Source organism: Bacillus nakamurai (assembly GCF_001584325.1).
Taxonomy (GTDB): domain Bacteria; phylum Bacillota; class Bacilli; order Bacillales; family Bacillaceae; genus Bacillus; species Bacillus nakamurai.
On the sequence record NZ_LSAZ01000041.1, the window covers coordinates 402745 to 459281 of the forward strand.

Sequence of the window (56537 nt, forward strand, 5' to 3'; positions counted from 1 at the left end):
GTGATCAATCAAGGGTATTCTGAGCGAAAAACAAGACAACCGAGTGAAAGATCAGCAGGCTGAAAAAAGATAAAAAAAAGGAGGATGGCACCATGGCAAAACATCATTTTTATTTAAAAGCAAACTGGCCCGGAAAACGCAATGATGTCGGCGATATTAAAAGCGGTCATTTAGAAACCGCTGTTTCAATTCCTAAGGAAATGGACGGGCCGGGAGCAGGGACAAATCCCGATGAAATGCTGCTTGGGGCGGCTGCGACTTGTTATATCATTACGCTTGCGGCAATGATGGAAAGAAGCGGTTTGGAAAAAGTGGATTTACATATGGAGTCTGAAGGAATCGTAGATGTGACAAACGGAGTGTTTACGTATCAGAAAATCATTCACCGTCCGTTTATTTTATTAAAGCCCGATGCGAAAGAAACGGATTTTGCCCTGGCGAGGAAATTAGCGGAGAAAGCGGAGTCTTCTTGTATGATTTCACGCGCCGTTCAAGGAAATGTGGAAATGGAGCTGGAGGCTGAGGTAAAAGCAGCCCGCGCATAATAAGTTCAAACGGTCAGCTGCGGGCCGTTTGATCTTTTTTTGCTTTTTGTGATTTTGAGTGATTTAACAATGCCACCCCGGCAATGACCAAAATGAGCCCGATAATCATCTTGATTGTCATGGCTTCCTTGAAAACAAAAAAACCGACGACTGCCGTTAAAGCCGTCCCGACCCCTGACCACGTCGCATACGCGCTTGATAAATCGATGGTTTTTAAAGAAAAGCTCAAAAACATAAAGGAAGCGCCGATTCCGGCGATGACACCAAGAGCGGGCAACAGGTGCGTAAAACCGTCTGAAAGCTTCAGCATCGTGCTTCCGAACACTTCTGACAAAATGGCGGCTGCCAAATATAAAATCCCTTTCATCTTTCTGCCTCCTTTCTACCAATTCATCAGGATGACACCGGCCAGCAATAAGATCAGCCCAATCACAGCCTGCTTGTCCAATTTTTCATGAAACCATTTTGCGCCGATAATGGCGGCGAGCACCGTTCCGACTCCGCTCCATGTCGCATAGGATAAGCTGAGCGGAATGAGGTTCAGGGTAAGTGAAAGCATATAAAACGCCAATGAATAGCCTGCCACTACCATCACGCTTGGCAAAAAGCGCGTAAAACCGCGGGAGATTTTCAGCATGGCGGCACCCATTGACTCAGATAAAATAGCAATTGTGAGGAAGATATAACCTGCAATCATATCAAATCCCCCTCTCTTTATAAATCAGCTGCCTCCCTCTGGGGCAGTAAAATAATATCTGAACTGCGCCAGTCAAGTCAAGACATTTGGCCTATATAAAAAGGCCCCATCCAGAGGGAGCCTTTTCTGTTTAATAGAAATACGGATACGGGTAATAAGGATAACCGTAGCCATAACCGTAACCGCCGTACAGGTACGGATTGAATAAAGCGCTTCCTACAAGTCCGCCGACAAGCCCGCCAAAGAACGGCCCTCCGTAAAAACCAAATGGACGGCCAAATCCCCATCCAAAACCTGGACGTCCGAACCCAAAACCTGGACGTCCGAACCCAAATCCCGGACGCCCAAACCCAAATCCCGGACGGCCAAACCCAAATCCCGGACGGCCAAACCCAAAGCCGGGTCTCCCAAACGGTCTCATATCACTTTCTTCTGCATAAATGTGTTCTTCATTCATAATCTAGGTACCTCCAAGAATAAATTTTAGATGATAACAGAGTATTCAGCCCATCAATTTTTGATTGGGCGTTTGTAAAAAAACAAAGGAGTGAGCCAAGTGGGCCTGTATCAGTCTGACTGGTCAAAAAAACCTCCGCACACACATGCTTACCGGGCGAAAACGGATGTTGAGCGGGGACATTATCATTTGATTGAAGGCTTTTCAAAGCCTGAGAACGGAAGCAACACAGATCAGCATACGCATTACTATTCGGGAATCACCTCTTTTGAAAACGGCCATTTTCACAGATACTACGGCATTTCCGGGCCGGCAATTCCAAGGCTCGACGGAACCCATTACCACGAACTCGAGGAAACCACATTTTCCGCTTACAATGAGCCGATTGAAATCCGTTACGGAGGCGTCGTTTACGATCCGCGAAACGACGTCAGAAAAACGCACAGACATAAGCTTAAAGGGAGAACAAGGGAGGTTGTCGGCAATGAGCCGCTCGGATGGTAACCGACGTTTAGCGTTTCGGAAAAAGGGCAAAATGGATAGGTGGATAGAGAAAGGAATGCTATAATCAGGGGGAGATTGTTAAAAGAGAGTGATACATAGTGAATAATTCAAAACAGTCTGTCGTCATTCTGGTCGGTCCGACGGCAGTTGGAAAAACAAATGTAAGCATCCAACTTGCAAAAATGCTAAACGCTGAAATCATCAGCGGGGATTCCATGCAGGTGTATAAAGGGATGGACATCGGAACCGCCAAAATCACCGAACAGGAAATGGAAGGCGTTCCTCATCACCTGATTGATATTTTGGAACCGTCTGACTCATTTTCAACGGCGGATTATCAAAAGATGGTGAGAGCGAAAATCAGTGAAATTGCAAACAGAGGAAAGCTGCCGATGATTGTCGGAGGAACTGGATTATACATTCAGTCTGTGCTGTATGACTATACATTTACAGAAAACTCCGGTGATCCCGTCTTCCGCGAGAACATGGAGAAATTGGCGGCCGAAGAAGGAGCCGGATCTCTCCATGCCAAGCTTGCGGCGGCCGACCCGGAAGCTGCAGCCGCCATCCATGAAAACAACACGAGAAGAGTCATTCGTGCGCTTGAAATTTTACATACGTCAGGAAAAACGATGTCTGAGCATCTTAAAGACCAAAAACGGGAGATGCTGTACAACGCAATTCTGATCGGGCTCACGATGGACAGACAGGCGCTGTATGACCGAATTAACGAGCGGGTCGACATGATGATGGAAGCGGGACTTCTTGACGAGGTGAAACGGCTGTATGACCGGAATTTGCGGGACAGCCAAGCCATTCAGGCAATCGGCTATAAGGAGCTTTACGAATATCTTGACGGCAGGGTGACGCTGTCTGAGGCCGTCGAGCAATTAAAACAAAACTCAAGACGCTACGCGAAACGCCAGCTGACCTGGTTTCGCAATAAAATGCCCGTCGCATGGACAGATATGACGCCGCCTGTCAATATTGAACTGAAAAAAAAGGAAATTTTCGAGTGTATAGCAGGAAAACTGGAAGTTTAATCGAAACTGTATGGTATTGAGAACCAAGGAGGACGAAACATGAAACCGATTAATATTCAAGATCAGTTTTTGAACCAAATCCGAAAAGACAATACGTTCGTCACAGTTTTTTTACTCAACGGCTTTCAGCTTCGCGGCCAGGTAAAAGGCTTTGATAACTTTACGGTATTGCTTGAAACGGAAGGAAAGCAGCAGCTCATCTATAAACATGCCATCTCCACCTTCGCACCGCAAAAAAACGTGCAGCTTGAGCTTGAATAGACTTTCAATAAAGACCATGAGAAATGGTCTTTTTTTATGCTGATATGTATATTGATGGTCATATATCCGAAAGACTAAAGGAGCTGGGAGAATATTGTTTGAAAGTGAGTCTGAGCTCAGACGTATCAGAATTACGCTTGTTTGGATTGCGGTATTTTTACTGTTTGGGGCATGCAGCAATCACGAGACAGTTGTGACGACCGATGACAGCGGTTCATCAGATGCCGGGCCGCAGACAGAAGGCATGGTGCCGCTTGAAAATAATCACTTCGGCGTGGTTCAGGACGGCTATTTGAAAATCTACCGGTACGAGGAAAAAAACAATAAAATTGAGCTGAAAAAAGAATCGTCACTGGATGAGCTTGAATAAATTTCACAAGCATTCGAATTTACAAAGCGGGCCTCACCAGCTAAACTAGGTACTGACATTGATCATGCAGAGGGTGAGAGTATTGAAACACAAGGTGATAATCAACCATTGGGAAGAAACCTGTGAAGATGATTCCTGCTATGAATATGGAACCAGCATTATCGTAGACGGCAAAGAATTAATCAGAGAAGCTTCGATTACGAGCGCTCTTAAAGCCGTACTGAAAGAAATCGGTGCTGACGTGGAGATAGAAGAAACCGTTGAAAGCGAAAAATGCGATTCTTACAAAAAATAAGAAAAAAAGTCTAGACTACTAAGCAGTTTTTTTTCATGTTATGATAGACATCGGCTTAAAAAATGACACCCCGAGTAGGATGAGAGATGATTCTCGTTCTGCTCTCTTTTTTGGGCGCTAAACGGGCCCGAGCCGCAGTCCGTTCTTTCAAAAATATGAACTTTTTATAAATGTATCTCAATATGTTGTGTTTTTCTGATAGGTTAGTATACTATATATAGTGTTAAGAGATTCATTATTTTTGATAGGTCGTGATAAGGATGGTTCAAATCATATTTGATTCGAAGACAGGGAATGTTCAGCGTTTTGTGAATAAAACAGGCTTTCAGCTGATCCGCAAGGTGGACGAGATTGAAGATCTGGACACTCCGTTTGTACTGGTGACCTACACGACAAACTTCGGACAGGTGCCGGCATCAACACAGGCATTTCTCGAAAAAAACGCCCATCTGCTGATAGGAGTCGCAGCGAGCGGCAACAAGATTTGGGGCGAGCATTTTGCCAAAAGCGCCGACACGATTTCAAAGCAGTATCAGGTGCCGGTCTTGCACAAATTTGAACTCAGCGGCACAGCGAAAGACGTTGAATTGTTTACTCAGGAGGTAGAAAAAGTTGTCACAAAACCAAGTGCCAAAATGGATTCAGTTAAATAACGAAATTATGATCCAAAAAGATGGAAAATTCCAGTTTGATAAAGATAAAGAGGCTGTACATAGCTATTTTGTTGACTATATCAATCAAAACACGGTATTCTTTCACGATTTGAAAGAGAAGCTGGATTACCTGATTGAAAATCAATACTACGAAGAAGAGTTTCTGAGCCTCTATTCATTTGAAGAGATAAAAGAAGTGTTTAAGACAGCTTACGCGAAGAAATTTCGTTTTCCATCCTTCATGAGTGCATTTAAATTTTATAACGATTATGCGTTGAAAACGAATGACAAGAAAAAAATCCTTGAGCGTTATGAGGACAGAATTTCAATTGTGGCGCTGTTTTTTGCAAACGGCGACTCAGAAAAAGCGAAAGAATATGTGCGCTTGATGATTAATCAGGAATATCAGCCGAGCACGCCGACATTTTTAAATGCCGGACGCAAACGCCGCGGCGAGCTTGTCAGCTGCTTCCTTCTCGAAGTCAATGACTCGCTGAACGATATTTCAAGAGCGATTGACATTTCCATGCAGCTTTCAAAGCTCGGGGGAGGCGTGTCCCTTAACCTGTCAAAGCTCCGCGCGAAAGGTGAAGCGATTAAAGACGTAGAAAACGCTACTAAAGGCGTCGTGGGCGTCATGAAGCTTCTCGATAACGCGTTCCGCTATGCTGATCAAATGGGACAAAGACAAGGTTCAGGAGCAGCATACCTGAACATCTTCCACCGTGATATTAATGATTTTCTCGATACGAAAAAAATCTCGGCCGATGAGGACGTCCGCGTTAAAACCCTCTCCATCGGCGTCGTGATTCCGGACAAGTTCATTGAACTTGCGAGAGAAGACAAAGCGGCTTATGTATTTTATCCGCATACCATTTACAAAGAATACGGCCAGCACATGGACGAAATGGACATGACGGCGATGTATGAGGAGCTTGTGGACAATCCCCGCGTGAAAAAAGAAAAAATTAATGCGCGCAAATTGCTTGAAAAGCTTGCGGTCCTGCGCTCTGAATCAGGTTATCCGTATATTATGTTCCAAGACAATGTAAACAAAGAGCACGCGAACAACCACGTCTCAAAAGTGAAATTCTCGAACTTGTGTTCAGAAGTCCTTCAGGCGTCCCAAGTCTCCTCATATACAGACTATGATGAGGAAGATCAAATCGGCTTGGATATTTCCTGTAATCTCGGCTCTTTAAACATTCTGAATGTGATGAAGCATAAATCGATTGAACGTACGGTGAAACTTGCGACGGATTCCTTGACGCATGTATCCGAGACGACAGATATCCGCAACGCGCCTGCAGTAAGACGCGCGAACAAAGCGATGAAGTCGATCGGCTTAGGCGCGATGAACCTTCACGGCTATCTTGCCCAAAACGGCATCGCATACGAAAGCCCGGAAGCGAGAGACTTTGCAAACACGTTCTTTATGATGGTGAACTTTTATTCCATCCAACGTTCGGCCGAGCTTGCGAAAGAAAAAGGCGAAACGTTTGAGCATTATGAAGGCTCCTCTTACGCAACGGGAGAATACTTCAATAAATATGTAGAAAAAGATTTCTCGCCGAAACACGAAAAAATCGCTGCGCTGTTTGAAGGCATGCACGTTCCGACCATTGAAGACTGGAAAGAGCTGAGAGCGTTCGTGGCCGAAAACGGCATGTACCACAGCTACAGACTGTGCATTGCGCCGACCGGCTCCATTTCATACGTTCAATCCAGCACGGCATCCGTTATGCCGATTATGGAACGGATCGAAGAAAGAACATACGGAAACTCAAAAACGTATTACCCAATGCCGGGATTAGCGTCAAATAACTGGTTCTTCTACAAAGAAGCCTATGACATGGATATGTTCAAAGTGGTGGATATGATCGCGACAATCCAGCAGCATATTGATCAGGGAATCAGCTTTACCCTGTTCTTGAAAGATACGATGACCACTCGTGATCTGAACCGTATTGATCTGTATGCCCACCATAGAGGCATTAAAACCATTTACTATGCAAGAACGAAAGATACCGGGCAGGATAGCTGTCTTTCTTGTGTTGTTTGATTAAAGGAGAGTTTACAGTGACAAAAATTTATGACGCAGCAAACTGGTCAAAGCATGAAGATGATTTCACCCAAATGTTTTACAACCAAAATGTGAAGCAGTTCTGGCTTCCGGAAGAGATCGCATTAAACGGCGATCTCCTCACTTGGAAATACTTAGGAAAAAATGAGCAGGACACGTACATGAAGGTGCTTGCCGGCCTGACGCTGCTTGATACAGAGCAGGGAAACACGGGCATGCCGATTGTGGCCGAACATGTAGAAGGCCACCAGCGCAAAGCTGTGCTTAATTTTATGGCGATGATGGAAAACGCGGTGCATGCAAAGTCATACTCGAATATCTTTATGACGCTGGCGCCGACTGAAACGATAAACGAAGTATTCGAATGGGTAAAGCAAAACAAATTTTTGCAGAAAAAAGCCCAAACTGTTGTCGGGCTTTACCGCGCCATTCAAAAAGATGACGAGATTTCTTTGTTTAAAGCCATGGTTGCTTCCGTTTATTTAGAAAGTTTCCTTTTCTACAGCGGTTTTTATTATCCGTTATATTTCTACGGCCAAGGAAAACTGATGCAAAGCGGTGAAATTATCAACCTTATCTTGCGTGATGAAGCGATTCACGGCGTATACGTCGGACTGCTTGCCCAAGAAATATACAACAAACAAACAGAAGCGAAAAAAGCGGAGCTTCGCGAATTTTCGATTGAGCTTTTAGAGGAGCTTTACCACAATGAGCTTGAGTATACCGAGGATCTGTACGACCAAGTCGGGCTGTCTCATGACGTAAAGAAATTTATCCGCTATAACGCCAATAAAGCGCTGATGAACTTAGGGTTCGAACCTCACTTTGAAGAGGAAGACATTAATCCGATCGTATTAAACGGATTAAATACAAAAACAAAATCGCACGACTTCTTCTCCATGAAGGGGAACGGCTACAAAAAAGCTACGGTAGAACCGATTAAAGACGACGATTTTTATTTTGATCAAGACGAAGAGCAGATATAATATCTGCTCTTTTCGGCTTGACGGAGACTGAAAAGGAGGAACAGACATGGGAAAAATGGATGAAATCATCTTGGTTGCCCCGAGGGAAGACGTATTTCAAAAAGAAACGTTGACATTCCAGGGAGTGAACAGTGAAGACGAACGTATTGTCAACATCATGTCTCATATTGAGGCGCATTATCATGAAATGAGAAGAGGCGACGCGGAAGAGGACCCGCGTTTCAAGCAGCCGATTCCGTATGTCGTCATCCGCCGCGATGATGAAGTATTCGTGTATGAACGGCTGGCGGGAGGAGGGGAAGCGCGCCTCCACAATAAATTATCCCTCGGCTTCGGCGGCCACATGAATCAAATTGAAGGCGCCGCTTCATTTTCCGAAGTGCTGAAGCTCAACACGGACCGCGAGCTTGCAGAAGAGCTGCACATTAATGAGGACGATAAACAAAACATCATCACACTCGGTTTAATCAATGATGACGAAAACAGTGTGGGAAAGGTGCATATCGGTATCCTTTCGGCGCTTCAATTAGCATCAGGAGCGCACGTAGAGGTGAAAGAAAAAGACCAAATTGCAGGCCGCTGGATGAACATTTCTGATTTAAAAGAGGAAGACGTGTATCAGCGTCTTGAAACATGGTCTCAGTTTGTCGCTGATATTCTGAAATAGCTGAAAAACCCTGTTCGCCCTAAGGGGGAGAACAGGGTTTTTTGATTAGTCTTGAATGATAACCGCGTCAAATCCGGCTTTTTTGGCCCTTGCGACAAGTGCGTCTGCATTGCCTTTAGAAGAAAATGCGCCAATTTGAACTTTAAATAGGCCGTCTTTTTCCAGAACGATTGCATCAAATCCCTTTGACTTGGCATTGGCAGAAAGCGCATCAGCATTCGCCTTCACTTTGAAAGCGCCGATTTGGACTTTATATAAGCTAACCTTTTTTTTTAGATCGAAAGCCTGCTCCAAACCATTAGCATGTCCTCTCGCCAAGCTTTCAATAAAGCTTGACGTCTTCAGCTTTTTCACGTCTGCCGCCGTGTCGACAAAACCATTTTCCGTAAGCAGCGCAGGCATATTCGATTCCCTTAACACATGAAAGTTGGCTGCCTTCTTGCCGCGGTCAGCAAAGCCTGACGCTTTAATAATTTGTGAATGAAGAGCTGACTGGTAAGTGGAGGTCGGTGCTCCGACACCCGGGTAAATATAGCTCTCAAACCCGGTTCCGCCCCCTGAATTAATATGAATGGATAAAAAATAATCTGCGCCCCAGCTATTGGCGGCATCAGTTCTTTCAGTTAAACTGACCGTCTTATCGCTTGTCCTGCTCATCGAAACAGAAACCCCTTCATACTCATTTGTCAAAATCGTGCGTAATGCCAGCGCGATCTCTAAAGTGATTGCTTTTTCCTGAAGGCCATTCCCGGCTGCACCTGGATCAGTGCCGCCATGTCCGGGGTCTATAAAAATTTTAACCATTCTTCATCACCTCATTACAGCATATGATGGAATACTAAAGGTGCTTGTACGGCTGTCATTGCTGAAAAAAATAAGAAAAACGCCCTCCATTTCCCGGAAAATAAAATTAAATGGTTTGTCCTCCCGTTTATGCTGAATACAATAAGAAATGAAAAATATTTCTCGGGAAAGCGCAGAATTCAACATTATTCCCGAAGAGAACGGAAAATGTGACAGGCGCAAATGCAAATGAAAAAAAGGCCTTCATGATAGGCGGATGTCACAAACGCCTTTATCATGAATAAGATAAAGAGAGAACAGAGAGGTGAGCATGTTGGAGCGCGCTGTAACCTATAAAAATAACGGACAAATTAACATTATTCTAAACGGTCAAAAGCAAGTGCTGACAAATGCTGAAGCGGAGGCGGAATATCAGGCTGCTCTGCAAAAAAACGAAGCCAAACACAGCATTTTAAAAGAAATTGAAAAGGAAATGAACACATTAGTCGGAATGGAAGAAATGAAACGCAACATTAAAGAAATCTACGCGTGGATTTTCGTCAATCAAAAACGGGCCGAACAAGGTTTGAAAGTCGGAAAACAAGCCCTCCATATGATGTTCAAAGGAAACCCGGGCACCGGCAAAACAACCGTCGCCAGACTGATCGGCAAGCTTTTTTTTGAAATGAACGTTCTCTCCAAAGGTCATTTAATTGAAGCCGAACGGGCCGATCTCGTCGGGGAATACATCGGGCATACGGCGCAAAAAACGAGAGATTTAATTAAAAAGTCGCTCGGCGGCATCTTGTTTATTGACGAAGCCTACTCGCTTGCAAGAGGCGGGGAAAAGGATTTTGGAAAAGAAGCGATTGACACCCTTGTTAAGCATATGGAAGATAAGCAGCATGAATTTATTCTCATCCTTGCGGGATATTCGAGAGAAATGACGCATTTTCTCTCATTAAACCCAGGCCTGCAATCGCGCTTTCCCATCAGTATCGACTTTCCGGATTACACGGTTACCCAGCTGATGGATATTGCAAAGCGCATGATTTTGGAACGGGAATACCAATTAAGCCAGGAAGCCGAATGGAAATTGAAAGATTACTTAATGACAGTGAAAAGCACAACAAGTCCCATTAAATTCAGCAACGGCCGTTTTGTCAGAAATGTGATTGAAAAATCAATCCGCGCTCAGGCGATGAGACTTTTAATGGGAGACCAATACTTAAAGAGCGATCTGATGACAATTAAAAGCCAGGATTTATTCATAAAAGACGAAATGGCGGGCCTCGAATAACCTCTCAACCTGCTTGAGAGGTCTTTTTTATATATCTCTCTTTAAAACCCGCCGGATGTGTGGTATACGCCCTGCGGGTTTGGTATGATAGTACTACTGCCCAATACGACACAGAAAGGAACATCCATTTGAACGAACAGGAAGTAAAAAAGGAAACGGTCATATTGGTCGGCTGCCAGCTGCCGCACATGACGGACGAGCATTTTGACCATTCGATGGACGAGCTTGCTTCACTTACGAAAACAGCTGACGGAACGGTGCTGACACGGATTACGCAAAAGCGAAACAGAGCGGATGCGGCTACATATATAGGCAAAGGGAAGGTAGAAGAGCTGAAGGCGTTATGTGAAGAGCTTGAAGCGAATCTGATCATTTTTAATGATGAGCTGTCACCGAGCCAGCTCAAATCACTGGCGACTGCGATTGAGGCAAAAATTATTGACCGCACGCAGCTCATTTTGGATATATTCGCGAAAAGGGCAAAAACGCGGGAAGGAAAGCTTCAGATCGAATTAGCGCAGCTTCAGTATGCGCTTCCGAGGCTGAGCGGCCAAGGGATTAATCTCTCCAGGCAAGGAGGGGGAATCGGAACGAGGGGGCCGGGGGAAACAAAGCTTGAAACTGACCGGCGCCATATCAGAAACCGCATTCACGAAATTAACGTGCAGCTGTCAACGGTCATTCGCCATAGAAGCCGTTATCGGGAAAGACGGAAGAAAAACGGTGTGCTTCAGGCAGCGCTTGTCGGTTATACCAACGCGGGCAAATCAACGTGGTTTAATCGATTAACAAGCTCTGACAGCTACGAGGAAGATCTGCTGTTTGCGACGCTTGATCCGATGACAAGAAAAATGTCGCTTCCGAGCGGCTACAGCGTGCTGTTATCCGATACGGTCGGGTTTATTCAAGACCTGCCGACGACTTTAATTGCCGCTTTCCGGTCTACACTGGAGGAAGTAAAAGAAGCAGACTTAATCATCCATGTGATTGATTCCTCGAATGAGGATTACGCCGGACACGAAAATACCGTTCTCCGTCTTTTGAAAGAGCTTGAAGCAGATGACATTCCGGTTTTAACCGCCTATAACAAACGGGACGAAACACACCCGGACTTTATTCCGACTTCAGGAAACGAGCACATTATGATCAGCGCCAGAATAGAAGGCGACGAAGCGAAATTAAAAGCGGAAATCGAAACCTATTTGCGCCGGGAGCTCCTGACGCCTTACGAGGCCCATGTGCCGGCTGCAGAAGGCAGGCTGATCTCGCGAATCAAATCAGAGACCATGATCGACAGCCTTTATTTTAATGAAGAAAGTGAGCGCTACGAGATCTCCGGATGCGTTCAAGAAGAACAAAGCATACTCGGTGAGCTGAAGAAATTCATGTAAGGAAGGAATACTCAAAATGTTTGACACACTGACACACGGCGACCTTTTAAAAAAGACCGCCGAAGAAACAGAAGCAGAAATCTCCGCCGTTCATAAAAGAATCGAAGAAATCAGTGAACGGAACGAATGGAGGGTGCTGCAAAGCTACAGAAAGCATAAAGTAAGTGATACTCATTTTACCCCGTCAACCGGATACGGATATGATGACATCGGAAGAGATACACTGGAGGATATCTACGCCGATGTGTTCGGAGGAGAAGCGGGGCTGGTGAGACCGCAGATCATCTCCGGAACGCATGCGATTTCAATTGCGTTATTCGGTGTGCTGAGGCCGGGCGACGAATTGCTTTATATCACGGGCAAGCCTTACGATACACTTGAAGAAATCGTCGGGGTAAGAGGCGGAGAGCATTCAGGCTCGCTTAAGGATTTTCACATCGGCTATAATGCGGTTGATTTAACAGCAGAGGGCAAAGTGGATTTTGACGCGGTACGCGCTGCCATCCGCCCGAATACGAAAGTAATCGGTATCCAGCGCTCAAAAGGCTACGCCAACCGTCCGTCTTTCTGTATAAAAGAAATAGAGGAAATGATCCGTTTCGTAAAAGAAATAAAAAAAGATGTAATTGTTTTTGTGGACAATTGTTACGGGGAATTTGCGGAAGAGCGTGAGCCTTGTCACGTCGGAGCAGACCTTATGGCCGGCTCGTTGATTAAAAACCCGGGCGGCGGCCTTGCCAAAACGGGCGGCTATCTTGTCGGCAAAGCAAAGTGGATTGAAGCCTGCTCATACCGGATGACCTCACCGGGAATCGGAAGAGAAGCCGGAGCATCGCTTTATTCGCTTCAGGAAATGTACCAAGGCTTTTTTCTTGCTCCGCATGTTGTAGCGCAAAGCTTAAAAGGCGCCGTATTTACCGCTCGTTTCCTGGAAAAACTGGGATTTACATCAAATCCTGCTTGGGATACGCAAAGAACGGATCTGATCCAATCGGTCGAGTTTAACGACCCTGATAAAATGATCGCCTTTTGCCAGGCGATACAATATGCTTCTCCGATTAATGCGCATGTGACACCGTATCCAAGCTATATGCCGGGATATGAGGATGATGTCATTATGGCCGCAGGCACTTTTGTGCAGGGGGCGAGCATTGAATTATCAGCGGATGGCCCGATCAGACCTCCTTATGTCGCTTATGTCCAGGGAGGATTAACTTATGCGCACGTCAAAAATGCGATTTGCAGCGCAGTAAATGCTTTAATGGAAAAAGGTCTGATATAAGCCGTTTTAAATTTTCAAAGAATTTCATGTTAAGTTTCCTTACATGTTGTTGACGCAAAATATAACATCACCTATAATGAGACTAAGATAAGAAAAGGAGGAAATTGAGATGAGTGATAACATTCGCCGCTCAATGCCTTTATTTCCAATAGGAATTGTCATGCAGTTAACAGAACTGTCTGCCCGGCAAATTCGATATTATGAGGAAAATGGACTGATATTTCCGGCGAGAAGCGAAGGGAATAGACGATTATTTTCATTCCATGATGTAGATAAACTGTTAGAAATTAAGAATCTGATTGAACAAGGTGTCAATATGGCGGGGATTAAACAAATTCTGGATAAGGCATCTGCCCAGCCGGAAGAAAAATCCGACAAAACAGCCAAACCGATGAAGCACAATCTGTCTGACGATGAACTCAGAAAGCTTCTGAAAAACGAACTGATGCAGGCAGGCCGTTTCCAAAGGGGTAATACCTTCCGCCAAGGTGACATGTCCCGATTCTTTCATTAATCCGTTAGCAACTGTTTTGCTATATACATTTACCTTTTTAGAGGAGGAGTTTTACGAAATGGCAAAGTACACAAGAGAAGATATCGTAAAATTAGTAAATGAGGAAAACGTTAAGTATATCCGCCTTCAATTTACAGACATTCTCGGAACAATTAAAAACGTTGAAATTCCTGTGAGCCAGCTTGAAAAAGCACTCGATAATAAATGCATGTTCGACGGATCTTCCATTGAAGGTTTTGTTCGCATCGAGGAGTCTGACATGTACTTATATCCTGACCTAAATACATTTGTCATCTTCCCATGGACGGCTGAAAAAGGTAAAGTAGCACGTTTCATCTGTGACATCTACAATCCGGACGGCACACCGTTCGAAGGTGATCCGCGAAACAACCTCAAACGGATTTTGAAAGAAATGCAGGACCTTGGATTCAGTGATTTCAACCTTGGACCTGAGCCTGAATTCTTCTTATTTAAATTAGACGAAAAAGGCGAACCGACACTTGAATTAAACGACAAAGGCGGATACTTTGATTTAGCTCCGACTGACTTAGGGGAAAACTGCCGCCGCGATATCGTTTTGGAACTTGAAGAGATGGGCTTTGAAATTGAAGCATCTCACCATGAAGTTGCACCCGGCCAGCACGAAATTGATTTTAAATATGCCGGCGCCATCCGTTCTTGCGACGACATCCAAACGTTCAAACTCGTTGTGAAAACAATCGCCCGCAAGCACGGCCTGCATGCAACATTCATGCCGAAGCCGCTGTTCGGGGTGAACGGTTCAGGTATGCACTGTAACCTATCACTCTTCAAAGAGGGGGTTAACTCATTCTTTGATAAAGACGCTGAACTTCAGCTGAGCGAAACTGCAAAGCATTTCATTGCTGGTATCGTGAAACATGCGACAAGCTTTACGGCTGTCACAAACCCGACAGTGAACTCTTACAAACGTCTCGTTCCAGGTTATGAAGCGCCTTGCTACGTGGCATGGAGCGCACAAAACAGAAGCCCGCTTATCCGTATCCCGGCTTCCCGCGGCATCAGCACACGTGTTGAAGTGCGCAGCGTAGACCCTGCGGCAAACCCATACCTTGCATTAAGCGTATTGCTTGCAGCAGGTCTTGACGGAATCAAAAACAAACTTGAAGCACCTGCTCCGATTGACCGCAACATCTACGTCATGAGCAAAGAAGAGCGCATGGAAAACGGAATCGTAGACCTTCCGGCAACACTGGCGGAAGCCCTCGACGAATTCAAATCAAACGAAGTCATGGTCGGCGCCCTTGGAGAGCACCTATTCGAACACTTCATCGAAGCAAAAGAAATCGAATGGGATATGTTCCGCACGCAGGTACATCCTTGGGAGCGTGAACAGTATATGTCTCAGTATTAATAAGAAAAACCTTGATTTGATAGGGTTTTAGATTGATGAGTTGGTGGTCAAAAAGAGCGTAATAGTAGCTAGGTGGTCAATTTGACCACCATTTGACCACCAAAAATGATAAAAAAATTTAAGACATGAGAGAGTTCATATAATCTTCGTAACCATCAACTGACGAATTTTCAAGTTTCTCTGAGATATGTGAGTAAACGTCAGAAGTGATGGTTATATTTTTATGTCCAAGTCTTTCTTGTACAAATTTCATTGTTGCCCCAGATTCAAGAAGAAGGACAGCATGAGTATGTCTTAAACCATGTATCGGCATTTTGTCCAACCCAGCCTTACCGTCCTCTCTACAAAAAACAGATCTAATTCATGTTCATAAACCTCGTTAAAAACTATTCTATTAATCATTTAAATAATTCATATGAGCTGTTAACTCTCTTGATAATGAGTTGCTGATTTTTATTCTTCTTTCCGATTCATATGTATTAGTTTCCCCCAAAAACATCCTCGGTAGAGCACGAACTGATTCATTCACATCATAAGTCGAAGGAAATCATGCAGGAACAGCAAAATGAAATCAGGAACATACTAAATGAAATTAGAAATATTGTTCCGCTTGATGTTTTCTCAACGGATAGTGTCGATCAGCAACTTGATTCAGCTGACAAAAAGCGGAATGACACCATACATAAACTAGGCAAACTAGATCACGATTTAACCGCAGAATACGCAGAAACAGAAGCAAATGAACAGTTCATCCAAGCCGACTTCCAGCAGCTCCAAAACGCCACAGGCAAAGGGAGAAGCGCAACGCCGTAATAAATGACGAAAAAAAAGGATATCAACATAGATACTCCTTGATCAATCAATATTGATATCCACACATTTTAAGACAACAATTTTTTCTTTTGGCTCTCATAATGTTAGCCAGGACTTGGCCTAGTGGGTGAATAACCCGTGAAGGTTCAAGTCCTCTCGGCCGCATCAATGATACCAAGGGTTGTAGACCCCTGGTATTTTTTTATGTCCTCTTTTCTGTTTGAAGCTTACTCCTTTTTATTCACTCGTTAAAATAATTCATCCAACTTATCAGCAGTCTCTTTTTGTTAACTTTTTAAAAGGGGAGGGAATCCTTTTTTAAAATACCAAGATAATAATGAGAAAACTTAAAAGAGCCCGTAGGCCCCCTGAAAACATTAGTAAAATAATTCACTTAATAAAATCTGCGTCTTCTTCTTTCGAATTCAAAAGGGAAAAATTCTCTTCTTCTTTCGAATTCAAAAGGGAAAAATTCTCTTCTTCTAAAGTCGTCACGAAAAAATCGGTCTCTTCCACGGAATCCAAAAAAAGGCATTTGGTTTTCCTCCTTTCAAGGTTATAAGTTATTAGACGCGATTTGCTCCACAGGCGTTCAACAACCTACAATGATTAGTAGAACAAATATTACAATGACTAAACCTGAGTCCTTATCCATCATTCATATCATCATTTGTGAAAATTAATTAGATCTTGTTAACACTCTATTCATCATAACTCTTCAGATCACCGCACCAATAATAAATAGAATGAACAAGACAACGATTAATGCAAAGCTACTGCGACTACCCTACTCATCGTATCCGTAGAGTCACCGCCTGTTGGAGTAAATCACAGAATATTTTATGTGTAGATCAACAAAATAGATTGGACGAACTCTTTAGTTATTATAAAATTCCACGTTATAACAATCTGGATGAACGTGGCACCAGTCACATGTGCATAGCTACACAATTATTGCGAGGATTATTTATAAACCCCAAACAGTGCCCATTTTGTGCCCAAAGTTTTTTGATGTTTGAAAATAGAGGACATTTGGTATGAGAAATAGACTTTTCCAACTTTTTGCACTCCTTATTATTTGTTTTAAATTGTCTTATACTGCGCTTGGAAATCATGAATATTTCCGTTGATTATAATTTTCCTCTAACTCTTCATAAGCAGCTTTGAATGGTGATATAACTTCCTGCTCTCAACCTGCAAATATTTAAAGTCGGTTACATCTCCTTTCTTGTAAACCCTCTCTACATAAACAGTTTCGTTTGGATCCAACTTCAGTAGACGCTCAACCTTGATTTTGGCATTTGTCACTCCTTATTTATATCTTTCTTTGAATTTGGTTATCACTTTACATAGACTAAACAATCATTTTAAGATCAACTAGACTAGCATCCCTCTCGAATTTGCTCATTCAGCATATCATGTACTATCCTCTTTTAAGGGAGGTGAGTATATGGGCGGCTCCTTCGCATTCGTTGTGGTGCTGTTTATCTTATTAGTCATCGTTGGAACATCTTTCTTCGGTGGCTATTAAGACCTCTCCTTATCAAACGCCATGTAGTATTACCTCCATGTTCGGAGAGACGCCATGTGAAATTTCATATGGCGTTTTTTCATGTTGATTTTGAAGCTTACATTGAACTATTTTTTCCAATAAGGATTACGTACTCCCTCCCATCTTTTAGAGTTAATCCATTCAGATGAAACAGGTTTAAAATCAGTGTTCTCTACACTCACACATACGTGTGAAAGCGATTGCTTCTTCAGCCATTGCGCCATCAACTGTATAACCAGCATTTTTTACATCACGACACAGGGTTTCACGACCTGTTAAGCAATATTCACAGCGGCCGCAACTTTCAAGTGTTCAATTGTACTAGCTTTTTGGAATATTCATCAGATGTGGGGAATAGGAGGGAGGATGGAGAGGAATTGAGAAACCGAATACGGATTCAATGCGATATTACGTCTTATACTCCTGCAGGAACAGCATTGTATAGAGGCAGTTTGACAGGGGGGGACATAAAAAAAGCCCATCTCATTGGAGAAGGGCATGCAGCTTTAAAAATGTTCAGCCTCCGACCGGCCTTTCAGCTACCTGGATGTTAGATGGTGAATTTGAACTTTGTTGCAATAACGCTGCTCCACTCACAAGGATTGTTAAGATAGACACGCAAAGAACAAATTTTTTCATAAAATTCCCTCCACCTGTTTCATTTTGTGTTCAGCCCAAATTTTTTGATTGAAGAACGCAGCAGCTTCTTCAAAAGCACCCAATGACTCAAACCGTTTTGCAGCCACATAAGATAACTCATCAACACTCTCTAAATCATTTTCTTGTTTAAGATAACTTAGCTCGTCCATACACTTTTTAAAGTTATCCCTTGCATTGCCGCAATAAAGATTAAAAAGGATGCTTATTTTGGCTTCATATATTTTATTCTCCATATAAGCCAGTCTTTCCTTTGCCTGATTGTGAAAATTTAGTGCACTTTCATTTTCTCCAATTTTGAAAAGTTCTTTTATGATCATGAACATTGAATGAATGAAATACGAAGAATTTCTCCAATCTTCATTTTTGAGTGCTTTTTCAAGTGAGCCGATACACTTTTTAGATTTTCCCCAGTCTGAATATAGGATGCTTAAATTGTGATGCAATTGTGCTGCAAAGAAGTCATCGTTCAGTTCTTTTGCAAGATCAATTGCTTCAAAATAATAATCTTCAGCTTCTTCAAATTTGCCCATGTCAGCATAGTTAGTTGCTGCAATCATTGTAGATACAGCAAGTTTGCTTTTATAATCAGGTCTCAGTTTATAGATAGCTATTGCATTTTTTATGTAATGTTGAGAAATAATGCTCTGCTTTATAAGAGTGTAGAGGTAAGATATTTTTGAATAGAACTCAGCAACCTCAATTTCGTCAGGGATATCCGCAAGTTTTTTCTCTGCCAGTCCATACAGATTGATTGCTCGGTCATAGTTCTTATTATAAGCTTCATACATAGCTTCAAATAAATAAAAATTGTACTCAAGCTTATCATTTGTTTTCTTTATGAATTCTTGGTTGTCTTCTGTAAAATAAGTATGGCGGTGCAGCGGTTCGCCTCTTGATGAGTGCAATAACATTTTGTGCCTTTCTTCGAGTAAGCTATAATACGCAAGGACTTCTTGGTCTTCTTCCATATCATCAAACAAATTCTTTATTTTTGAGTAATACTCTTTTGATTCTTCAACCCTTTGCTTTTTTATTGCTATATACCAATCATTTAAAGCAGTAGCTACGACCTCAGAAGCGATCTTGCTCATTAAATAACCCCTCTTTCTAGAAAATTCAAAATAATCGACTGTGACTGTAGCACAATGATAACAATTTATGTAAGGCAATTAAAGGTTTTTCGATACAATAGTGCAATGTTTGCGGGATTTGCGGTCATTTTCAGACACCAAAAAACAACCCTGCTCATTTAATCACTCTGTCTTTTGATCCAAAAACTGAAGAGGAAATGCTTGATTGTACCGTCAAAACTTCATGTTAAATTAATTTCACTTTCAAACAAAAGAATGTCCGCGGCCTAACTTATGATATGTTAGGCAACCCACAAACAGATGTTGTCTGATCAGTTCGGCAGGCGAGTTTAGTTAAAGGATGATTACTTCCACCCGGTATTTTCAATGAAGGGACAAGAGCCTCTTTACATTTCAATTTCCATATGGTACCATAATTTGTGCCAATTAGATTTCAATGAAAGTAACTATAAATGAATGAGAGGTGCTTTTTGTGAGTGCGGTAGGTACTAAATAGGAAAAATTTATTGAAATAAATACGATAACAATAGAGGCTTGCTTTGCATGTATGCCTGTATTTTGTTATGGATTTATTTCGTGACCTATGAAGATACCTACAGTACTTTATAAAGCGTGTAATCATAAGGAGATGCTATGTTTTTATAGTTTATTTCTTTATGCATATTTGCTCATGCCTTGTAAAAAAAGCTGCGGTATCCCCGCAGCTTTTTTGCGTCTATTCTAAAAAAGGAACCATGGTTGAAATCTGATCGGCAGGTATCTTCATTTATGAGATGAATAAATCTATAGTGAGGAGAAGAGAAAGTGAATAATGCCACTTATGAGAAATTGGAATATAACGAGTTGAAACAAATCGTTAAATCTTATTGTGTCAGCGGATTAGGTAAACAATTACTGGATCAATTGAAGCCAAGTACAAATATAAAAGCAGTTAAAAACCGTTTAAATGAAACAACAGAGGCACGCGTAATCTTAGATACAGAAAGCCATGTACCGTTTTTAGGGGTCTCCAATATTGATAATACAATACGAAATCTTGAAAAAGGATTGATATTGGGTCCGAGTGAGCTTGTAAGTATATCGGATTTTTTAAGAGGCTGTAGAAAAATTAAAAAATTCATGTTGGGTAAGGAGTTTTTGGCACCGGTATTAGCTTCTTATGCAAAGTCAATGACGGAATTTAAAAGTGTGGAAGAAGAAATTAATTTTTCAATTAAGGGAAACAGTGTAGATTCCGCCGCGAGCAAAGAATTAAAGCGGATACGAAGCAGCATAGAAGCAGTTGAAGAAAAAATTAATGAGCGCTTAAACAAATTTTTAAAGAGCAGCACCAATCAAAAATATATTCAAGAATTTTTTATTAGTAAGAAAGATGATCGATATACAATTCCGATTAAGGCTTCTTACAAAAATCAAGTGCCAGGTACAATAATTGAAGTCTCTTCTAAAGGTTCCACAGTGTTTATAGAGCCAAATACAGTTGCAAAATTAACCGGGGAACTTGCAAGTCTGAAAGCTGAAGAAGCGGTGATAGAATATCAAATATTAGCGACTTTATCAGGAATGATCTTAGAGAGCATGAATGAAATTAAGATAAACATCGATCTTATTAGTCAATATGATATGGTGTTTGCAAAGGCAAAATTCAGCAAACATATTGGCGGGATAGAACCAAAGTTAAATGATTACGGATACATTAAATTGGTTAATTGTATACATCCGCTTTTAACTGGGGAACCTGTACCGCTTCATTTTGAAATCGGAAAAGATTATCGCAGCTTGATTATCACCGGCCCAAATGCCGGGGGGAAAACGATTGTTCTAAAAACAATTGGCTTATTAACATTAGCAACACTATCAGGTTTTCATATTACCGCAGACAAGGAAACGGAAATAGCGGTATTTGAAAATATTTTTGCAGACATTGGAGATAATCAAAGTATGGAAAATGCGCTAAGTACATTTTCATCACACATGAAAAACCTTTCAGATATTATGAGAGCGTCAAATAATAATACTCTTTTACTATTTGATGAAATTGGAAGCGGTACAGAGCCGAATGAAGGAGCGGCACTTGCAATTTCTATTTTAGAAGAATTTTACCATATGGGATGTATTACAATAGCAACAACTCATTATGGCGAGATTAAACGTTTTTCAGAAATGCACAATGATTTTATGAACGCAGCAATGCGATTTAATAGTGAAACATTGGAACCAATGTATACATTAATGATCGGAAAATCAGGGGAAAGTAACGCCCTTTGGATTTCCAGAAAAATGAATGTCCATGAAAATGTTCTGCAGCGAGCGAAAGATTATATGGAAAACAAAGAATATCATTTAGACCGTGTTAATGAGGACAAAATAAGGAAACCTAAAATAGTGAAAGAAAAAAATCAAGACAGACATGAATATAAAAAAGGGGACCGCGTGAAATTATTGGACCATGATGACTTCGGACTTGTTTATAAAGAAATGGATCATTTCTATAATATTGTTGTGTTTTATAGAGGGGAGTTTATGGAAGTAAATGTTAAATGTATTTCCCTGGAAACATCGGCAAAGGAATTATACCCGGAAGGATACGATCTGGAAACATTGTTTACAGATTATAGCACCCGAAAAATGCATCATGATATAGAACGGGGTTCGAAAAAAGCATTAAAGAAGATACAAAAAGAAATACGAAAGAAGAAAGGTTAAAAGGGGTACTATCATTAGACAGGAACACCCAAAAGCTGTAATGAGAAATCCCTTGAGAATAAAGGGGAGCCGTCTATTCTAAACGCCCTATCCAAAATCCGGATAGGGCTTATTTTGGTGATTCAGATAAAAGGGGATAGTGAGTTTACTTCTGTAGTGCAACCTTTTTTACTTGTCTAATTTTATCTAAAAGGTATTAGTAATTTCCAGAAGTAATCGATGAAACTTGTCCGCTCCATGAACTGCCATTACCCATGAAATAATTAGTTAAATTGATTGTCAAGGGATTACTTGAGGAATTGCTCAATGTAATAGAGTACCCTCTATAATAATCGTATTGATAAAGTGTAACATAAGACGAAGAAGCTATCTGAAGAGAAGCGATTTTAAAATTAGGTCCCCAATATAAGCTTACACTAGGTACTGAAGTTCCAGAAGCCATGCCTGCATAATATCCGCCTTGTCCATTAAAACCATCAGGGTGATCAAAGAAATAATCGGCTCCTGAAGTGAAATAATTGATAAGGGAAGTTTATTTTTGCGGGGCATACTGAGGCGCAGCTGGACAATGATATATACGGCCATAATGAAAGCCAATTTGATTTAAAGCGGTAGTATTACGAAAATGGTTTACGTATCAAGCAGTTTATCTATGTATACTTACTGCAATGCCTTAGCGTTTAAATGAACAGTTTGGGGATACGGATAGAAAACATCCGGGCTGCGATTGGGAACTGAGACTGTGTTTTATGAAAGAAAGACCCGGCGATTAACCGGGTCAAAACATCATGATGAGTCATGAAAGGGAGCTTATTTACAATTATTACGATTACAGTTCCTCTTATATTCAACAATATAATCGTACTTATCATCATGCTTGTTACGGGTCGTATACATCTTATCTTTCTCATGATGTTTTTTGTTATCATCGTAGTCCTTCTTGTAAAACGTTATTTTACCAGAGAAATATACTTCTTTATATTTTTTGTACTCGCCCATACTTATCCCTCCTTTTCTTCCTGATCGATAATATTATATGAATGAAGGAGTGTTTAGCATGGAGCAATGTAATGGAAACACAAAAAAGGGCTGTCTGATGAATGAAAAGGAATTTCATCATTCACCTTAATAGCGAATCATTGAATATCCTGCGTTAGCAGATTCATTTGGGAGAGGGCAGGGATTTGCGTAAAGACTTTCTAGTGCTTTTGATTGCATGCAGCATTGTTTCAGGATGTCAGGGTGATGATACTAAAGACCATAACCGGGCAATTTTGTTACGGAAAAAAGGGAATAGTAAAGACTATGCTCACCTTACAGAACGAGAGATGATTGATCAGTACAGATCTGATATTTGTTTTACTGGGGCTGAGTAAAATTGACAGCAAAGAAAAGCTGAAAAAAGGGCAAAAAATACGTGCCTGGTATCAGGTCTTAAAAGAGTCTTCTCCGCCTGAAACAGCAATTTCCAAATTTGAAATTCTATAAAAATATGAAAGCTGCAATTGAATTACGTATAAAAAACAGGCAGCATCAGCCCTGATGCAGGGATGATGAGCCTGAAATTTAACCATTATCTGATAACCGCAAGAGCAATGCCGTATCCTTTTTCAGGAGTGTATAAGGCAGTTATTTTCATCACTTTCCAGTCTCCTTCGGCTGCTTTTGTCCCGATCCCATTATGGGCCGTAATATAATCTCCTTGACTGACCGTTTGGTCGATCCGCACATAATGCCGCCCGACAAGCCCGACGACGTGCCATTCGTCTCTTAGAGCACGTGAATGATAATCGGCCTCAAGCGCCGGGTCGTAGTCCGGATTTTGTTTTGGCATGCGTATCGTTTCACCGGTTTCCTCATCAGTCACATTTTCATATATGAAGCCGCCAAACTCGTTTGTTAAATAGCGGCCCTGCCAGACAAAGCTGGATGCGCCTGACACAAAAGCCGCCGTTTCTGAAATTACTCCAAGCATATAGTCTCCGACGTGAGCCGGTTCGATTTTTTCGCCCCTTACCGTGACGATCGTTCCGGCAGGGATTACCTGCCCGGTTGAACTCTCAAAATACTCTCCGTAGCCTGTTAAGGAGGAGGTGATTGCTCCGGCAAATGTTCCGTTTCCTCCGGCAGAGTCGAGTTTCCATTTGATGGACTGATGGCCTCCGGCTACTGTATACGGCTCTTCCAATGTTATGCTTTCAGATGACAGAATCGTTCTGGATACGTTGCTGCCTGTAATGTGTGCGTTGTTTGAAGCGGCGATTAAGGCTCTGGAACCTTCCGTACTGGAACCTCCTGAGGCGCTGATAATCGCATTTCTTTCTCCTTTCGCCATAATGTCTCCGGTACCTGCGATTACGGCGCTTGTTGGGTCGAACGCAAATCCGGAGCTCGTCGCAAGCTGGGCGCCTCCCTTTAAATTGACCGGAATTTGCTCGTAAGTTTGGCCTTTAATAGATGCCGCAGCGCTGTAGCCTTCTGCATGCACTCCGAGAATGACCGCCTGACTGTTAGGGGTTTGGATTCCGACAGAACCTCCGTCTCCGATCATCGTTCCGTTTATAATATTCACATGATAAAGACCGCCGCCGATCGAAATTCCTTTAGGGGAGGATTGATAAATATCAAAGTTGGAAATTTTAACATAATCGGTCTTGTTCGATCCGCCCGATAAATTAATATCGACGCCCGCCTGTTTAAATCCGCGAATTTTAATGCCGTTAATCGTAATATTTTGACTGCGGTACTGCAGGGCTACGACAGGGTTTCCGCCATAGTCATATGCGGGATCGCCAATGGCTGTGAACCCGCTTATATTGACGTTTTTATATGCTGAAATCACCAATGCTCTCGGTGTCACGCTCTCGTATAAAGAGTTGAAGACCGGTTCAATCGCCGAGCAATCGGTGAGTGTAACATCGTAAGCTGTGGTGCTTTCAGGGTCTGAGGCTTGGTGATGGCCGATATGCCGAATATCATATGCGCGAACATCACGATAGGAAACATGGCCGATGATATGAACGTTTTGAGAGGCCGGCCATAGACTGTGAGCTTTGACTTCTACTCCGCGGATGTTTCCGCTCGTATAGTTATTCAATAGCCATACATGTTTAGAACCGTCGTCAACTTCAATCCCGTTAGAGTTTGCACTGCCTTCAGCGTGCTCTGTGCCGCGCGGGTTTCCGGAGTGGCAGTTAGAAATAAAGATGTATTCACTGTAATGGGTGGTAATGCCATCGTCACCTGCCCCGTATGCCACACAGTTATCAATCCATATATAACGGCAGCCGTCTTTTGTCCAGTCGGTATCAGGCAAATGGTCGTATGTCGGCGAAGTAATATCAATGCCGTGAAGACCTGCGTTAATGACTTCGACATCTTTAATCCAGCCATATTCAACTTTGGCAAACGTTAAACAGCTGGAAAACTGTCCTCCGGGGTTTCTGACACCGCATTGTCTATCCGGGTTCCAATCTAATGACATCCCCTGGACAAAAATATTGCGGTTTCCATTTTGATAATCATCATTTGTGATGACCCATTCATATGCGGGGGCATCTTCATGAAGTTTAATAGTAGTAATGCCTTTGCCTTGTCCGGAAATCGTTGTCCAGGACGGAAGTTTAATCCCCTGAACCAAAAATTCACCGGCGGGAACGTTCACTTTGACACGCCCATTTCCGATGGCTTTCTGAAAAGCTTCGGTATTGTCCCTGCCGTCAGGAACAGCTCCGAAATCTTCAACATTGACTTCACGGGTGATTTTACTCATCAGCTTATCGTATTCTTTATCAAGCCGTTCTTTTAAAAGTGAGGTGACCACTCCTTCCGCCGTCACCCGTGCATCCGCGATCTCAAGATTTTGATCGGTAACAGAATGCTTAATAAAATTCTGCATCCTTGCCTTGAGATGTTCAAATTCAGAAGAATGCTCTGGGTGAGACTGCATTTTGGCGTTTAAAGACGGATCAGGATAGTTTTTAAATTGAACCATTCTAAAGACACCTCTTTCTTTTGATATAAGCGCTGGCTCAGACAGGATCGGAAAGAGTCTTGCCGCCTTTTGCGCTTACCCTTCAAATTCTTTATCTGCGACTCAAATTCCTTTTAAAACCAGATCGAATTTTGAGAAATGTCATCTCTCAAATTCATTTTTTTCTCTTTTAACATGAATGACTTCAAGAATGGTAAAATAGTATAGAAAAACCCGGAAAATATTCAATAATTTTCACACTCTATAGAGAAATTGTATTATAATTAGACCTGTCGTACCGACAGTGGCGATAAAAAGAAAGAGGAGGACGTTATGGTAAGTAAGAAAAGCAGGATTGTTGCTGCATTATTAGCATTTTTTCTAGGAGGATTCGGCATTCATAAGTTTTATTTAGGAAGAGTCGGACAAGGGATACTTTATCTGTTGTTTTGCTGGACTTCGATTCCCTCGATTATTGCATTTATTGAATTTATTATTTATCTGTGCGGAAGCGAAGAAGCGTTTGATCAAAAGTATAATTTTTATTACTTTCAACAGCAATCGAAAGCCTGACAACAGAAGAAGGGGAGCATTCCCCTTTCTTTCAGTTCGCCATTTCAACACCCCCACAAAACCTTTCTCCAGTCATATCCACACAAAAGGCTGAAATCCTGTATAATTTAAATGGTATGATTGTTCAAGGAAATGATCATCGTACGACTGAAATAATCGAAATAGGAATCAAAAGGAGTAACGAATATGACATTACAGATTAAAATTAAATACGCAGACGATACACAAATCAGAATCAGCAAAATTGAACAGGGTGATTGGATTGATCTGCGGGCCGCAGAAGATGTAACAATCAAAAAAGATGAATTCAAACTTGTCCCGCTGGGAGTTGCAATGGAATTGCCCGAAGGCTATGAAGCCCATGTTGTGCCGCGTTCAAGTACATATAAACATTTCGGCGTCATTCAAACGAATTCAATGGGCGTCATTGATGAGTCTTATAAAGGAGATAATGATTTCTGGTTTTTCCCGGCTTATGCACTGCGTGACACGGAAATCACTAAAGGAGATCGTATTTGCCAGTTCAGAGTGATGAAAAAGATGCCGCAAGTGGAGCTGATTGAGGTAGAACACCTGGGAAATGATGACCGCGGCGGATTAGGTTCTACGGGGACTAAGTAAACAATTGGGCGAAAAGACTGCTTAAGAGCAGTCTTTTTTTCTTGCCATCTGGATAAAAGAAGGGATACATGAAAAAACGCCAAAAGAAAAAGCTGATACCGAAAGGATCATAACGATACCGGTGTATGCCCGTTTGCTTTGATCCAAACAGGGCTGAATACAAAAATAGATATTGTTCATATTTGAAAAAGAGGTTGCGGTTTTCCATCATCGTTTCACTTATGGTAATGAAGAAAAAATGAAGGGAAGAGGTAAGGGGGACAAATTTAAATCAAAAGAAAGCTGAGCAGACTGATTTTATTGCTGAGACCGGTTATGATGCCATAACAGTTATTTTTACCCGTCTTAAGCGGGCGGGAGCGCTTTATCCGAATAAAAGCGCATCGCCAGCCGGCTGTCAATATGAGATTTTGTTTCACTTTATGCTGGAGTATGCCATGGAGGCCGTCGGAAATCCTGAGCTGGCAGAGTATGAGGCAGCCAGCAAAATTGCGTTTTTTGAATATAAGGGCCGTTATGTTCAATTGATTTCAAATGGTACGTACATTTGTTTTCAGGAGCCTTCTGAGGAAACAGCCGCAAGGTTAAACCACACAGCGCTTGGCGTTTATGCCATTCCCTTTACAGACTTTATGAGAAGCGTAAAACGTCACGCATCTCGTTCAAAAATAATTTCAAAATAAGCCGCGGCCCCGTAACCGTCTATACTTGGAGCAAATATTTGAACAAGACGCCAGCCTTGCTTTGCATATTGGTGAATGATTTCCTGATAATTTTCTTTCGGTCTTCTTCTCATCGAGCTTAGTTCAACTTTTACGAATTCATATTCTTTCATATTAAAATCCTCCTTTTGTTTTCATACGAAACAAATGGGGGAGAGGTTTCGTTTTCATGAATGAACTGCAGCCTTTTCTAAATCAGAAAGGCTTTTTTGCGTTCTCTTTTGGGTCTAGAAACATGACACTTCTGATTGTGCGGGCGATGAGATGTTTTTTATTCTTCAAGATGAACGGAGCTCTTGTCCAACGTATATAATATTGTGACAAAAGTGTAAACAAAAGAAAGGGTGTTGTTATGGAAAAAAGGGTCCGAAGAACAATAAATGAAGGGTCTGACAAAGAGGCAGAGCAGAAGAAACCGACCAAAGTAACCCTGTTCTGCCGTTCGCTTCAAAGGCTGAAGCATTTGTATTGTAACATAAACATACAAATGCCATCAATAACCAAAAAAGGGATTTTAGTTTTAATTTTAACGTTTTTCCTCTTGCCGTTTTTAAGAGCTGATGCCCACGCAGATACTTACGGCAGCTTCGCGGAATTAAAACAAAATGAGGAGCCATCTGCTTTTTCAATTTCTACAAGAGAACATGATCACTCTATTTTAATATTGGTTATTCACGGCGGGGGGATAGAACCCGGCACCAGTGAATTAGCCAGAGAAATCGCGAAAAACCGCAGCATGTATTTGTTTGAAGGGTTAAAGTCTGCCGGAAATGCAAGTCTCCATTTGACCAGCTCCCATTTTGACGAACCTGAGGCTATTCAGATGGTGAAGGAGCATACAAGTGTTATTTCATTACATGGTTTTGGGAGCGATGATAAAAAAATAGAAATCGGCGGTACAGACAGAAAGCGGGCCGAACAACTGGCGGATGTACTGAAGCTGCACGGATTCCCGGCGGTTTTCCTGAGTCCGACTGATAAATACGCAGGAGTCAGTCCGAATAATCTGGCGAATCAATCCGTATCGGGACTCAGTATTCAAATAGAAATGAGTACGGGCTTCAGAAAATCTTTATTTGGGACATTTACTTTAAAAAGCAGGATGTCTACCCAAAACGCAACATTTTATCAATTTACGGAAACAATATCTGATTTTATTAATAACAATTACAAATAAGCTCTTCACATTTGCTGATGGGGCTTTTTCTTTTGAAAATCATGAAACTTTAAGTTCTTAAGATCGTATACATAAGTGAGAACAAGATGACGGAAAAGAGGTGTGCGAATGAAGGTCATTATCGGTTCTATTATTCTTCTTGTCATTATCGGATTCGGCTTATGGCTGATGCTGAGTCCTATATTTAAGCAGGTGGGAAGCGGAGCAAAAAAATTTAAAAAGTCGTGGGAGGAAGATCAGCATGAGCGAAAATAAGCGGAAAAACACAAAAAAAATAATCGGCGGTGTTATTGTAGGCGCAGCGCTTCTGATTGCAGGTGTCACAGCGTCATTATTCATTGAAAAAATACCAAACGGCTATGTCGGAGTCGTCTACTCACCGAATGGAGGAGTAAAATCAGATACTTTGGACCAAGGCTGGCACTTAGTCGGTTTATTTAATAAAGTAACGGAATATCCGGTGCGTATGCAAACGGTAAATAATGAAAATATAAAAGTAGCAACCTCTGACGGAAAAAATATTGAAATGGACATTGCTTATAACTATGTCGTGCAGCCGGATAAAGTTGTTGATCTGTTTAACAAATTCGGCGCGGTTGACGTTGAAACGATAGAAAATACATATTTAAAAACAAGACTGTGGGATGCGGCAAGAAAATCAATCAGCAAATACTCCGTCATTGATACATACGGGCAAAAATCCGCAGAAGCTGCTGCGGACGTTCAAAAAACCTTTGCAGATGATATGAAGGGCCTCGGATTTTTGATTGATGACTTAACACTCGGTGTACCGAAGCCGGATAAAGCGACGCAGGAAGCAATTGATGCCAGAGTAAAATCATCTCAGGAGCTTGAACGCACCCAAACTGAAATTAAAATAGCGGAAGCAGAGGCGAAAAAGAAAAAAATTGAGGCGGAAGGAATCGCTGATTATAACGAAATTATAAAGAAATCAATGTCTGATGAAATGATCAAATATAAATGGATTGAAAAATGGGACGGAAAAACCCCAAAAGCGACAGGCACAGACTCATTGCTGCAGCTGCCGTTAGATGATCAAGAGAAAAAATAAAAGGGAGAAGGAGGCGGTGCCTCCTTTTTTTATGTTTTTTCTTGATGATCATCTTCCGGCATTATTTCTTCAGACGCCTCCGTTTGATAGCGTAATAACGGGCGTTCTGTCTCTTTTGTGTCCTGGTAATCTTCCGGCAGCACATAAGTACTTAAATACCGGTGAAAAAAAGCTTCAAAGACAGAAATGCAAAGCGCTGAAATAACTGATGCCGCGGCCGGAGACACGCCGTAGCTACTTACGGTCATGAGAAAAATCCACAATATAATAAATGAAATGCCGAAATCAGCGATAACTGCTGTGAAATTGTTTGTTCTCGGAAGAATCATGCAATCACCGGAAAAATAGGTAATCAAACTTAAGAGCAATGTAATAAACAGAACGTTTAAAAAGGATACTTGGTACATACGGTCCAAAATAACATACAGTAACGCAAGAGTGAATGTCGTTTTAGAGGCGAAAGCAATCAAGTGTTTCATTTGAACCACCTTCGTTATGAGGTTTCGGCTGTACACAGCCGATTTGATTACATTTGCGGCAAGTCTTTTGCGGTTTCTGCCGCCTGCATATCAAGACCGATTTGCCTTGTTATATCGTGTGACTGATAAAAACCTTTTTCATCCATATAATTGTAAATCTGCTCATGTGTATCAATGGCATCATGTAAAAACTGCTGGAGTGTTTCCCGCACTTCAGGAGCAGCAGATTCAGTAATGGCAGCGGCAATGTTTCTGACGGCAGCCTTTGCCGTAATTAAAAAATCGGTCGCAAGCACTTGTTCAGTCATGCTGCCCATACCGGCAAGTTTCTGAAAAAATTCATTCAAGCGCCTCACCTCTTCCGGCCAATAAATGCTTCAGCTGATCAATCTGTGTTCTGGTGTTCGCAGCATCCTGTTCTAAAATTCCTTTTAAAGCATCATCCTGAACCAGCCCGGTCATCGTGGCCGATTTTGTTAAGCAAAGATTTTTAAAAACAAGCAATTCGTGAAGCTCTAACGTCTCATGCAGCCGATTCAAAACCTTCATTCCTTTCGTTTAGCATTGTTAAAACGTATTGTAAGCAAAACTGCATGGTTTAAACTGGTATTTTATGGATTTGTAAAGTATTTTTTGTGAAATGTGAATAGACATTATAAAACACACAAGTTAAAATATGTAAAAAAGGGGGATAGACATTGAAAAAAATATGGATAAGTATTGTTGTTTTTTTATTATGTTTTTGCGGAATACAGTCTGTTAAAGCTGCTACAACTGACTTCGGATTGAAAACGAGTTTTACATTGGATGGAGATGCTAAAGAGTTTTATATAGATGACCCCGGAGCTGTAACAGCTGACGATTATTTTTTAGGATACAAGTTCACCATTATGAATAATTCATCATGCGGGTTAAATATGAAGCTTCAGAGAATGGCATTGAACGGAAATTTTTATACATTAAGTTCTAAAAACTTCAGCGGCAGCTGGTTAAACCTCAGTGCTCAGGATAAAAAATCGATTGATCCATACCATCAATACAGAATATTAATCGAAAGCGCTTCAAACCTTTGTGAACCTGCTCATGTAAAGGGGTTTTACGGTGTGGGGTATTATCATTTTGATTAAAAAGAGGACGAAACCCGCTGTGAAAGCGGGATTTTTTATGTATACAATGTTTGCGCCGGATTAAATACTTATTGTACTATGTACTAAATTTTCAATGTTGTAAATAATCTGCCGCTCAATAAAAACTGTACAAATAATGATGAATGACCCCGACCAAATCCATAAAGTCTGCACTTTGGTAAAAAAGTTTCCTTAAAGAAACATTATTAGTTGATTTCAAAACCATAATGTTGGATAATAAGGATGTAAGCATGATGTAAGTTTTTCCTCCTTAGCAGGTTCGTTTCCAAGCCAGGGCGAACCTGCTTTTTTTTGACAATAAAAAAGCCCCTTTCTGAAAGGGGCTTTTAATAAATGTAAGTTTAGTAGAATCAATGAACGGTTCTGAATACGCCGATGACTTTTCCGAGAATACTTACATTCTGCAGGATAATCGGTTCCATCGTCGGATTTTCCGGCTGCAGACGCACGTAATTCTCTTCTTTATAGAAGCGCTTGACCGTCGCTTCATCATCCTCCGTCATAGCCACAACGATTTCACCGTTATTCGCCGTATTTTGCTGTTTGACAATGACGTAGTCTTTGTCAAAAATGCCGGCGTCAATCATACTTTCACCCATAATTTCTAACATAAACACATGTTCGCCCGGGGGAACCATACGATCCGGAAGAGGGAAATATTCGTCGATATTTTCAACGGCCGTAATCGGTATTCCAGCCGTTACTTTTCCGATAACGGGAACGTTTACGACCTGGCTTTTCGGAATTTGAACTTCTTCTTCATCTAATACCTCTATCGCTCTCGGTTTGGTAGGATCCCGTCTGATCAGGCCTTTTGTCTCTAACCGTGCCAAATGTCCGTGGACGGTTGAACTGGAGGCCAGTCCTACAGCTTCTCCAATCTCTCTTACAGAAGGCGGATACCCTTTAGTTTTAACTTCTTCTTTAATAAATCGCAGGATATCAAGTTGCCTTTTTGATAGCTTCGTCATTTTTCGCACCTCAAAACGTCGATTTTAAGTAGATTATAGCATGATTTTCCTGACAGTACAAACATAGGTTCGAAAAAAACGATTGACAGAAACGTTTGTTCGTATATACTGAATGATATGAAAAGCGAACAAACATTCTTATTGGAGGTTGTTTTGATGGCTAAAGAATCTATCATATTTGTCGGTCTGTTCACTGCGATTTTAGGCGCTGCTATTTTACTTGTCTCTTGTGCAGGCAATGATCAAGGGCTTGGCCAGTATGTTAAAATAAAAGTTCAGGACGGCGATACACTGTGGTCACTTGCTGATCATGTGGCTGAGAAGAAAAAGATTAATAAAGAGGATTTCATTGAATGGGTGACGGAGAATAATCATCTCCAAACCGCTGATATAAAACCGGGAGACGAGCTGATTCTTCCTTTGAAGAAAGAGCATCCGGCCGCGTATCAGCTGGCAATTGTCAAATAGAGAGGAAAGAGAGAAATGAAGGCGCTCATTTATGCCCGTGTAAGCACAAACAAAGAACAGCAGCAAACGTCTTTAAAAAGACAAGAAGAGGAGCTTAGTGAGATCGCAGCAGCAAACGGCATGGAAGTCGTAAAGGTCATTTCTGAAAAAGCCAGCGGTTATGAAATGGACCGTGACGGAGTATTTGAAATGCTTGACGAAATTAAAAAATCAAACATTGATGCGATATTGGTGCAAGACGAAACGAGGCTCGGGAGAGGAAATGCCAAAATCGCACTTTTGCACTGTATTTATAGAGAAAACGTAAAAATTTATACGACAGCTCACAAAGGAGAGCTTGAACTTTCAGAAGCTGATACGATGGTGCTTGAAATTGTCAGTATTGTTGAGGAATATCAAAGAAAGATTCACAATATGAAAATCAGGCGTGGAATGAAAAGAGCGGTCAAAAACGGCTATAAACCTGAGCGCAACTTAAAAAACAGACATGAAAACAGCGGGAAAGAAAAGATAGAGGTTCCTGTTTCAGAAATTGTCCGGCTCAGAGCCAACAAGCTCACCTTTGCAGAGATAGCAGCCACCTTAAGAGGTTTCGGCTATGATGTGTCAAAAGCAACGGTCCACCGGCGCTTTCAGGAATATAAGCAGGACAAAGAGGACAGCTGACGTGCATCGGTTGTAAAACACACCGTGATTTAGTAGTATATAATCAACACGCACCAAAGGAGTTTATTATGATTTCTAAAGAAAAAATTGCGAGAATTAACGAACTGGCTCACAAAGCAAAAGCAAACACGATAACAGATGAGGAAAAAGCGGAACAGCAAAAGCTTCGCCAGGAGTATCTGAAAGGCTTCCGCTCTTCAATGAAAAATACATTAAAAAGCGTAAAAATCATTGATCCGGAAGGAAATGACGTAACTCCAGAAAAATTAAAAAGAGAACAAAAAAATAACAAACTTCATTAAAAAAGAAAGAATACGGCAATATCGTATTCTTTTTTCGTATATACTAATACCAGGCCTTGCTTTACGACAAATTTCAACAAGTTTATCTCAAATTTAAGCTGAAAGAGTTGAGAAAAAGTCGGCATCGCTTTATGATGAAAGGGTACAACAATAAGGAAGGGGATTATGATGGATACAATTGAAAAGAAATCAGTTGCCACCATACGTACATTATCTATAGACGCTATTGAAAAAGCAAATTCAGGACATCCGGGCATGCCGATGGGGGCTGCGCCGATGGCATACACGTTATGGACGAATTTTATGAATGTGAATCCGCAGAATCCGAGCTGGTTTAACCGCGACCGCTTTGTATTATCTGCAGGGCACGGTTCAATGCTTTTATACAGCATGCTGCACTTGAGCGGATATGATCTCAGCATTGACGACCTCAAACAATTCCGCCAATGGGGAAGCAAAACACCTGGACATCCGGAGTTCGGGCATACAGCAGGTGTGGACGCAACGACTGGGCCTCTTGGTCAGGGTATCGCTATGGCAGTCGGAATGGCACTGGCTGAACGCCATTTGGCTGAAACATATAACCGTGATTCATTCAACGTGGTTGATCATTATACATACAGCATTTGCGGTGACGGCGACCTGATGGAAGGTATCTCTTCTGAAGCTGCTTCACTTGCAGGCCATCTTCAATTAGGCCGGCTTATCGTACTATACGATTCTAATGACATTTCTTTAGACGGCGATTTAGACCGCTCTTTCTCTGAAAATGTCAAACAGCGTTTTGAAGCAATGAATTGGGAAGTCCTTTATGTAGAGGACGGAAACAATATTAACGAATTGACGGCGGCGATTGAAAAAGCGCGCCAAAATGATAAAAAACCGACATTAATCGAAGTGAAAACAACAATCGGCTTCGGTTCTCCAAACCGCGCGGGCACATCTGGCGTTCACGGCGCTCCGTTAGGAAAAGAGGAGAGCAAGCTTACGAAAGAAGCATATGCTTGGACATTTGAAGAGGATTTCCATGTGCCTGAAGAAGTGTATGAGCATTTCCGTAAAGCTGTTAAAGAAGCTGGAGAGAAAAAAGAACAGGAATGGAATGAGCTGTTCGCCGCTTATAAAGAAAAATATCCTGAGCTTGCTGAAGAATTGTCACTCGGCATCAAAGGCGAGCTTCCGAAAGACTGGGATCAAGAAGTTCCGGTTTATGAAAAAGGAAGCAGCCTTGCTTCACGGGCATCTTCAGGTGAGGTGCTGAACGGCATCGCTAAAAAAGTTCCTTTCTTTGTCGGGGGATCTGCGGATCTTGCAGGCTCAAATAAAACGACAATAAAAAATGCGGGGGACTGTACGGCAAAAGACTACTCCGGCAAAAACTTCTGGTTCGGTGTTCGTGAATTTGCCATGGGAGCTGCCTTAAACGGAATGGCGCTTCACGGCGGCCTTCGCGTCTTCGGCGGTACATTCTTTGTATTCTCTGATTATTTAAGACCGGCCATTCGTCTTGCTTCTTTAATGGGGCTCCCTGTGACATACGTTTTCACACATGACAGCATTGCCGTAGGTGAGGACGGTCCGACTCACGAACCAATTGAGCAGCTTGCTTCTTTACGCGCACTTCCGAATCTTTCCGTTATCAGACCTGCAGATGGAAATGAGACAGCAGCTGCCTGGAAGCTCGCAGTTCAAAGCAAAGACCATCCGACGGCGCTTGTGCTGACACGTCAAAATCTGCCTACCATCGATCAGTCGGCTGATGAAGCGTCAGCAGGAGTAGAAAAAGGAGCATATGTCGTTTCTAAAGCTCAAACGGATTCACCGGATGCTCTTCTTTTAGCTACAGGATCTGAAGTCGGGCTTGCGATTGAAGCACAGGCGAAGCTTGCTGAAGATAACATTCAAGTATCAGTTGTCAGCATGCCGAGCTGGGATCGTTTTGAAAAACAATCAGCAGAGTACAAAAACAGCGTGCTTCCGCCGAATGTGACAAAACGTCTTGCGATTGAAATGGGATCTTCATTCGGATGGGGCAAATTTACCGGCCTTGATGGAGACGTTCTCGCAATTGACCGCTTTGGCGCTTCTGCTCCGGGAGAAACAATTATGAAGGAATATGGCTTTACAGCAGAAAACGTGGCTGACCGCGTGAAGAAACTAGTAAACAAATAAGCATGACAAAAGAGGATGAGTCAAATCATCCTCTTTTTCATGTATATACGACAAAAATAGAAGGGGCGCCATAACAGTAATAGACAATTCTTTCTTTTCTTCTTTTGTATAATAGAGAGCAATAAATGAAGTGCTGTAAAAGGGGATGAGGAAATGGAACGTCATTACTATACGTACCTGATCAAGGAAGAGTTTGCGAACCACTACTTTGGGCGGGAAACCGCTATGTTTGAGCTGTTTCAAGACTATCATTGGACAAATCTAACACCCCAGCAAAATCAGCTGCTTGAAAAGCAGATTCAATATATAACAGAACCGATCCCGGTTTTACATATGCATCAGCGCCTGCAGCTGCATTTAAGCCGTGTGAGTTACAGCCGTTTGGATTCGATTTACCGCCTGACTCTGCCGAAAGCAAAGGGCCATGCCTCTTTTATGATGAAAGAAAACTTGATTGAGATTGCAGCATCCGGAGATTATGAGGCGGAAACGATTTTCTTTGAGATTCTCCGCAAAATCAGTCCGTGCTTTCTTGCTATGGATTTTAAAACGCGGCGGTACGGGTGGTTAAATCCGGTCAAGGAAAGAAATTTTGTCTAAAACCGAGGAAAAAGAGATGTAAATGTTGTATAATAGCCTTTGGTTTAGTACACTTTAAACTAGACAACATGAAGGAGGAAATAAAATGACTTTATGGGTTGGCATCCTAGTGGGCGTTGTGGCATTGCTCATAGGTGTTGCACTCGGGTTTTTTATTGCTCGTAAATATATGATGAGCTATTTGAAAAAGAATCCGCCTATTAATGAACAAATGTTACGCATGATGATGATGCAAATGGGAATGAAACCTTCTCAAAAGAAAATTAACCAAATGATGAAAGCCATGAATAATCAAACGAAATAATACGTAAAGATTATGATATAGAGAAACATGGTTATAAAATAAAAAACCCTCGCCGGGTTTTTTATTTTGGCATATTTTTCACCCCATACTGCCGGTGTGCAGTTCCTTTTGATATTGTATGAGAAGGTGGTCAAGCTCCTGGCTGAGTTCTATCGTAATGTGAGATGTCATTCCGTTCGTCATGACGATTTGAAGCAGCTCCGCCCGTTTCTTTTCAATTTCATTTAATAGATGCTCTCTAATCACAGGGATATATCCTTTCATACATAAATCTTTCATTGATTGCTATTATTATATCCATATTTATACTGTCTTTCAAATAAGAAGGAGTATAATATCTCGATGTCAAATTAAATTATATAAGCTTTTTCTATAAAAAGTAATCCTTCGCGGAAAAGTGTTAAAAAAATGAAATGATTTTGTCATAAGCTGAAAGGAGTGTGTCACGTTGAGTTTTAATTACTTTCTGACATTTGGGGCCGGTTTCCTGTCTTTCATTTCTCCATGCTGCCTGCCTCTGTATCCCGCTTTTTTGTCATATATAACAGGTGTCAGTATGGATGAGGTCAAAACAGAAAAGGTGCTTTTACAAAAGCGAGGGCTGTTCCATACGCTTTGTTTTTTGCTTGGTTTCTCAGTGGTTTTTATCGCATTGGGCTACGGAACCTCGTTTATCGGCAGTCTGTTTACGCATTATCATGAAGCGATCAGGCAGCTCGGCGCCATTTTGCTGATATTGTTCGGCCTGATTACAGCCGGTGTGTTTCAGCCGAAGATGATGATGAAAGAGCGGCGGATTCATTTTAAGCACCGGCCGGGGGGATTTGTCGGTTCCGTCCTGATCGGGCTCGCTTTTGCCGCCGGCTGGTCGCCTTGCAGCGGGCCTATTTTAGGAGCTGTGTTTTCTTTGGCTGGTACGAATCCTTCTTCTGCAGTGCCGTACATGATTTTATATGTACTCGGGTTTGCCATTCCATTTCTTATTCTCTCTTTTTTTATTACAAGGATGAATTGGATTCGCAAACATCAGCTTCTTATGATGAGAGCAGGCGGTATTCTCATGATAGTAATCGGGGTTATGCTGTTTTTTAATTGGATGAGCTTTATCCTGATCATTCTGTCAAATCTTTTTGGAGGATTCACAGGACTCTAAGGAATAAATAACTTTTGAGCTATTATATACCCTTTCGTTTTTGGTACAATAAGACTAGTGAATGATGAATATTTGGAGGGGAATATGACACGAGTTTTAGTTGTAGATGACGCCAAGTTCATGAGGGTGAAAATCAGAGAAATCCTGGAATCGGCGAATTACATAGTGGCCGGAGAAGCAGCGGACGGCGAGGAAGCGTCGGCTCTGTATCAAAAGCTCCGGCCCGACCTGGTGACAATGGACATTACCATGCCGGTGAAAAACGGCATCAAGGCGCTTCAAGACATTTTATCTTTTGATCCGAAAGCGAATGTCATCATGTGCACCGCCATGCGCCAGCAGCGGATCGTTCTGGAGGCGATTGAATTAGGCGCGAAAGACTTTATTGTTAAACCGTTTGAAGAATCGAAAGTCCTGGAGGCCGTGGCCCGTGTAATGGGAACGTAAACGTGTTTTCTTTTCAAATTGGTTTTTTTTATGTTTTTGGAGTATAGTATATAGTATCAAACTCCGTGCAAGCAAAGGAATGATAAATATGATGATTATAATTTCATCTGTTATTGCAGCGGCCATGGCAATTGCCGTGATGATTGTCAGGATTAAATCCTCCGACAAGCCCGCTTCACCGAAAAAAATTATTCTCCCGCCGATCTTTATGAGCACGGGAGCGCTTATGTTTTTTATTCCATTCTTCAGAGTGACTGGAGAAGAATTTTTGGAGGCCATAACGTTAGGCGTCATTTTCTCTATTTTTCTAATAAAAACTTCTAAATTTGAAATTAAAAATAATGAGATCTACTTAAAGCGGTCAAAGGCGTTTGTCTTTATCCTCATCGGGTTATTGGTCATCAGAATTGCGATGAAATCCATTTTAAGCACGACGATTGATTACGGAGCTTTAAGCGGGATGTTTTGGATTTTAGCCTTCGGGATGATCGTGCCTTGGCGGATCGCCATGTTTGTTTCTTACCGCAAGCTTTCTAATGAGCTGAAGACTGCTGATATTCAGATGAATTAAAACCTTTCCGTCTGCCGGAAAGGTTTTTTATTTAAGCAAAGTGCGATAAGGCGTGAGATCAATCTGTTTTTCACGAAGATGCTTTTTCAGAAATTGATGATCCCGTTTAGGGGTTGCCAGTATATATCCTCTGATAATTAAATCCTGGTTCATTTGTTCGGCTTCTTCTTGTAGAGAAAGTTCACCGATCTTTCCGGCGATTTTCGCTTTTGCGACGTCTCTGAACAGCTCCGGTACGGGAGCGACCAATTCATCCAAAAATGCTTTGTCGTGCGGGCTCCATAAGTGTCTGCTTTTTTCAATGTAATAGTCCTGCCAATCCAGTTCTGACCGGCCGTCTTCTTTCGGTAAGCGTTTTAAAAATTTCCGAAACATAAAAAACCCGCCGATTGACAATAAACCGATCATCACGATGACCCAAAATAAAATAAACCACATAAACCAGCCTGCCAGCATAGTTCTACCGCCTCCTTACTTTAACCATATTGTATACGAAGCAGGAATAGAAGAACATGAAAAAAAAGAATAGAAAAAAAGATAGACGTCTAGTCAAATGAATTCATAGATCATATTCTATTGTATAGTGATTCTGCTATTTGGCCATGGGAGACTCACTTTTGAGGGTATATGACAAAAACGAGCGGACAAAAAAGTCACTTTCATTGAGGGATGAAAGTGACTTTTTATGTCTTATAGAGGGAATTGAAAGGAGAAAGAGGCGGGAGTCTCATTTGCCTCCTTATTCATGGAGACGGTCAAAATATGATTTGTGAAGTCTGTGTAAATATGTTTGTCATTCAAATAAAAGGGGAGCATCATTTGTTTATTTAGCGTCCGATCAGCAGTTTTGACAGACAAAATGAATTCACAAGCTGACAGCGTGACGGTCATCATCTGAACGGGCTGCAAAGCTGTCAGATTGGCTTCAATTATATATTGCTGACTTGTTTCATATAAATCAATCGGCAGCGTTTCGTCATACCAAGCATACGGATCCTCGTAAAATTGCCGCAGCCATTCATCCATATCATCGAATTCTTCAGCATTTTTTGAGTGGTTCATGGAAGCATACCTCCATATTAAAAAACCTTGCTATAACGTATGCAAAAGCAGTAAATGGGTGAATGTAACAAAAAAACAGACACTAAGGTCTGTTTTACATATCGTGGCTGGAATTATGCTTTTGTCTAGTATGGTTGCGGTTTTTCACTTTTTTGCTTCCGCTTAACGGTTCCGGCTGGCCGGGATTCTGGCCCTTTGGCGCATTTTTATGCATATCTTTGCTCGAGTTTTTATTTGTCATCAAAAAAGCCTCCTTATAAGGTGTGGCGGTTATTGGTTTGTTTTTCTTTTTTTATTGTTCTGCCTCTGTTCTTCCGTCAGGACAAGCTGGTCATTTTCTATATAACCTGCGCCTTTTCCTTGGCTTTTTGCATCATTCATGCCGTTAATCACATGATTGGCTTTCCGTTTTACCATGATCATCACCTCACCATTAATATGGCTTTTTCCGGCGGTTAGTATGAGGGAAGAAACCGGACAAAATTTACCGAAAACACGCTGATAAGACGATCTTATTGTATTTAATAAAAACATTGATATTTACTTATGTATGATTTTATACTAAGATGAAATTGTGAGAAAATTTGATGGAATGTGAACATTCATCTAAAGAAAGATCTTGATCTTTGAAGGGGGATTTTGGAGAATGACAAATCAGCAAAAAGTCGCAACACAAGACGTTTTCCAAGCGAAAAAAACATTTTCTTCTAACGGGAAAACATATCATTATTATTCATTAAAAGCATTGGAAGACGCAGGGGTCGGCAATGTTTCAAAACTTCCTTATTCTATTAAGGTTCTGCTGGAATCGGTTTTGCGTCAGGTAGACGGACGCGTGATTACAAAAGAACATGTCGAAAATTTAGCAAAATGGGGTACTGCTGAATTAAAAGACATTGACGTTCCGTTTAAACCGTCACGGGTTATTTTACAAGACTTTACGGGCGTTCCTGCCGTCGTTGACCTGGCATCTTTGAGAAAAGCGATGGCATCTGTCGGTGGAGATCCAGACAAAATCAATCCTGAAATCCCGGTTGACCTGGTAATTGACCACTCCGTGCAAGTAGACAAAGCGGGTACGGAAGATGCGTTAGCCATTAATATGGACTTAGAATTCGAAAGAAATGCAGAACGCTACAAATTTTTAAGCTGGGCAAAGAAAGCGTTTAACAATTATCAGGCCGTTCCGCCTGCAACAGGTATCGTGCACCAGGTAAACCTTGAATTTTTAGCAAGTGTCGTCCATACGAAAGATGAAGACGGAGAACTTGTAACATATCCTGACACTCTCGTCGGTACAGACTCCCATACGACAATGATCAACGGTATCGGCGTTCTCGGCTGGGGTGTCGGCGGAATTGAGGCGGAAGCGGGAATGCTTGGCCAGCCTTCATATTTCCCAGTTCCTGAGGTAATCGGCGCGAAACTTGTCGGAAAACTGCCGAACGGAACAACTGCAACTGACTTAGCGCTGAAAGTCACTCAAGTGCTTCGTGAAAAAGGCGTTGTAAATAAATTCGTAGAATTCTTCGGACCGGGCGTCGCTGAACTTCCGCTTGCTGACCGGGCTACAATCGCCAATATGGCGCCGGAATACGGGGCGACTTGCGGTTTCTTCCCGGTTGATGAAGAAGCACTTGCTTACTTGCGCCTGACAGGCCGTGACGAAGAGCAAATCGACGTTGTAGAAGCATATTGCCGCAATAACGGGTTATTCTTTACTCCTGACGCAGAAGAGCCTAGCTTCACAGACATCGTGGAAATCGATTTATCAAAAATTGAAGCGAACTTGTCGGGTCCGAAACGCCCGCAAGATTTAATTCCGCTTTCTGTGATGCAGGAAACATTTAAAAATCATCTCGTAAGCCCTGCAGGCAACCAAGGATTCGGCCTGGAAGCTGCAGAAGCAAATAAAGAAATTTCTTTCAAATTGCTTAACGGCGAAGAAACAGTGATGAAAACAGGGGCAATTGCGATCGCAGCCATTACAAGCTGTACGAATACGTCAAACCCTTACGTGTTAATCGGCGCCGGACTCGTTGCGAAAAAAGCGGTTGAATTAGGCCTGACAGTGCCAAATTACGTTAAAACATCTCTTGCGCCGGGATCAAAGGTTGTTACGGGTTACTTAGTAAATTCAGGGCTTCTTCCTTACATGAAAGAACTCGGTTTTAACCTTGTCGGCTACGGCTGTACGACATGTATCGGAAACTCAGGCCCGCTTTCTCCTGAAATTGAAGAAGCGGTTACGGAAAATGATCTTTTGATCACTTCTGTTCTTTCAGGAAACCGTAACTTTGAAGGCCGGATTCATCCGCTCGTCAAAGGGAACTACCTTGCTTCTCCGCCGCTTGTTGTAGCATACGCTTTAGCGGGAACGGTTAACATTAACTTGAAAAGTGATCCGATCGGTGTCGGGAAAGACGGACAAAACGTTTACTTCGATGATATCTGGCCGTCAATGGATGAAATCAACTCACTTGTCAAACAAACGGTTACTCCTGAATTATTCCGTAAAGAATATGAAACCGTATTTGACGACAACCAGCGCTGGAATGAAATCGAAACAACGGATGAAGCATTGTATAAATGGGATAATGATTCCACTTACATTCAAAATCCGCCGTTCTTTGAAGAAATGTCTGTTGAGCCTGGAAAAGTTGAGCCGTTAAAAGCTCTTCGCGTAGTCGGCAAATTCGGCGATTCTGTTACGACAGACCACATTTCACCGGCCGGAGCGATCGGCAAAGATACACCGGCGGGTAAATACCTGCAGGAAAAAGGCGTTTCACCTCGTGACTTTAACTCCTACGGTTCACGCCGCGGAAACCATGAAGTCATGATGAGAGGAACATTTGCAAATATCCGTATTAAAAACCAAATCGCACCTGGTACAGAGGGCGGTTACACGACATACTGGCCTACTGGTGAAGTAACATCTATTTATGATGCTTGTATGCGATATAAAGAAGACAAAACAGGTCTTGTCGTTCTTGCGGGTAAAGACTACGGCATGGGTTCTTCCCGTGACTGGGCGGCAAAAGGAACAAACCTGCTCGGCATTAGAACTGTTATTGCCGAAAGTTTTGAAAGAATTCACAGAAGCAACCTCGTCTTTATGGGTGTGCTGCCGCTTCAATTTAAACAAGGTGAAAGCGCGGATACACTCGGCTTAACCGGAAAAGAAGTCATTGAGGTGGATGTGGATGAATCGGTTCGTCCTCGCGACTTACTGACTGTCAGAGCGATCAGTGAAGACGGCACAGTAAAAACATTCGAAGTTATCGTCCGCTTTGACAGTGAAGTGGAAATTGATTACTATCGCCACGGCGGCATTTTACAAATGGTGCTTCGCGATAAAATGAAACAGTAGTATAAACAGAAGAGAGAAAGCAATACTGCTTTCTCTTCTTTTTTTTGCGGGGGTCTGTGCGATGCTTATGAAATGGCTTGCTGGAATTTTTCTTATCGGATTATTAGCGTATGCGGGCTGGAATATATATGCCGTGCAAAAAAGCCCGAAAGAAGGCATTGAAGAAGGGATGAAGGCACCTGACTTTACGCTTGAAACTTTGTCAGGAAAAAGCACCTCATTGTCTGACTATAAAGGGAAAAAAGTGCTCCTCAATTTTTGGGGAACATGGTGTAAGCCGTGCCGTCAGGAAATGCCGGATATGCAAGAGCTGCAAAAGGAATATCCTGATGTGGCGGTAGTGGCCGTGAATTTTACGTCTTCCGAAACAAATAGTCAAACCGTGAAGTCGTTTGCCGACACATACCATTTAACCTTTCCCATTCTGATTGACAAAAGAGGCGTAAACGCGGATTTTAACGTACTGTCTTACCCGACTACGTACATACTTGATGAAAACGGTACTATTCAGCATATCCGCGTGGGCACGATGACAAAAAAAGAAATGAAACAAAAACTGGATCTTAAGTAGAGATTCAGTTTTTTTATGCTGAAAGGCTTATCGTTTGAAAAATTGGAAAAAATGAAAGAAAGCACGGAGGTGAGAAGATTGAAAAAAATGAGAAAACGCTCTTTTCATGAACTGGTTATGGAAAATAAGCGTGAATTGATGACCAATACGGAATACTTGAATCAGCTTGAGGAAAAGCTGGAGCAGCGGTTCAAACAAAAATAACCTTTAATTTGCAGTCATGTTTGCTCCTCCTTTTGCGAAATATACTCTTAAGGAGGGATGAACATGGGTATAAACAAGAAAGACGGCCAGCCGCAATACGCTCCCAGCCATTTAGGGACAAAGCCTGTTAAATATAAACGCAACAAAGGGGAAAAATTTCATGACAAATCTAACGGACATCCGATTGTCATGCAAACAAAGGGCGAATAACACGATAAAGGAGCACAGACAATATGACGAATCAATATCAAAAACCGAATCCTGATGATCGTTCTGACAACGTTGAAAAACTGCAGGATATGGTGCAAAACACAATTGAAAATATAGAAGAAGCAAAAGAATCAATGGAATTCGCAACTGATGAAGAAAAACAGCGGATTCAGGAAAAAAACGCCAGACGCAACGAAAGCATTGAATCTTTTCGCAATGAGATTCAAGATGAATCCGCTGCGAGAGAAAATGGATACAAGTCATAAAAACCAGGGAGACCTGGTTTTTTCTCTTTCCTTCATGTTGTGATAAAATAGGGCTAATCTGAATGATAAGGGAGCAGAGAACGTTGCATGTGTCAAAAAAAGAAATAGAAGTGCGTTACGCGGAAACAGATCAAATGGGAATAGTGTATCATGCCAACTACTTAATCTGGATGGAAGTCGGCAGAACGGCATTAATTAAAGACCTCGGTTTTTTATACAGTGACATGGAGGAAAGAGGGGTTCTTTCACCTGTCGTAGACATTAACATTTCATATAAAAAACCGCTCCGTTACGGTGAAACGGCTGCCGTACATACGTGGATTGAGGAATATAACGGCTTTAAAACCGTGTACGGCTATCACATTTATAACCCGCAAAACGAACTTGCGATCGAGGCCTCATCTTCTCATATCTGCGTCGATAAACAAAGCTTCAAGCCGATTCAGTTTCGCAAGGCTTTTCCTGATTGGCATGCCGCATACGAAAAGGCAAAAAAATAAGGAGCGGCTGAAAATGGCATTTGGAATTACACGCAGTGAACTGGAACGGTGGAAGGAAGCTGTTTCAAGAGGGGAAATCGCCTTTTTAACGCATTATTGGCTGGATGACCGCTTTCCGGACGCAAAAACCGTGACGAAGGTCGGTTCAAGCGACATTGATAAACTGATCAGCTGGGGAGCGGAATACGGGCTGAAACCGGAATGGATTCACCAAAAAGATGAATATCCGCATTTTGATCTGCTTGGAGAGACACAAAAGAGCATTTTAGAGGAAGAACATCTGACAGAGCATCTGACGCGATTTCGGCAATAAAAAAGAACGCATGCGTATGCGTTCTTTTTTATTTATTGATAATCAAATACCGGTTCTTCGGACTGATCAGAGTACGTGACAGATAAATCGTGATTATCAAAGTACCACATGTCACTTTCTTCAATGAAGAAGGTAATGCCTTCGATTTCCGTACTGATGCCGATGTTCTGCGGTTCATCTTTTGAAACACCGAGGGAAAAGCCTTTTTGTACACTGCTGCAGCCGCCGTAGCGTACAAAGAAACGCACCTGATCGCCGCTCTCTAAATCAAGCTCTTCTTTGTACCAATTCAGCGCGTCTTCGTTAATTTTCATGTTCATGCCGAACACTCCTTTTTTGTATCTCACAAAGAAATTATCTCTATTATAAACGCATATGGCTTTTCGCTGTCAAAAATGAAGTTTTATCAGAACCATTTAATCTTCGGTTCTGTTTTGTTAATAATCCGTTTAATGTTTGCTCTGTGCCTGTAGATGACAAAGGCGGTTAAAAGCGTCACCACGATTAATAAATAAGGATCTTTTACAAACAGACAATAAATTATCGTATAAATCCCTGTTAACATTGAAGACAGAGAAACAAATTTTGTAAGGTATAAAAATATGAAAAACACAGCAACCATCGTAACGAATAACAGGGGAGCGTAAAACAGCAGAACGCCCGCTGAAGTGGCTACGGCTTTTCCTCCTTTAAATTTTGCAAACACGGGAAACACATGGCCGATAACCGCTGCCACGCCTGCAAGAAGCGGATGAATGGGAATGTGCAGTAAGTAAGGCAGCGCCGCGGCGAGTGTGCCTTTTAAAATGTCGGCAGCAATCACAATTGATCCCGCTTTTACACCAAGTGTGCGAAAGGCGTTAGTCGCACCTAAATTGCCGCTTCCGTGTTCTCTAATATCAATCCCTTTAGCAAGTTTGCCGACGACTAAACCCGACGGGATGCTGCCTATCAAATAGGCCAAAATAATCAATAAAGCAATCAACATCTACATTTCTCCTTTTCAATGTCCCTTCACTTTATTTTAACACGAGTTGTCTCCGTCTGATGACAAGTTTTTTGAGAAATAAGCTGGCAAACCTCATTTTTTGATTCCGGCATCCCTGTCATGTAAAATAAATGAAAAGGAGATGGTATAGATGCAAAACCCTTCAAAATCGGAGATCAAAAACATTCTTGACCGAAGTAAACGAATTGCGGTCGTCGGGCTTTCAGACCGGCCCGACAGAACTTCTTACATGGTTTCTAAAGCGATGCAGGAGGATGGGTACGAGATTATTCCTGTCAATCCGACGATTGATGAAGCCCTTGGCGTCAAAGCCGTCGCTTCATTGAAAGAAATAGAAGGGCCGATTGATATTGTAAACGTGTTCAGACGTTCCGAGCAGCTGCCAGGCGTCGCCGAAGAATTTTTACAAACAGACGCTCCTGTTTTTTGGGCGCAGCAAGGACTGGCAAATGAAGAAGCTTATGACATGATTAAAGGCAAAGGACGGACGGCCATTATGGATTTGTGCATAAAAGTCGCCCGCGCTGTTACAAAATAGAAACAAAAAAGGCAAAAATCCTTGGCTGTTCAGGGGTTTTTGCTTTTTTATTTTAAGAATACTATTTGCGTATTATGGTGAAACAGATACAATAAAGCTTGAACAGCTTTTTTAGCAGCCCTTTCCATACGGGGGGTTACAGTCTGTTTGCGATGGCCAGCATAAATCGATATAATAGAAACCGAACTCATGTTCTGTATCGCCGAAAAGGGCACCAGAAAGAAGAAAAGACATTCGAATGTATGTCTTGCGGCCTAAAAAATAAGCCATTCGCTTAAAAATGTTGCGAAATCAAGCATATTGGTTATAATTGTGAGTCCGAGGAGAATTGGACCGAAGCTTGCGCATACTTAAAACAAAGACATGAAACATGAAAAAGAGAATGATTAAGCAGGTTTTTTGAAAGGGGTTTGTACGTTTGGCTAGAAAACAGCAATTTGATTACAACGAAGATGCCATACAGGTGCTTGAAGGCCTTGAAGCCGTCAGAAAAAGACCGGGTATGTACATCGGTTCCACTGACGCACGCGGCTTGCACCATCTGGTGTATGAGATCGTCGATAATTCCGTCGACGAGGTTCTGGCCGGATACGGAGATCATATTATCGTTACTATACATAAGGACAACAGCATCTCCGTACAGGACAGAGGACGCGGAATGCCGACCGGAATGCATAAGCTCGGGAAACCGACTCCGGAAGTCATTTTCACCGTGCTCCACGCCGGAGGGAAATTCGGCCAGGGCGGCTATAAAACGAGCGGGGGACTGCACGGCGTCGGCGCATCCGTCGTAAACGCTTTATCGGAGTGGCTGACCGTCACAATTGAGCGGGACGGCTTTGTCTATAAACAGCGGTTTGAAAATGGCGGTAAGCCCGCGACTTCACTCGAAAAAGTCGGCACGACCAAAAAAACAGGTACGCTTACGCATTTCAAACCCGATCCGTCGATGTTCAGCGCAACGGTTTATAATTTCGACACGCTTTCAGAACGTCTGCGCGAATCCGCCTTCTTATTAAAAGGCTTGAAAATAGAACTTATTGATGAACGAAATCAAGTGAAGGAAGTATTTTATTACGAGAACGGAATTGAAGCGTTTGTCGCTTACTTAAACGAGGAAAAAGACGCTTTATGCGAAGTGGTTTCCTTTGAAGGTGAGCACCATGACATTGAAGTGGACTTTGCGTTCCAATTTAATGATGGCTATTCCGAAAATATCCTGTCATTCGTCAATAACGTCAGAACAAAAGACGGCGGGACTCACGAGTCGGGTGCCAAAACGGCAATGACAAGGGCGTTTAATGAGTATGCGAGAAAAGTGGCGCTTCTAAAAGAAAAAGACAAAAACCTTGAAGGAACGGATATCAGAGAAGGATTATCTGCGATCATTTCCGTCCGTATTCCTGAAGAGCTCCTGCAATTTGAAGGGCAGACAAAAGGAAAACTGGGCACAAGTGAGGCAAGGTCTGCTGTAGACGCCGTTATTTCTGAAAAGCTTGCTTATTTCTTAGAGGAAAACCGCGATACGGCGACTCTGCTCGTCAAAAAAGCGATCAAAGCAAGCCAAGCACGTGAAGCAGCCCGTAAAGCGAGAGAAGAAGCAAGAAGCGGCAAAAAGCGCAAAAAATCAGAAGCGACGTTAAGCGGAAAGCTCACTCCCGCAGGCTCCAGAAATCCGGCCAAAAATGAATTGTATCTCGTAGAGGGAGACTCTGCCGGAGGGTCTGCAAAGCAGGGAAGAGACCGGAGATTCCAAGCCGTTCTGCCGCTTCGCGGTAAGGTCATTAACACAGAGAAAGCAAAGCTTGCCGATATCTTCAAAAATGAAGAAATCAACACGATCATTCATGCGATCGGCGGAGGCGTCGGAGCGGATTTTGAGGTAGAGGACATTAACTACGACAAAATCGTCATCATGACAGATGCCGATACTGACGGCGCTCACATCCAAGTGCTGCTGTTAACGTTTTTCTACCGCTACATGAAACCTTTGATTGAACACGGAAAAGTATTCATCGCTTTGCCGCCTCTTTACAAAGTCAGCAAAGGAAGCGGCAAAAAAGAGATCATTGAATATGCCTGGTCCGATGAAGAAATGGACAGCGTGTTAAAAAAGGTCGGCAAAGGCTATACGATTCAGCGCTATAAAGGCCTTGGAGAAATGAATGCAGATCAGCTCTGGGAGACGACGATGAACCCTGAGTCACGAACGCTTGTAAGAGTAAAAATTGACGACGCAGCCCGTGTAGAGCGCCGCGTAACGACATTAATGGGAGACAAAGTAGAACCGAGAAGAAAATGGATTGAAAAGAATGTTGCCTTTGGATTAGACGAGGAAAGCAATATTTTAGAAAATGAAAACTTATCGGTCGCTGAGGAGGTTTAATAGTGGCACAGCCAGAATTATTTCATGATTTACCGTTAGAAGAGGTAATCGGCGACCGTTTCGGACGCTACAGTAAATATATTATTCAGGACCGGGCTCTGCCTGATGCACGAGACGGTTTAAAGCCGGTGCAGCGCAGAATTTTATACGCCATGCACGCAGATGGAAATACGTTCGATAAAAACTTCCGGAAAGCGGCCAAAACGGTCGGGAACGTTATCGGGAACTATCATCCGCACGGGGACAGCTCCGTATATGAAGCAATGGTGCGGATGAGCCAAGATTGGAAAGTCAGAAATGTGCTGATCGAAATGCACGGAAACAACGGGAGCATTGATGGTGACCCTCCGGCTGCCATGCGTTATACAGAAGCAAGATTATCAGCAATCGCCTCTGAACTCTTGCGGGACATTGATAAAAATACGGTCGAATTCGTTCCGAACTTTGATGATACAAGTAAGGAGCCGGTCGTCCTGCCGGCTATGTTCCCTAATTTATTGGTCAACGGATCGACCGGGATTTCGGCGGGCTATGCCACTGATATTCCGCCCCATCATTTAGGCGAAGTCATTGATGCCGTTATCAAACGCATTGAATCGCCCGATTGCACTGTTGATGACTTAATGGACGTCATCAAAGGGCCTGATTTTCCGACAGGAGGCATCATTCAAGGTGTGGACGGTATTCGGAAAGCCTATGAAACGGGTAAAGGAAAAATCATGATTCGCGGCAAGGCGGAAGTGGAAACCATCAGAGGCGGCCGTGAGCAGATCGTCATCACTGAAATTCCGTTTGAAGTAAACAAAGCCAACCTTGTGAAGAAAATGGACGAATATCGGATTGATAAAAAAGTTGAAGGCATATCAGAGGTGCGTGATGAAACAGACCGCACGGGCCTTCGGGTAGTCGTGGAATTAAAGAAAGAAGCAGATGCGAAGGGCATTCTGAATTTCTTATACAAAAATACTGACTTGCAAACGGCGTATAACTTTAATATGGTCGCCATTCATAACCGACGGCCGATGCTGATGAGCCTTCCAGCCATTTTGGACGCTTATATTGCCCACCAGAAGGAAGTGGTGACAAACCGCTCTATTTATGAGCTGCAAAAGGCGAAAGAAAGACATCATATCGTTGAAGGCTTGATGAAGGCTCTGTCAGTTTTAGATGAAGTTATTTCCGTTATCCGTGCCAGCAATGATAAACGGGACGCGAAACATAATTTAATCTCAAAGTTCGCTTTCACCGAGCCGCAGGCGGAGGCCATCGTTTCCTTGCAGCTGTACCGTTTGACAAACACTGATATTACGGCATTAAAAGAAGAAGCGGAAGAGCTCAGCCGTAAAATCGATGAACTTGAAGCCATTTTAAACAATGACAAAAAGCTGTTAAAAGTCATTACGGGCAGCTTGAAGAAACTGAAAAAGACCTATGCCGACAGCAGGCGGTCAGTGATTGAGGAAAAGATTGAGGAAATTAAAATTAATCTTGAGGTCATGGTCGCATCAGAAGACGTGTATGTCACGGTCACTAAAGACGGTTATGTGAAGCGAACAAGCCAGCGCTCATTTGCCGCTTCCAACGGGCAGGATTTCGGAATGAAGGACACAGACAGGCTTATTCACCAATTTGAGATGAATACAACAGATGTTCTGCTGCTGTTTACCAATAAGGGAAGCTATGTATATTGTCCTGTTCATCAGCTTCCTGATATCAGATGGAAAGACATGGGGCAGCATGTGACAAATCTCATCACAATTGACCGGGATGAAACGATCGTAAAAGCCATTCCTGTGAAGGAGTTTGATCCATCCTCATACTTATTGTTTTTCACAAAAAACGGGATGGTGAAAAAGACCGAACTGACGCATTACAAAGCGCAGCGGTATTCGAAAGCGCTTGTAGCCCTGAACCTGAAAGGGGAAGACGAGCTGATTGACGTCCATGTCACTAATGGAGAGTGCCAGCTGTTTATAGCGACCCGCCTCGGCTACGGCTTATGGTTTGGCGAAGATGAAGTGAATGTGGTCGGAGCGCGTGCGGCCGGTGTAAAGGGAATTAATTTAAAAGAAGGCGATGCTGTCGTATCAGGCCAGATTCTTCACGAGACAGATTCTATTGTGCTTGTCACACAGCGCGGAGCCGTTAAACGAATGAATCTTTCTGAATTTGATAAAACATCCAGAGCAAAACGCGGGGTCATCATGCTTCGCGAGCTCAAAAAGAATCCGCATCGTGTAACGGGATTATTCGCATGTTCCCAGTCTGACAGAATCATACTTGAAACAGAAAAAGGCGAGAGAAGCGAAGTCGCCGTTAAGTCGTTAAGGGCAAACGACAGATACAGCAACGGTTCCTTCTTTATTGATGAAGATGAGTCAGGGCCGGTAATAGATGTATGGCGTGCAGAGTCATCTGAAGAAAAAGAATAAAAATAAAATAAAAAACCCCCGCTCAAGTAAAGCTGAGCGGGGGTTTACAATTTAACTTTCGTGGCTGCCGAATAAATCGGTAATGGCGTGTACAACTTCAATTCCCTGCCATACAAATAAATTCAACGCAGTGAATGAGAATAAGCCTAAGATCACCATTCGTAAGATAAACAACATGTTTAACAACCTCCTCATTTTATGTTACATAGATAGGCGATGTTGAACATGAAGCTCATCGAAATACGAAGACTGATAAAATTTAGCGATCAAAAAGCTTTTTTTGCGCTGTCTTCTCCGGGAAGACGGACATTTCCTGTCTGCTATCACGATAAGTGAGACAGAGGCGGCAAAAAGCGCCGTCAGAATAAATGAACCCGTCAAAGACTTTTTCTCATCATCGACATTTTGGCCGGCCTTCATTTCGTGCATTTCCTGCTGGTCGGCTACTGCTTTAAAATGATGAGCAGTGTCAAACGCATGGGGAATGGAGAGCAAATGAAAGCTTGCAATCGCTAAAAATAGGATAGATGCCTTTAAAAACAGGATCTTTTTCAAATGTTCTCCCCCCTTCATAAGTCTGAATATTTTTATTATAATACCCTAATTCAAACTGAAAGTAAACGTCATTTAATAAATTTAAAAAAATATTATCCTGGTTAAGTATATAACATCTCAAGTATTATTTCACTCATTTTTTATCAGCAAACCGAAGGAAGCGGGAAACAGACTCATATTTGTTATCTTATGCAAATGAAGGCTAGATGTGACAGATTTTTTCAGGCTCCAGATAAAAAGAGCGGGGCATAACAACAACGAAGGACGCGTAATAACCAAACATTTTCGCAAAAAAACTCCTCAATCAATAATGTTGTGATATAATAATACTCGTTGTGTTAATAAATCTAACATGAGCAGCGAAAATCACAGTAAGAGATGTAAGAGGGAGGTTAAACATGGAGGCTTTTATAAATGATATCATTAATGTTCCAAATGATTTTATTTGGAAGTATCTTGTTTATATTTTAGTGGGAATCGGATTGTTTTTCACTTTCCGTTTTCGTTTCATTCAAATCAACTACTTTATTGAGATGTTCAGAATAGTGGGGGAGAAGCCTTCCAAAGGGGTTTCCTCTATGCAGGCATTCTTTATCTCGGCAGCCTCGCGTGTCGGAACCGGGAACCTGACCGGTGTCGCTTTAGCGATTGCGACGGGCGGCCCGGGAGCGGTATTTTGGATGTGGATCGTGGCCACTGTCGGAATGGCTTCCAGCTTTGTGGAAAGCACATTGGCGCAGCTTTATAAAGTGCGTTCAGGTGAAGATTTCCGCGGCGGGCCTGCATACTACATGCAAAAAGGTCTCGGTGCCCGCTGGCTCGGTATTTTATTTGCCGTATTGATTACCGTTTCATTCGGATTGATTTTTAATGCTGTACAGTCAAACACCATTTCTGTTGCTTTTGACGAAGCATTTCATGTAAATAAAACAGTTATTGCGATTATTTTAGCTGTATTAACGGCATTTATTATTTTTGGCGGTTTAAAACGGGTCGTTTCTGTTTCACAATTAATCGTTCCCGTTATGGCCGGAGCATACATTATTATCGCGCTGTATGTTGTGGTTGTGAACATCACGGCTGTTCCGGAGCTGCTGGTGACGATCGTTAAAAATGCGTTCGGCCTTCAGCAAATTGCAGGAGGAAGCTTAGGAAGCATCATTATAATCGGAGCACAGCGCGGGCTGTTCTCAAACGAAGCCGGTATGGGGAGCGCGCCGAATGCCGCAGCAACTGCACACGTATCACATCCGGCGAAACAGGGATTAATTCAGACCCTCGGCGTATTTTTTGATACGTTTATCGTTTGTACATCGACTGCATTCATTATTTTATTGTACAGCGTAACGCCTAAAGGCGACGGCATCCAAGTGACACAAGCCGCTTTACAGCACCATATCGGAAGCTGGGCGCCGACGTTTATTGCGATTGCCATGTTTTTGTTCGCGTTCAGTTCGGTTGTCGGCAACTATTACTATGGGGAAACGAATATTGAATTTATCAAAACAAGCAAAACTTGGCTCAATATTTACCGCATTTTTGTTATCGTGATGGTCGTATACGGATGTTTAGCCAATTTCCAAATTGTTTGGGATATGGCAAACTTGTTTATGGGCTTATTGGCGCTGATTAACTTGATTGCGATACTGCTGCTGTCTAATGTGGCCTATAAGGTTTATAAAGATTATGCCGTTCAGCGCAAAAAAGGCCTTGATCCTGTATTTAAAGCGAAGAACCATCCCGAGCTGAAACATATCGAAACATGGGAAGATGAAGAGCAGACAGGCTCTCAACATAAAGCTGCAAATTGAACAAGTAAAAAACCCCTGTAAAGGGGTTTCAGCTTGTAGAGAAAACCATGTTTTTTCTGCAAGCTTTTTTTGTTTATAACGCGGGAGCCGTTGCACTTGCTGGGGTCTTGCTAGTATCTGGATCGCCAGCAGTAAGTGCGGCAGTTCATCCGGGGGATTTAACTCCTATTCGAGACAAATACAAAGACGGTTATCAATTCCAATGGAACGGCGACGGTACTGTAACGGTTTTCTTTAGAGACGGTGAAGGCAGATCTTATTATGACACCTATACATGTGTATCCATTATCGATGGAACTTGTTATGTATACAAGTAATTAAAACGTAAATGAATTCTTTTTTTAATTCTTGTCTCATTTTCTTAAGTATACTTTTCTAATGAGACAAGAATTTCATTCTGAAATGTTACTTCCTAGAATATATATTATGTAAACTAGATGAAAGAAACACCTGATTATAACAAACCTTTGTTGTAAAGATGCTCCCTCGTTTTCAATCAAAAAAATGCCGCTGCGTCATATCAGCGGCATTTTCTGATCGTTAACACCTTACTTCAATCAGTACCCATTAACTTTTATCAAACTTTGTGTCTCCAGCAAACGATCCTGATGTCAGCTGTTCATGAAGAACAAGTCCGTCATGCAGCCGTTCTTCAATCCTTTTGACAATAGACCGAATCGTATTCACATTTTCTTCGATATTTTGAGGTTCGAAGATTGTCACATGTTCTCCCTTTAATGTGTATTCCAGGTAATTGTTTGCAGTTGCTTGCGTCCATCCTCTTTCGATCAAATCGTCGCATAACAAATGGTGAATGCTGGCGTTGACGGCACCGGAATTGATCAGCTGATTATGGTACGCAAGATAGCCTCTGATTTTATCCTTAATCGAAGGAATGGTTAATAATTCTCTATAATAATCCGGAATGATATCCAGATTCAGATGGACAATCTCTTCGATTTCCTCTTCCGATAAATGAGACACCGAAGTGGTTATTTTAGAATCCAGCATAATCACATCGGATACAGCGCATCCCCGCTGCTCCATGGCTTGGGCAACCTCAAAAGCCAAATTCGATCCTGAAGAATAACCAAGCAACACATAAGGCCCTTGTTCTTGGATGCCTATTATGCTTTCTACATACCGGTCGATCATCGGTTTCTCATAAGACGGCTCTTCTATAAAATCAGCGGCATAGACGACGCAGTCGCCATCAAGTCTTTTCGCCATTTCATTATAAACCAGCCCATACCCGATTAAAGGCGGGAAACAGAACACAGGCATCGAACCATTCTGATTCATCTTGACGAATACGCTGTCCGTCTTGGACTCTGAGGCCGCTGCTTGAATAGCGGGTGCCATTGTCTCGATTGTAGGGAAATCATAAACGGCGTGATAATGCATTTTGATGCCCATGACCGCGTTAATTTGATGAATTAATTGCAATACTTTGAGCGAATGGCCGCCAACGTCAAAGAAGTTGTCTTTAATCCCGAGGTCAGAATGAGCCAAAACTTCCTTCCATATCTCGAACAACTGCTTTTCAACCAACGTTCTGGGTGCCGCGTATTCGGTTCCGGTCGGCATATTTCCGTCAGGAGCAGGTAAAGCTTTTCGATCGATTTTACCATTCGCTGTTAATGGCATTTCCTCTACCCGTACAAAATAGGCTGGAATCATATACGCAGGCAGTTTGTGCAGCAATTGCTGCTTGAGCTGCAGCGTTTTTAATGATTCGTCTCCTACTAAGTAAGCACACAGCTGCTTGGAGCCCTCTTCTTCGATCGCGATAACGATTGCTTCTTTGACGGATTCCAGTTGCAATAAAGCCGCTTCTACCTC

At 42.2% G+C, this 56537-nt stretch carries 67 protein-coding genes and 4 pseudogenes (2 of these 71 only partly in view); 46 read left to right on the forward strand and 25 right to left on the reverse strand.

Annotated elements, in window-relative coordinates; translation table 11 throughout:
• Together AXI59_RS16855 and AXI59_RS16860 are read left to right on the forward strand one after the other, a co-directional pair.
• Positions 1-63, forward strand: partial view of a poly-gamma-glutamate hydrolase family protein gene (locus AXI59_RS16855; protein WP_061520616.1) — the final stretch only. Its footprint begins 681 nt before the window's first position; 63 of the gene's 744 nt are visible here — the last part of the coding sequence; its start codon lies off the left edge, out of view; the stop codon is at positions 61-63.
• Positions 64-92: 29 nt separating this feature from the next.
• On the forward strand, positions 93-545 hold the full coding sequence (locus AXI59_RS16860) for an OsmC family protein (protein WP_061520617.1): 453 nt from the start codon (positions 93-95) through the stop codon (positions 543-545).
• Positions 546-558: 13 nt separating this feature from the next.
• Here AXI59_RS16860 and erbB read toward each other — a convergent pair whose 3' ends face one another.
• The 3 genes from erbB to AXI59_RS16875 form a co-directional block, all read right to left on the reverse strand.
• Positions 559-912 carry an SMR family multidrug efflux transporter EbrB gene (gene erbB, locus AXI59_RS16865; protein ID WP_061520618.1) on the reverse strand — a complete coding sequence of 118 codons (354 nt, stop codon included), beginning with the start codon at positions 910-912 and terminating at the stop codon, positions 559-561.
• A gap of 15 nt (positions 913-927) precedes the next feature.
• Positions 928-1242 carry an SMR family multidrug efflux transporter EbrA gene (gene erbA / locus AXI59_RS16870; protein WP_061520619.1) on the reverse strand — a complete coding sequence of 105 codons (315 nt, stop codon included), beginning with the start codon at positions 1240-1242 and terminating at the stop codon, positions 928-930.
• 130 nt (positions 1243-1372) lie between these two features.
• Positions 1373-1663: a hypothetical protein gene (locus AXI59_RS16875; protein WP_476693144.1), complete on the reverse strand. Its 291-nt coding sequence runs from the start codon at positions 1661-1663 to the stop codon at positions 1373-1375.
• 126 nt (positions 1664-1789) lie between these two features.
• Between AXI59_RS16875 and AXI59_RS16880 the strand changes: the two genes are divergently transcribed.
• The 9 genes from AXI59_RS16880 (at position 1790) to AXI59_RS16920 (ending at position 8561) form a co-directional block, all read left to right on the forward strand.
• Positions 1790-2203 (forward strand): YmaF family protein, encoded by a 414-nt coding sequence (locus tag AXI59_RS16880; protein ID WP_156476311.1) that lies wholly within the window; start codon positions 1790-1792, stop codon positions 2201-2203.
• Between the two features lie 98 nt (positions 2204-2301).
• Positions 2302-3246 carry a tRNA (adenosine(37)-N6)-dimethylallyltransferase MiaA gene (gene miaA / locus AXI59_RS16885; protein WP_061520622.1) on the forward strand — a complete coding sequence of 315 codons (945 nt, stop codon included), beginning with the start codon at positions 2302-2304 and terminating at the stop codon, positions 3244-3246.
• Between the two features lie 39 nt (positions 3247-3285).
• The gene (gene hfq / locus AXI59_RS16890) at positions 3286-3507 is read left to right on the forward strand and encodes an RNA chaperone Hfq (protein WP_003154064.1); all 222 of its coding nucleotides are present in this window, start codon (positions 3286-3288) and stop codon (positions 3505-3507) included.
• Between the two features lie 94 nt (positions 3508-3601).
• Entirely contained in the window at positions 3602-3877 is a 276-nt protein-coding gene (locus AXI59_RS16895) for a YmzC family protein (protein WP_061528786.1), read from the forward strand.
• An 82-nt stretch (positions 3878-3959) separates the two neighbouring features.
• Positions 3960-4172, forward strand: coding sequence for a hypothetical protein (locus AXI59_RS16900; protein WP_061520624.1), 213 nt, complete (start codon positions 3960-3962; stop codon positions 4170-4172).
• A gap of 260 nt (positions 4173-4432) precedes the next feature.
• Positions 4433-4825: a class Ib ribonucleoside-diphosphate reductase assembly flavoprotein NrdI gene (gene nrdI / locus AXI59_RS16905; RefSeq protein WP_061520625.1), complete on the forward strand. Its 393-nt coding sequence runs from the start codon at positions 4433-4435 to the stop codon at positions 4823-4825.
• Positions 4785-6887: a class 1b ribonucleoside-diphosphate reductase subunit alpha gene (gene nrdE / locus AXI59_RS16910; protein ID WP_061520626.1), complete on the forward strand. Its 2103-nt coding sequence runs from the start codon at positions 4785-4787 to the stop codon at positions 6885-6887. The genes nrdI and nrdE overlap by 41 nt, the downstream gene beginning before the upstream one ends.
• A 17-nt stretch (positions 6888-6904) precedes the next feature.
• Complete coding sequence (nrdF, locus tag AXI59_RS16915; RefSeq protein WP_061520627.1) at positions 6905-7894, forward strand: class 1b ribonucleoside-diphosphate reductase subunit beta; 990 nt, start codon at positions 6905-6907, stop codon at positions 7892-7894.
• Positions 7895-7940: 46 nt separating this feature from the next.
• Positions 7941-8561, forward strand: coding sequence for a hypothetical protein (locus AXI59_RS16920; protein ID WP_061528787.1), 621 nt, complete (start codon positions 7941-7943; stop codon positions 8559-8561).
• 45 nt (positions 8562-8606) lie between these two features.
• Here AXI59_RS16920 and AXI59_RS16925 read toward each other — a convergent pair whose 3' ends face one another.
• Positions 8607-9365 carry an N-acetylmuramoyl-L-alanine amidase gene (locus AXI59_RS16925; protein WP_061528788.1) on the reverse strand — a complete coding sequence of 253 codons (759 nt, stop codon included), beginning with the start codon at positions 9363-9365 and terminating at the stop codon, positions 8607-8609.
• A 310-nt stretch (positions 9366-9675) separates the two neighbouring features.
• Here AXI59_RS16925 and spoVK point away from each other — a divergent pair, with 310 nt between their 5' ends.
• From spoVK to glnA, 5 genes are all read left to right on the forward strand, one after another.
• Positions 9676-10644: a stage V sporulation protein K gene (gene spoVK / locus AXI59_RS16930; protein ID WP_061528789.1), complete on the forward strand. Its 969-nt coding sequence runs from the start codon at positions 9676-9678 to the stop codon at positions 10642-10644.
• A 128-nt stretch (positions 10645-10772) separates the two neighbouring features.
• Positions 10773-12035: a GTPase HflX gene (gene hflX / locus AXI59_RS16935; RefSeq protein WP_061528790.1), complete on the forward strand. Its 1263-nt coding sequence runs from the start codon at positions 10773-10775 to the stop codon at positions 12033-12035.
• 16 nt (positions 12036-12051) lie between these two features.
• The gene (locus tag AXI59_RS16940; RefSeq protein ID WP_061528791.1) at positions 12052-13317 is read left to right on the forward strand and encodes a methionine gamma-lyase family protein; all 1266 of its coding nucleotides are present in this window, start codon (positions 12052-12054) and stop codon (positions 13315-13317) included.
• Between the two features lie 109 nt (positions 13318-13426).
• Positions 13427-13831, forward strand: a complete 405-nt coding sequence (locus AXI59_RS16945) for a MerR family transcriptional regulator (RefSeq protein ID WP_061520790.1) — start codon at positions 13427-13429, stop codon at positions 13829-13831.
• A 58-nt stretch (positions 13832-13889) separates the two neighbouring features.
• Positions 13890-15224: a type I glutamate--ammonia ligase gene (gene glnA, locus AXI59_RS16950; protein WP_061528792.1), complete on the forward strand. Its 1335-nt coding sequence runs from the start codon at positions 13890-13892 to the stop codon at positions 15222-15224.
• Between the two features lie 118 nt (positions 15225-15342).
• Here the strand turns inward: glnA and AXI59_RS19535 are convergent, their stop codons facing one another.
• Positions 15343-15546 (reverse strand): tyrosine-type recombinase/integrase, encoded by a 204-nt coding sequence (locus AXI59_RS19535; RefSeq protein ID WP_420806864.1) that lies wholly within the window; start codon positions 15544-15546, stop codon positions 15343-15345.
• A gap of 176 nt (positions 15547-15722) precedes the next feature.
• Here AXI59_RS19535 and AXI59_RS16955 point away from each other — a divergent pair.
• A pseudogene (locus tag AXI59_RS16955) lies at positions 15723-16034 on the forward strand (T7SS effector LXG polymorphic toxin); the annotation flags it as partial.
• A 721-nt stretch (positions 16035-16755) separates the two neighbouring features.
• Here the strand turns inward: AXI59_RS16955 and AXI59_RS20930 are convergent.
• Positions 16756-16824, reverse strand: a pseudogene (locus tag AXI59_RS20930) (YjcZ family sporulation protein); the annotation flags it as partial.
• 651 nt (positions 16825-17475) lie between these two features.
• Between AXI59_RS20930 and AXI59_RS19545 the strand changes: the two are divergent.
• Positions 17476-17568, forward strand: a pseudogene (locus AXI59_RS19545) (YjcZ family sporulation protein); the annotation flags it as partial.
• Between the two features lie 219 nt (positions 17569-17787).
• On the opposite strand, the pseudogene adhP reads toward AXI59_RS19545, so the two are convergent.
• From adhP to AXI59_RS16965, 3 genes and pseudogenes are all read right to left on the reverse strand, one after another.
• Positions 17788-17895: pseudogene (gene adhP / locus AXI59_RS19555) on the reverse strand (alcohol dehydrogenase AdhP); the annotation flags it as partial.
• Between the two features lie 210 nt (positions 17896-18105).
• Entirely contained in the window at positions 18106-18228 is a 123-nt protein-coding gene (locus AXI59_RS16960) for a PhrK family phosphatase-inhibitory pheromone (protein ID WP_061520796.1), read from the reverse strand.
• Positions 18225-19340 (reverse strand): Rap family tetratricopeptide repeat protein, encoded by a 1116-nt coding sequence (locus AXI59_RS16965; protein WP_061528794.1) that lies wholly within the window; start codon positions 19338-19340, stop codon positions 18225-18227. Before AXI59_RS16965 ends, AXI59_RS16960 begins: the two co-directional genes overlap by 4 nt.
• Positions 19341-20144: 804 nt before the next feature.
• On the opposite strand from AXI59_RS16965, the gene AXI59_RS16970 reads away from it, so the two are divergent.
• Together AXI59_RS16970 and AXI59_RS19860 are read left to right on the forward strand one after the other, a co-directional pair.
• Positions 20145-22046, forward strand: a complete 1902-nt coding sequence (locus AXI59_RS16970) for an endonuclease MutS2 (RefSeq protein WP_061528795.1) — start codon at positions 20145-20147, stop codon at positions 22044-22046.
• A 1332-nt stretch (positions 22047-23378) separates the two neighbouring features.
• On the forward strand, positions 23379-23534 hold the full coding sequence (locus AXI59_RS19860; RefSeq protein WP_240491530.1) for a DUF3221 domain-containing protein: 156 nt from the start codon (positions 23379-23381) through the stop codon (positions 23532-23534).
• Between the two features lie 85 nt (positions 23535-23619).
• Here AXI59_RS19860 and AXI59_RS16985 read toward each other — a convergent pair whose 3' ends face one another.
• Positions 23620-26040, reverse strand: a complete 2421-nt coding sequence (locus tag AXI59_RS16985) for a peptidase G2 autoproteolytic cleavage domain-containing protein (protein ID WP_061528796.1) — start codon at positions 26038-26040, stop codon at positions 23620-23622.
• Between the two features lie 312 nt (positions 26041-26352).
• Between AXI59_RS16985 and AXI59_RS16990 the strand changes: the two genes are divergently transcribed.
• Both AXI59_RS16990 and AXI59_RS16995 read left to right on the forward strand, forming a co-directional pair.
• A complete protein-coding gene (locus tag AXI59_RS16990) occupies positions 26353-26592 on the forward strand; it encodes a TM2 domain-containing protein (protein WP_061528797.1) in 240 nt (79 codons plus the stop codon).
• A 186-nt stretch (positions 26593-26778) separates the two neighbouring features.
• The gene (locus tag AXI59_RS16995) at positions 26779-27213 is read left to right on the forward strand and encodes a dUTP diphosphatase (protein WP_061520801.1); all 435 of its coding nucleotides are present in this window, start codon (positions 26779-26781) and stop codon (positions 27211-27213) included.
• A gap of 649 nt (positions 27214-27862) precedes the next feature.
• Here AXI59_RS16995 and AXI59_RS17010 read toward each other — a convergent pair.
• Positions 27863-28048, reverse strand: coding sequence for a DUF4177 domain-containing protein (locus tag AXI59_RS17010; protein ID WP_061528800.1), 186 nt, complete (start codon positions 28046-28048; stop codon positions 27863-27865).
• Between the two features lie 239 nt (positions 28049-28287).
• Between AXI59_RS17010 and AXI59_RS17015 the strand changes: the two genes are divergently transcribed.
• From AXI59_RS17015 to AXI59_RS17020, 3 genes are all read left to right on the forward strand, one after another.
• Positions 28288-29112 (forward strand): poly-gamma-glutamate hydrolase family protein, encoded by an 825-nt coding sequence (locus AXI59_RS17015; protein ID WP_061528801.1) that lies wholly within the window; start codon positions 28288-28290, stop codon positions 29110-29112.
• Between the two features lie 108 nt (positions 29113-29220).
• The gene (locus tag AXI59_RS20090; protein WP_167348388.1) at positions 29221-29367 is read left to right on the forward strand and encodes a hypothetical protein; all 147 of its coding nucleotides are present in this window, start codon (positions 29221-29223) and stop codon (positions 29365-29367) included.
• Positions 29354-30184: a prohibitin family protein gene (locus AXI59_RS17020; protein WP_061520805.1), complete on the forward strand. Its 831-nt coding sequence runs from the start codon at positions 29354-29356 to the stop codon at positions 30182-30184. The genes AXI59_RS20090 and AXI59_RS17020 overlap by 14 nt, the downstream gene beginning before the upstream one ends.
• 29 nt (positions 30185-30213) lie before the next feature.
• On the opposite strand, the gene AXI59_RS17025 is transcribed toward AXI59_RS17020, so the two are convergent.
• From AXI59_RS17025 to AXI59_RS17035, 3 genes are read right to left on the reverse strand one after another with little or no spacing between them, the layout of a single operon-like run.
• Positions 30214-30663 (reverse strand): YndM family protein, encoded by a 450-nt coding sequence (locus AXI59_RS17025; RefSeq protein ID WP_061528802.1) that lies wholly within the window; start codon positions 30661-30663, stop codon positions 30214-30216.
• Between the two features lie 47 nt (positions 30664-30710).
• Positions 30711-31010 (reverse strand): spore coat protein, encoded by a 300-nt coding sequence (locus AXI59_RS17030; protein WP_061528803.1) that lies wholly within the window; start codon positions 31008-31010, stop codon positions 30711-30713.
• Positions 31003-31212 carry a hypothetical protein gene (locus tag AXI59_RS17035; protein WP_061521241.1) on the reverse strand — a complete coding sequence of 70 codons (210 nt, stop codon included), beginning with the start codon at positions 31210-31212 and terminating at the stop codon, positions 31003-31005. The genes AXI59_RS17030 and AXI59_RS17035 overlap by 8 nt, the downstream gene beginning before the upstream one ends.
• A 149-nt stretch (positions 31213-31361) precedes the next feature.
• Between AXI59_RS17035 and AXI59_RS17040 the strand changes: the two genes are divergently transcribed.
• Positions 31362-31790 (forward strand): hypothetical protein, encoded by a 429-nt coding sequence (locus AXI59_RS17040; protein WP_061528804.1) that lies wholly within the window; start codon positions 31362-31364, stop codon positions 31788-31790.
• A 371-nt stretch (positions 31791-32161) separates the two neighbouring features.
• Here the strand turns inward: AXI59_RS17040 and lexA are convergent, their stop codons facing one another.
• Positions 32162-32782 (reverse strand): transcriptional repressor LexA, encoded by a 621-nt coding sequence (gene lexA / locus AXI59_RS17045; protein ID WP_061521240.1) that lies wholly within the window; start codon positions 32780-32782, stop codon positions 32162-32164.
• A gap of 156 nt (positions 32783-32938) precedes the next feature.
• On the opposite strand from lexA, the gene yneA reads away from it, so the two are divergent.
• The 6 genes from yneA (at position 32939) to AXI59_RS17075 (ending at position 37294) form a co-directional block, all read left to right on the forward strand.
• On the forward strand, positions 32939-33250 hold the full coding sequence (yneA, locus tag AXI59_RS17050) for a cell division suppressor protein YneA (RefSeq protein WP_061521239.1): 312 nt from the start codon (positions 32939-32941) through the stop codon (positions 33248-33250).
• A 15-nt stretch (positions 33251-33265) separates the two neighbouring features.
• Positions 33266-33916 (forward strand): YneB family resolvase-like protein, encoded by a 651-nt coding sequence (locus AXI59_RS17055; protein WP_061528805.1) that lies wholly within the window; start codon positions 33266-33268, stop codon positions 33914-33916.
• A gap of 68 nt (positions 33917-33984) precedes the next feature.
• Positions 33985-34218, forward strand: a complete 234-nt coding sequence (locus tag AXI59_RS17060) for a DUF896 domain-containing protein (protein ID WP_061528806.1) — start codon at positions 33985-33987, stop codon at positions 34216-34218.
• A 168-nt stretch (positions 34219-34386) separates the two neighbouring features.
• Positions 34387-36390 carry a transketolase gene (tkt, locus tag AXI59_RS17065; RefSeq protein ID WP_061528865.1) on the forward strand — a complete coding sequence of 668 codons (2004 nt, stop codon included), beginning with the start codon at positions 34387-34389 and terminating at the stop codon, positions 36388-36390.
• 153 nt (positions 36391-36543) lie between these two features.
• Positions 36544-36990, forward strand: a complete 447-nt coding sequence (gene sirA, locus AXI59_RS17070; RefSeq protein ID WP_061521234.1) for a sporulation inhibitor of replication protein SirA — start codon at positions 36544-36546, stop codon at positions 36988-36990.
• An 85-nt stretch (positions 36991-37075) separates the two neighbouring features.
• Entirely contained in the window at positions 37076-37294 is a 219-nt protein-coding gene (locus tag AXI59_RS17075; protein WP_003221221.1) for a YneF family protein, read from the forward strand.
• Positions 37295-37372: 78 nt separating this feature from the next.
• On the opposite strand, the gene AXI59_RS17080 is transcribed toward AXI59_RS17075, so the two are convergent.
• Complete coding sequence (locus tag AXI59_RS17080) at positions 37373-37540, reverse strand: aspartyl-phosphate phosphatase Spo0E family protein (RefSeq protein WP_156476312.1); 168 nt, start codon at positions 37538-37540, stop codon at positions 37373-37375.
• A gap of 202 nt (positions 37541-37742) precedes the next feature.
• On the opposite strand from AXI59_RS17080, the gene AXI59_RS17085 reads away from it, so the two are divergent.
• From AXI59_RS17085 to AXI59_RS17095, 3 genes are all read left to right on the forward strand, one after another.
• Entirely contained in the window at positions 37743-38447 is a 705-nt protein-coding gene (locus tag AXI59_RS17085) for a cytochrome c biogenesis protein CcdA (protein ID WP_061521232.1), read from the forward strand.
• Positions 38448-38531: 84 nt separating this feature from the next.
• The gene (locus AXI59_RS17090; RefSeq protein WP_061521231.1) at positions 38532-38894 is read left to right on the forward strand and encodes a response regulator; all 363 of its coding nucleotides are present in this window, start codon (positions 38532-38534) and stop codon (positions 38892-38894) included.
• Between the two features lie 79 nt (positions 38895-38973).
• Complete coding sequence (locus AXI59_RS17095; RefSeq protein ID WP_156476313.1) at positions 38974-39465, forward strand: CcdC family protein; 492 nt, start codon at positions 38974-38976, stop codon at positions 39463-39465.
• A gap of 27 nt (positions 39466-39492) precedes the next feature.
• On the opposite strand, the gene AXI59_RS17100 is transcribed toward AXI59_RS17095, so the two are convergent.
• From AXI59_RS17100 to sspO, 4 genes are all read right to left on the reverse strand, one after another.
• Entirely contained in the window at positions 39493-39921 is a 429-nt protein-coding gene (locus tag AXI59_RS17100) for a DUF2621 domain-containing protein (protein WP_061521229.1), read from the reverse strand.
• Positions 39922-40155: 234 nt separating this feature from the next.
• Positions 40156-40527, reverse strand: a complete 372-nt coding sequence (locus AXI59_RS17105; RefSeq protein WP_061528807.1) for an Hsp20/alpha crystallin family protein — start codon at positions 40525-40527, stop codon at positions 40156-40158.
• A gap of 94 nt (positions 40528-40621) precedes the next feature.
• Positions 40622-40768, reverse strand: a complete 147-nt coding sequence (locus tag AXI59_RS17110) for a small acid-soluble spore protein P (protein WP_061528808.1) — start codon at positions 40766-40768, stop codon at positions 40622-40624.
• A gap of 29 nt (positions 40769-40797) precedes the next feature.
• Positions 40798-40944 carry an acid-soluble spore protein SspO gene (gene sspO, locus AXI59_RS17115; protein ID WP_061521226.1) on the reverse strand — a complete coding sequence of 49 codons (147 nt, stop codon included), beginning with the start codon at positions 40942-40944 and terminating at the stop codon, positions 40798-40800.
• Positions 40945-41173: 229 nt separating this feature from the next.
• Here sspO and acnA point away from each other — a divergent pair, with 229 nt between their 5' ends.
• The 7 genes from acnA to AXI59_RS17150 all read left to right on the forward strand — a co-directional run bounded on the left by acnA (position 41174) and on the right by AXI59_RS17150 (position 45964).
• Positions 41174-43900, forward strand: coding sequence for an aconitate hydratase AcnA (acnA, locus tag AXI59_RS17120; RefSeq protein ID WP_061521225.1), 2727 nt, complete (start codon positions 41174-41176; stop codon positions 43898-43900).
• Between the two features lie 61 nt (positions 43901-43961).
• Positions 43962-44471, forward strand: a complete 510-nt coding sequence (locus tag AXI59_RS17125) for a redoxin domain-containing protein (protein ID WP_061528809.1) — start codon at positions 43962-43964, stop codon at positions 44469-44471.
• Between the two features lie 78 nt (positions 44472-44549).
• A complete protein-coding gene (locus tag AXI59_RS17130) occupies positions 44550-44675 on the forward strand; it encodes an FbpB family small basic protein (RefSeq protein ID WP_012117651.1) in 126 nt (41 codons plus the stop codon).
• Positions 44676-44738: 63 nt separating this feature from the next.
• Entirely contained in the window at positions 44739-44885 is a 147-nt protein-coding gene (locus AXI59_RS17135; RefSeq protein WP_003153977.1) for an acid-soluble spore protein N, read from the forward strand.
• A gap of 23 nt (positions 44886-44908) precedes the next feature.
• On the forward strand, positions 44909-45151 hold the full coding sequence (gene tlp, locus AXI59_RS17140; protein ID WP_061521222.1) for a small acid-soluble spore protein Tlp: 243 nt from the start codon (positions 44909-44911) through the stop codon (positions 45149-45151).
• Positions 45152-45234: 83 nt separating this feature from the next.
• Positions 45235-45651 carry a YbgC/FadM family acyl-CoA thioesterase gene (locus tag AXI59_RS17145; protein WP_061521221.1) on the forward strand — a complete coding sequence of 139 codons (417 nt, stop codon included), beginning with the start codon at positions 45235-45237 and terminating at the stop codon, positions 45649-45651.
• A 13-nt stretch (positions 45652-45664) separates the two neighbouring features.
• Positions 45665-45964 carry a hypothetical protein gene (locus tag AXI59_RS17150; protein WP_061528811.1) on the forward strand — a complete coding sequence of 100 codons (300 nt, stop codon included), beginning with the start codon at positions 45665-45667 and terminating at the stop codon, positions 45962-45964.
• A 32-nt stretch (positions 45965-45996) separates the two neighbouring features.
• On the opposite strand, the gene AXI59_RS17155 is transcribed toward AXI59_RS17150, so the two are convergent.
• Together AXI59_RS17155 and plsY are read right to left on the reverse strand one after the other, a co-directional pair.
• Positions 45997-46284 (reverse strand): HesB/YadR/YfhF family protein, encoded by a 288-nt coding sequence (locus tag AXI59_RS17155; RefSeq protein WP_061521219.1) that lies wholly within the window; start codon positions 46282-46284, stop codon positions 45997-45999.
• A gap of 86 nt (positions 46285-46370) precedes the next feature.
• A complete protein-coding gene (gene plsY, locus AXI59_RS17160) occupies positions 46371-46952 on the reverse strand; it encodes a glycerol-3-phosphate 1-O-acyltransferase PlsY (protein ID WP_061521218.1) in 582 nt (193 codons plus the stop codon).
• Between the two features lie 151 nt (positions 46953-47103).
• On the opposite strand from plsY, the gene AXI59_RS17165 reads away from it, so the two are divergent.
• The 3 genes from AXI59_RS17165 (at position 47104) to parC (ending at position 52329) form a co-directional block, all read left to right on the forward strand.
• On the forward strand, positions 47104-47511 hold the full coding sequence (locus tag AXI59_RS17165) for a CoA-binding protein (protein WP_061521217.1): 408 nt from the start codon (positions 47104-47106) through the stop codon (positions 47509-47511).
• Between the two features lie 418 nt (positions 47512-47929).
• Entirely contained in the window at positions 47930-49897 is a 1968-nt protein-coding gene (gene parE / locus AXI59_RS17170) for a DNA topoisomerase IV subunit B (RefSeq protein WP_061521216.1), read from the forward strand.
• Positions 49898-49899: 2 nt separating this feature from the next.
• Positions 49900-52329, forward strand: coding sequence for a DNA topoisomerase IV subunit A (parC, locus tag AXI59_RS17175; protein ID WP_061528812.1), 2430 nt, complete (start codon positions 49900-49902; stop codon positions 52327-52329).
• A 51-nt stretch (positions 52330-52380) separates the two neighbouring features.
• On the opposite strand, the gene AXI59_RS20675 is transcribed toward parC, so the two are convergent.
• A complete protein-coding gene (locus AXI59_RS20675; protein ID WP_013352436.1) occupies positions 52381-52506 on the reverse strand; it encodes a hypothetical protein in 126 nt (41 codons plus the stop codon).
• Positions 52507-52530: 24 nt separating this feature from the next.
• A complete protein-coding gene (locus tag AXI59_RS17180) occupies positions 52531-52884 on the reverse strand; it encodes a hypothetical protein (RefSeq protein ID WP_061521214.1) in 354 nt (117 codons plus the stop codon).
• A gap of 398 nt (positions 52885-53282) precedes the next feature.
• Here AXI59_RS17180 and AXI59_RS17185 point away from each other — a divergent pair, with 398 nt between their 5' ends.
• Complete coding sequence (locus AXI59_RS17185; protein ID WP_061528813.1) at positions 53283-54695, forward strand: alanine/glycine:cation symporter family protein; 1413 nt, start codon at positions 53283-53285, stop codon at positions 54693-54695.
• Between the two features lie 567 nt (positions 54696-55262).
• On the opposite strand, the gene AXI59_RS17195 is transcribed toward AXI59_RS17185, so the two are convergent.
• Positions 55263-56537, reverse strand: partial view of a non-ribosomal peptide synthetase gene (locus AXI59_RS17195; RefSeq protein ID WP_061528815.1) — the 3' portion only. It continues 6573 nt past the right edge of the window; the window shows 1275 of its 7848 coding nt (coding positions 6574-7848); its start codon lies beyond the right edge, outside the window; the stop codon is at positions 55263-55265.

Coding starts and splice junctions, on each gene's coding strand:
- AXI59_RS16990 (WP_061528797.1), top strand. CDS start 26,353: ATGGTAAGTAAGAAAAGCAGGATTGTTGCTGCATTATTAGCATTTTTT.
- AXI59_RS17165 (WP_061521217.1), top strand. CDS start 47,104: ATGCAAAACCCTTCAAAATCGGAGATCAAAAACATTCTTGACCGAAGT.
- lexA (WP_061521240.1), bottom strand. CDS start 32,782: ATGACGAAGCTATCAAAAAGGCAACTTGATATCCTGCGATTTATTAAA.
- spoVK (WP_061528789.1), top strand. CDS start 9,676: ATGTTGGAGCGCGCTGTAACCTATAAAAATAACGGACAAATTAACATT.
- AXI59_RS17155 (WP_061521219.1), bottom strand. CDS start 46,284: ATGAACATGAAAATTAACGAAGACGCGCTGAATTGGTACAAAGAAGAG.
- AXI59_RS17015 (WP_061528801.1), top strand. CDS start 28,288: ATGGAAAAAAGGGTCCGAAGAACAATAAATGAAGGGTCTGACAAAGAG.
- sirA (WP_061521234.1), top strand. CDS start 36,544: ATGGAACGTCATTACTATACGTACCTGATCAAGGAAGAGTTTGCGAAC.
- erbB (WP_061520618.1), bottom strand. CDS start 912: ATGAAAGGGATTTTATATTTGGCAGCCGCCATTTTGTCAGAAGTGTTC.
- AXI59_RS16995 (WP_061520801.1), top strand. CDS start 26,779: ATGACATTACAGATTAAAATTAAATACGCAGACGATACACAAATCAGA.
- AXI59_RS20090 (WP_167348388.1), top strand. CDS start 29,221: ATGAAGGTCATTATCGGTTCTATTATTCTTCTTGTCATTATCGGATTC.
- AXI59_RS16960 (WP_061520796.1), bottom strand. CDS start 18,228: ATGAAAAAATTTGTTCTTTGCGTGTCTATCTTAACAATCCTTGTGAGT.
- AXI59_RS16940 (WP_061528791.1), top strand. CDS start 12,052: ATGTTTGACACACTGACACACGGCGACCTTTTAAAAAAGACCGCCGAA.
- AXI59_RS16985 (WP_061528796.1), bottom strand. CDS start 26,040: ATGGTTCAATTTAAAAACTATCCTGATCCGTCTTTAAACGCCAAAATG.
- AXI59_RS17025 (WP_061528802.1), bottom strand. CDS start 30,663: ATGAAACACTTGATTGCTTTCGCCTCTAAAACGACATTCACTCTTGCG.
- AXI59_RS17090 (WP_061521231.1), top strand. CDS start 38,532: ATGACACGAGTTTTAGTTGTAGATGACGCCAAGTTCATGAGGGTGAAA.
- AXI59_RS16920 (WP_061528787.1), top strand. CDS start 7,941: ATGGGAAAAATGGATGAAATCATCTTGGTTGCCCCGAGGGAAGACGTA.
- AXI59_RS17035 (WP_061521241.1), bottom strand. CDS start 31,212: ATGAAGGTTTTGAATCGGCTGCATGAGACGTTAGAGCTTCACGAATTG.
- AXI59_RS16875 (WP_476693144.1), bottom strand. CDS start 1,663: ATGAGACCGTTTGGGAGACCCGGCTTTGGGTTTGGCCGTCCGGGATTT.
- nrdI (WP_061520625.1), top strand. CDS start 4,433: ATGGTTCAAATCATATTTGATTCGAAGACAGGGAATGTTCAGCGTTTT.
- AXI59_RS17105 (WP_061528807.1), bottom strand. CDS start 40,527: ATGAACCACTCAAAAAATGCTGAAGAATTCGATGATATGGATGAATGG.
- AXI59_RS16965 (WP_061528794.1), bottom strand. CDS start 19,340: ATGAGCAAGATCGCTTCTGAGGTCGTAGCTACTGCTTTAAATGATTGG.
- AXI59_RS17060 (WP_061528806.1), top strand. CDS start 33,985: ATGATTTCTAAAGAAAAAATTGCGAGAATTAACGAACTGGCTCACAAA.
- tkt (WP_061528865.1), top strand. CDS start 34,387: ATGGATACAATTGAAAAGAAATCAGTTGCCACCATACGTACATTATCT.
- erbA (WP_061520619.1), bottom strand. CDS start 1,242: ATGATTGCAGGTTATATCTTCCTCACAATTGCTATTTTATCTGAGTCA.
- AXI59_RS17055 (WP_061528805.1), top strand. CDS start 33,266: ATGAAGGCGCTCATTTATGCCCGTGTAAGCACAAACAAAGAACAGCAG.
- AXI59_RS17185 (WP_061528813.1), top strand. CDS start 53,283: ATGGAGGCTTTTATAAATGATATCATTAATGTTCCAAATGATTTTATT.
- AXI59_RS17020 (WP_061520805.1), top strand. CDS start 29,354: ATGAGCGAAAATAAGCGGAAAAACACAAAAAAAATAATCGGCGGTGTT.
- plsY (WP_061521218.1), bottom strand. CDS start 46,952: ATGTTGATTGCTTTATTGATTATTTTGGCCTATTTGATAGGCAGCATC.
- AXI59_RS17010 (WP_061528800.1), bottom strand. CDS start 28,048: ATGAAAGAATATGAATTCGTAAAAGTTGAACTAAGCTCGATGAGAAGA.
- AXI59_RS17110 (WP_061528808.1), bottom strand. CDS start 40,768: ATGACAAATAAAAACTCGAGCAAAGATATGCATAAAAATGCGCCAAAG.
- AXI59_RS17095 (WP_156476313.1), top strand. CDS start 38,974: ATGATAAATATGATGATTATAATTTCATCTGTTATTGCAGCGGCCATG.
- yneA (WP_061521239.1), top strand. CDS start 32,939: ATGGCTAAAGAATCTATCATATTTGTCGGTCTGTTCACTGCGATTTTA.
- AXI59_RS16945 (WP_061520790.1), top strand. CDS start 13,427: ATGAGTGATAACATTCGCCGCTCAATGCCTTTATTTCCAATAGGAATT.
- AXI59_RS16925 (WP_061528788.1), bottom strand. CDS start 9,365: ATGGTTAAAATTTTTATAGACCCCGGACATGGCGGCACTGATCCAGGT.
- AXI59_RS17135 (WP_003153977.1), top strand. CDS start 44,739: ATGGGTATAAACAAGAAAGACGGCCAGCCGCAATACGCTCCCAGCCAT.
- sspO (WP_061521226.1), bottom strand. CDS start 40,944: ATGGTAAAACGGAAAGCCAATCATGTGATTAACGGCATGAATGATGCA.
- AXI59_RS17150 (WP_061528811.1), top strand. CDS start 45,665: ATGGCATTTGGAATTACACGCAGTGAACTGGAACGGTGGAAGGAAGCT.
- AXI59_RS20675 (WP_013352436.1), bottom strand. CDS start 52,506: ATGTTGTTTATCTTACGAATGGTGATCTTAGGCTTATTCTCATTCACT.
- AXI59_RS17100 (WP_061521229.1), bottom strand. CDS start 39,921: ATGCTGGCAGGCTGGTTTATGTGGTTTATTTTATTTTGGGTCATCGTG.
- AXI59_RS17125 (WP_061528809.1), top strand. CDS start 43,962: ATGCTTATGAAATGGCTTGCTGGAATTTTTCTTATCGGATTATTAGCG.
- AXI59_RS16860 (WP_061520617.1), top strand. CDS start 93: ATGGCAAAACATCATTTTTATTTAAAAGCAAACTGGCCCGGAAAACGC.
- AXI59_RS17075 (WP_003221221.1), top strand. CDS start 37,076: ATGACTTTATGGGTTGGCATCCTAGTGGGCGTTGTGGCATTGCTCATA.
- hfq (WP_003154064.1), top strand. CDS start 3,286: ATGAAACCGATTAATATTCAAGATCAGTTTTTGAACCAAATCCGAAAA.
- tlp (WP_061521222.1), top strand. CDS start 44,909: ATGACGAATCAATATCAAAAACCGAATCCTGATGATCGTTCTGACAAC.
- acnA (WP_061521225.1), top strand. CDS start 41,174: ATGACAAATCAGCAAAAAGTCGCAACACAAGACGTTTTCCAAGCGAAA.
- glnA (WP_061528792.1), top strand. CDS start 13,890: ATGGCAAAGTACACAAGAGAAGATATCGTAAAATTAGTAAATGAGGAA.